This is a genomic window from Janibacter corallicola NBRC 107790, from assembly GCF_001570965.1.
GTDB lineage: Bacteria > Actinomycetota > Actinomycetes > Actinomycetales > Dermatophilaceae > Janibacter > Janibacter corallicola.
The window spans coordinates 1-41,115 of the sequence record NZ_BCSR01000028.1; the positions used below are offsets into that span (position 1 = coordinate 1).

The following is a 41,115-nucleotide window of genomic DNA, read 5'->3' on the forward strand; positions in this document are numbered from 1 at the left end:
GCGGGTGTAGGGATCGACGGTCCCGGCGGCGACCTGCCGCTCCAGCGCCTGGTAGGCGCCGATGAGCAGCTGCTGACCGGTCTGGCCGCGGGCGTAGAAGGTGCGCGAGACCTGGACGCCACCGAAGGAGCGGTTGTCCAGCAGACCGCCGTACTCCCGGGCGAAGGGGACACCCTGGGCCACGCACTGGTCGATGATGTTCGCGCTGACCTCGGCGAGGCGGTAGGTGTTGGTCTCGCGGGAGCGGTAGTCCCCGCCCTTCTCGGTGTCGTAGAAGAGGCGGTAGGTCGAGTCCCCGTCCTCCTTGTAGTTCTTCGCGGCGTTGATACCGCCCTGCGCGGCGATCGAGTGCGCGCGGCGCGGGGAGTCCTGGTAGCAGAAGGACTTCACGTGGTAGCCGGCCTCGCCGAGCGTGGCCGCGGCCGCGCCACCGGCCAGACCGGTGCCGACGACGATGACCGAGAGCTTGCGACGGTTGGTCGGCTGGACCAGACCCGCGCTGAACTGGCGCTTCGTCCACATCTCGGCCACCGGACCCTCGGGTGCCTTGGTGTCCGCGATCGGGTCGCCCTCGGAGTAGTAGTCCCTGAGCGTGTCATTCATGTCGTGGTGCTCCTGGTCAGACGAGGTTGAAGAGGATCGCGAACGGCGGGATGAGGAAGCCCACCACGATGACCACCCCGACGACCGCGCCGAGGGCCCGGGCGCGGCTGCGCGCGACGGCGCTGCTGGTCAGTCCCATGGTCTGGGCGGCGCTGAAGACGCCGTGGTAGAGGTGCATCCCCACCGCGATCATCGCGGCCGCATAGATGAGGACCATCCACCAGAGCTCGAAGCTCGACTGGACCATGACGAAGGGGGACGCCTCGACCTCACCCGAGCTCACCGAGCTGTTGATGGCCGGCTTGACGAAGGTGAAGTGGATGAGGTGCCAGATCACGAACAGGAAGATGGCCACGCCGCCCCAGCGCATCGTGCGCGAGGCCAGCGTGGAGCCGATGTTCTTCTTCACCGAGTAGCGCTGCGGGCGGGCGGCTCCGGCCCGGGCCCACAGGGTGACGGCCGCGTACACGTGCCCGATGATCGAGGCGATCAGCACGATCCGCACGATCCAGAGCATCCCGCCGTAGGGCAGCATCGGCTCACCGATGGTGCGCAGGTGATGGGCGTAGGTGTCGAAGGTCTCCTTGCCGCCGAGGGCCATCAGGTTGCCGTACATGTGCAGCAGCAGATACAGGAGGAAGATGACGCCGGTCACCGCCATCAGGATCTTCAGCCCGATGGAGGTCGACGCCACCCCCTTCTTCTTCGCGGGGAGGGTCGTAGTAGCCACGGGGCAAAACTACCCCCTCGTGAGGAGGCGCGACGGACCGACCCCCGGTCAAGCCCTGTGAGCTGGGCCCGATTACCGTGGCGTAATAGACAACATACACGTAGCAGAATTGGGAAGGAGACCCGGGCGCATGGAGCAGCCACCCACGACTCTCGTGAGCGCCGAGACCCCCCGGGGTGAGGTCGCCCTGCGCGAGCGGACCGACGAGGCCGGCGAGATCGTCCACGAGCTGGTCGTGGCGGGCGTCTTCGCGATGGACTCCGTGGACACCACGACCGAGACGGCCCTGGCCCGGCGGGCGCTGGCCGTCGTGGACTCCCCCGGCTCGGTCCTCGTGGGCGGCCTCGGCCTCGGCTACACCACCCTGGAGGTCCTCAAGGACAAGCGCGTCGGCCACGTCGACGTCGTCGAGCTGGAGGAGGACCTCGTCCAGTGGGCGCGCCTCGCCCTCGCCCCGACGATGGGCCTGGTCGCCCGCCACCCCCGCGCCACCGTGCGGGCCGGCGACGTCGCCGAGCTCCTCGGCCGGGAGGGCGACCGCTCCTGGGACCTGGTCCTGCTCGACGTCGACAACGGCCCCGGCTTCCTCGTCCACGAGGAGAACCGGGCCCTCTACTCCCGCGACTCCCTCGCGGCCGCCCTGGGCCACGTCTCCCCCGGCGGCGCCTTCGCCATCTGGGCCGCCCAGCGCGAACCCGCACTCCTGACCACCCTCACCGACCTGGCCCCGACCGAGGAGATCCCCCTCGAGGTCGAGCGCGACGGGCACCGACTCGAGTACGCGCTCTACGTCGCCCGCCCTCGGTGACGGTCGACGCCGCCCGGGGCGGCTGCTCCGAGCCCCCGTGCCGTCGCCGGACGAGGTGAGCGGCGCCGGCTGACGGGGCGCCCCGGCCTGGGCCGACGTCCCTTCGTCGGTGACGTGCGTCAGGTTGTCGCGTCGGACCTCGGCTTTATTCGGGCCGGGACCACCCCATCAACCGTCACCCCGGGTCGTCAGGCCGCGGCGGCGCGGGCGGCGGCGGGGAGGGCGTCCAGGACGGTGCCGATCGCGTCCTGGTCGAGGGCGTCGGAGACGAACCAGACCTCGAAGGCGCTCGGGGGCAGGTGCACACCCTGCTCGAGCATCGAGTGGAAGAAACGTGCGTGGGCGGCGGTGTCCTGGGTGCCGGCGTCGGCGAAGTCGCGCACCGGCCCCTCGCGGAAGAAGACCGAGAACATCGACCCGGCCCACTGGATCGTGTGGGGGACGCTCGCCTCGGTGAGGGCCGCGGAGGCGGCCTCGGCGATCGTCGTGGCGGCCTGCTCGAGCCGGGGGTAGAGGTCCTCGGTGCAGCCGCGCAGGGTCGCCAGACCCGCGGCGGTGGCGACGGGGTTCCCGGAGAGAGTGCCCGCCTGGTAGACGGGGCCCTCCGGGGCGAGGTGGGCCATGATCTCGGCGCTGCCGCCGAAAGCCGCGGCAGGGAAGCCGCCGCCCATGACCTTGCCGAAGGTGAAGAGGTCCGGCGGGCCGTCGGGGTAGCCGCCGGGGGCGTCCCCCTTCGCGCCGGTCTCCAGGCCGTACCACCCGGAACGGCTGGCGCGGAAGCCGGTCATCACCTCGTCACTGATGAGGAGCGCGCCGTGCTGCCGGGTGATCCGACGCAGGGCGGAGGTGAAGCCGGGCTCCGGCGGGACGACGCCCATGTTGCCGGGAGAGGCCTCGGTGATGACGGCCGCGATCTCCCCGCCCCGCTCCGCGAAGGCGGCCTCGAGGGCAGCGACGTCGTTGTAGGGCAGCACGAGGGTCTCGCCGGCGGCGGAGGCGGGCACGCCGGAGGAGTCGGGCAGGGCGAAGGTCGCGACGCCCGAGCCGGCCTGCGCCAGCAGTGCGTCGACGTGGCCGTGGTAGCAGCCGGCGAACTTCACGACGACCGAGCGGCCGGTCACGCCGCGGGCCAGGCGAAGGGCGGACATCGTCGCCTCGGTGCCGGAGGAGACGAGGCGCACCTGCTCGAGGGGCTCGACGCGGCGGACGATCTCCTCGGCGAGAGCGACCTCGTTCTCGCTGGCGGTGCCGAAGGAGAAGCCCTGCTGCGCGGCACCGGTCACGGCCGCGAGCACGTCGGGGTGGGCGTGCCCGAGGATCATCGGGCCCCAGGAGCTGATCAGGTCGACGTAGCGGTTGCCGTCGACGTCGGTCAGCCAGGCGCCGCTCGCGTGGTCGATGACGCGCGGGGTGCCGCCGACACCGCCGAAGGCGCGCACCGGGGAGTTCACCCCACCGGGGGTCACCGCGAGGGCTCGGTCGAAGAGGGCCTGCGAGCGGGGGGTCGAGAGCGTCATGCTCCCAGTCTGGCTCACGCGTCGTCGGTGGCCCGAATCTCCCTGCCGATCTCGTGGTGGTCGGGGTAGATCCGGTCCCGGAGCACGGCCATGGCCTCCCCCAGCGCGGCGAACTGCTCCGGGGTGAGGGCATCGACGAGGTGGCGACGCACGGAGGCGACGTGGATGCGGGCGAGTCGGTCCAGCTCGTGGCGGCCGGCGTCGGTCAGCGAGATCTCGACCCCGCGGCCGTCGTCGCCGGAGCGGCAGCGCTCGACCCAGCCCCGCTTCTCCAGCCGGGTCGCGGTGTGGGTGACCCGGGAGCGGGACTGGATGATCAGGTCGGCGAGCCGGGACATGCGCATCCGCTGCCCCGGCGCCTCGGAGAGCATGGAGAGCAGCTCGTACTCGGTCAGCTGCACATTGCTCGGGGCGAGGTCCTCGACGAGGGCTCGCTCGAGCAAGCGGGAGCCGCGCAGGTAGGCCCGCCAGTGGTCCTGCTGCTGCTCGTCCAGCCACTCCTCGCCGCTCACAGTCGCTCCGCGGTCTCGAGGGCGAAGTAAGTCAGGACGAACTGGGCGCCGGCTCGCTTGATGTGCAGCAGCGACTCGAGCACGGCGGCGTCCCGGTCGATCCAGCCCCGGTCGGCCGAGGCGACGATCTGGGCGTACTCGCCGGAGATCTGGTAGGCGGCCACGGGGACGGTGGAGGTCTCGGCCACGGTGGCGAGGACGTCCAGGTGCGGCTGGGCCGGCTTGACCATGACGATGTCCGCGCCCTCGGCGAGGTCCAGCTCGAGCTCGCGGAGCGACTCGGTGCCGTTGGCCGGGTCCTGCTGGTAGGTCGCGCGGTCGCCCGTGAGCGAGGACTGCACCGCCTCGCGGAAGGGGCCGTAGAGGGCGGAGGTGTACTTCGCGGTGTAGGCGAGCACGAGGGTGTCGGTGTGGCCTGCGGCGTCGAGGGCGGCGCGCACGTGGGCGACCTGCCCGTCCATCATCCCGGAGAGGCCCAGCACGTGGGAGCCGGCGACGGCCTGGGCCAGGGCCATCGAGGCGTAGCGATCCAGGGTCGCGTCGTTGTCGACGACGGTGCGCCCCTCGGGGTCGGTGCCGAGCACCCCGCAGTGCCCGTGGTCGGTGAATTCGTCCAGGCACAGGTCGGTCATGACGACGAGGTCCTCACCGACGGCGTCGACGACGGCGCGGGTGGCGACGTTGAGGATGCCCTCCGGGTCGTCCGCGCCGGAGCCTCGGGCGTCCTTGGTCAGCGGCACCCCGAAGAGCATGATCCCGCCGATCCCCGCCGCCACGCACTCGCGGGCGGTCGCCACGAGCGAGTCGATGGTGTGCTGGCGCACCCCGGGCAGGCTGGAGATGTCCACCGGCTCGGTGATGCCCTCGCGGACGAAGACCGGCAGCACGAGGTCGGCCGGGTGCAGCCTCGTCTGCGCCACCAGCCGCCGCACCGGCCGGCTGGAGCGCAGCCGCCGCGGGCGCACCACGGGCACCGTCGAAGGGGGCGTGCCCGCCCCTCCCACCGGGCTCACCCCTTCGCCTTGCGACGACGGGTCGCGGTCTTGCCCTTCTTGCGGCGGGCGCTGGGTCGCTGCGGTTGCTCACCGGCTTCCAGTGCCGTGGCCGCGAGCTCGCGGCCGTGGTCGGCGAGGGCCTCGACGAGGCTGGCGCCGGTGGCCTCCGGTGCCATGACGTCGACGTGCAGCCCCGCCTCCTCGGCGGTCTTGACCGTCGCGGGACCGATGCAGGCGATGACCGTCGTCGGGTGCGGCTTGCCGGCGATGCCGACGAGGTTGCGCACCGTCGAGGAGGAGGTGAAGACGACCGCGTCGAAGGCGCCCTGCTTGATCGCGTCGCGCACCGGTGCCGGGGGCGGCGTGGCGCGCACGGTCCGGTACGCCGTGACGTCGTCGACCTGCCAGCCCATCTCCTGCAGGCCGGCCACGAGGGTGTCGGTCGCGATGTCCGCGCGGGGCAGGAAGACCCGGTCGATCGGGTCGAGCACGTCGTCATAGGGCGGCCAGGCCTCGAGCAGTCCGCGGGCGGACATCTCGCCGTCGGGGACGAGGTCGGGCTCGAGGCCCCAGGCGCGCAGCGCATCGGCGGTGACCCCGCCGACGGCCGCGATCTTCAGCCCGGAGAAGGCTCGGGCGTCCAGCCCGAACTCCTCGAACTTCTCCCGGACCGCCTTGACGGCGTTGACGGAGGTGAAGCCGATCCACTGGTAGCGACCGGTGACCAGCCCGCGCACCGCCCGGTCGACCGCCTGCGGCGTGCGCGGCGGCTCGACGCTGATCGTGGGGACGACCTCGCTCGTGGCGCCGTGGCCGAGCAGCGCCTTGGTCATCGGGCCGGCCTGGTCCTTCGTCCGCGGGACGAGCACGTTCCAGCCGTAGAGCGGCTTGGTCTCGAACCAGGACATGCTCGAGCGAAGGGAGACCGTCTTGCCGACGACCACGACGAGCGGGCTCTCGGCGCCCGCGACGTGCTCGGCCGCCTCACCGAGGGTCTTCTCCGCGGTGACCTGCTTGGTCGTCGTGCCCGAGCTGGTGATCGAGACGGCGGTCTCGGGCGAGGCGCCGGCGTCGAGCAGCTCGCCGATGGTCCGGGCGAGGTCCTCGGGCTGGCCGAGCAGGACGAGCGTGGTGTCGGTGGAGGTCGCGGCCGAGACGTCCGGACGCTTCTCGCCCGAGACGTGGACCACGTGCAGCGCGCTGGTGCCCTGCGCGGTGAGCGGCACGCCGGCGTAGCTCGGCACGGCGCTCACGGCGGAGACGCCGGGCACGACGTCGAACTCGATGTTCGCCTTGGTCAGGGCCTTGGCCTCCTCCGCGAGCCCGTTGAAGGTCGCGGGGTCGCCGTCCATGAGACGCACGACGAGGCCGCCCTTGTGGGCCTTCGCGGTCTTGACGACCAGCTTGGCCCTGGAGGCGTGGGTGAGGCGCTGCCCGTGCTCGCCGTGGCCGGCGTCGACGATCTCGGCGCCCTCGCGGGCCGTCGCCGTGACGATGGCCGGGTCGGTGCTCTGGTCGGTGATGACGGCATCGGCCGAGCCGAGGAGCTCGACGGCGGCGACGGTCAGCAGGGCGGCGTCGCCCGGGCCGGCGCCGACGAAGGCGACATGGGCCGGCCGGCGGGCGGCAGCGGACGTGGGTGCGGTCGGGCGCTTGGGGGTCACAGGGCTTGCTCCGAAGCGGTCGTGGGGTGGGCGTTGGGTAGATCGGCGAGCTCGGCTGCACCGTCGTCGAGGAGGAGTCGGGCCAGGCGATGGCCCAGCTCCTCGGCCGCATCGATGGGGCCGGTGACGGAGCGTCGCAGGGCACCGGAGCCGTCCTCGGCGGCGACGACCGCGCGAAGGGAGAGCTGCGGCCCGTCGACGTCCTCGACGACCTCGGCGAGCGCCCCGACTGGGGCGTGGCATCCCGCCTCGAGCTCCGCGAGGACCCCCCGCTCGGCGGTGACGGCCGAGCGGGTGTCCTCGTGGTCCAGGGCGCGAAGGGCGGCGAGCACGCGCTCGTTCCCCTCGCAGCACTCGACGGCCAGCGCTCCCTGCCCGGGGGCGGGGAGCAGCTGGATCGGGTCGAGGTATTCGGTGACCCGCTCCTGCAGGCCGGCCCGGGTGAGTCCGGCGGCGGCCAGGACCACGGCGTCGAGCTGGTCCTCCCCCGGCCCGACCATGTCCAGGCGGGTGCCGAGGTTGCCGCGGATGTCACGGAAGGTCAGGCCGAGCCCGAGCGCGCCGAGCTGGGAGCGGCGTCGCGGGGACCCCGTGCCGACGACGGCGTCGGCACCGAGCTCACCGAGGGTGAGCCCGTCGCGGGCGCACAGCGCATCGCGCGAGTCGGCCCGCTCGGGGATGGCGGCGACGACGAGGCCCGGCGCGGGCGCGGTCGGCAGGTCCTTCAGCGAGTGCACGGCCAGGTCGATCTCGCCGGCGAGGAGGGCATCGCGCAGGGCGGTGGCGAAGACCCCGGTGCCGCCGAGACTGGCGAGCGAGGCGCGGTTGGTGTCGCCCTCGGTGACGATGTCGACCAGCTCGACCTCGTGGCCGGCCGCGCGCAGCGCGTCGGCCACGTGACCGGACTGGGTGCGGGCGAGGACCGAGCGGCGGGTCCCCAGACGAAGGGTGGTCACAGGGCACCTCCTTCGGAGTGCAGGTCGAAGAGCTGGCGCAGGGCGTCCTCGTACTCGCCGAGGCGGCCGTCGACGGCCAGCTCCTTGGCCCGGACGGTGGGCTGGTGGAGCAACTTGTCCACGACCCGGTGAACCGCCCGGTCCACCTCGTGGCGGTGGGCATCGGACATGTCGGGGGTGCGCTGGTGCAGCCGCTCCAGCTCGCTCTCGAGGACCTGCTGGGCTGCTCGGCGCAGGGCGCGCACGGTGGGGGCGGCGCTGCTCGCGGCCCGCTCCCCCAGGTGCTTGGTCACGGCCTCGGCGACGATGCCGCGGGCGGCATCGACCTCGGGCGGCTCGCCGTCGCTGCCGAGCGTCTCGCCCAGGTCGTCCAGCCCGAGACGGGCGACGCCGGTGAGGCCTGCGACCTCGTGGGCGATGTCGTGCGGCAGCGCCAGGTCGAGGTACACCTGTGGGCGGCCGCCCCGGTCCACCTGGGCGTCGGCGGCCTCGGCCAGGCCGACGACCCGCGTCACGGCTCCGGTGCAGGAGATGACGACATCGGCCTCGGCGAGCGCGCTGGCCAGCTCGTCGCGGTGCCGGGCGCTCCCGCCCAGCCGCTCGGCCAGGGCGAGCCCGCGCTCATGGGTGCGGTTGACGACGGTGAGTCGTCCGACGCCGCGGCGCGCCGCGGTGGTGGCCGCGAGCGCGCTCATCGATCCGGCACCGATGACGAGGACGTGCGCGCCGGAGATCCCCTCCAGGTGGGTCTGCGCGGCGTCCAGCCCGGCGCCGACGAGGGAGCGGGAGACCTCGTCGATGGCGGTCTCGCTGTGGACGCGCTTGCCGGTGCGCAGCGCCTGCTGGATCAGCGCGTTGAGATGGGACCCGACGTGGCCGCCCGCCTGGGCGCGGGCGAGGGAGGCGCGCAGCTGACCGAGGATCTGGGACTCCCCCACCGCCATCGAGTCCAGGCCGGCGGCGACGTTGAAGACGTGCGCGACCGCCGCCTCGCCGAAGTTCAGGTCGAGGTGGTTCTTCAGGTCCTCGCGGGTGATGCCCGTCGCGGACGTGAGCGCGTCGGTCAGGTCGGCGACGGCACCGTGGAAGGCGCTGACCTCGGCGTAGATCTCGGTGCGGTTGCACGTCGAGACGACCACGTGCTCGGCGATGTCCGGGCTCGCGTCGGCGGTGCGCTCGAGCTCCTCGAGGCGCTCGTCGTCCAGCGCCGCGCGCTCCAGCACGGACATCGGTGCGCGCCGGTGGTTGATGCCGAAGGACAGGATGCTCATGGTCAGGCCCCCTCGAGGAGCTCGTCGGGAAGCGTGCCCGCACGCTGTTGCTCGTGGAAGGCGAGGATCTGCAGCTCGGTGGACAGGTCCACCTTGCGGGTGAGGACGTGCTCGGGCACCTGCACGTGTGCAGCCGCGAAGTTCAGGATCGAGCTCACTCCCGCATCGACGAGTCGGTCGGCGACCTCCTGGGCGGAGTCCGCCGGGGTGGCGATGACCCCGATGCAGGCCTCGCCGGGGGTGACGAGGGCCTCCAGGGCCGTCATCGGCTGGATGATCAGGTTGTCCGCGCGGCCACCGACCACGCGCGGGTCCCGGTCGAGCAGCGCCACGACCTTGAAGCCCTTCGTGGCGAACCCGCCATAGGAGGCCAACGCGCGTCCCAGGTTGCCCATTCCCACGATGACCACCGGCCAGTCGTGGGTCAGTCCGAGGGCGCGGGAGATCTGGTAGGCGAGGTGGGTGACGTCGTAGCCGACCCCGCGCACACCGTAGGACCCGAGGTGGCTGAGGTCCTTGCGCAGCTTCGCGGAGCTGACACCGGCGGCCGTGGCCAGCTCCTCGGAGCTGACCGAGCGGATGTCCTTGCTGGAGAACTCCCCCAGGGCCCGCAGGTATCCGGGGAGCCGCGCGACCGTCGCATCGGGGATGTCCCGCTTGACGTGCTCCACAGACACGGCTGGCTCCGGCTCCTCTCCCGACCCGGTGCACTTGGCCCGGACCGAACTTCCCCGAGATTACGCGCTCGTGAACAAATGCACAAAGTCGCGCCAGCTCGTGGGACGGCCACTGCCGGGGTCGTCCCCGGTGCCTGCTCAGGCGCGCGGGCGCAGCGCGGCGCGCAAGCGCCCTTCGTCCACCCGCCAGTAGTCGTGCTGCGCGCCGTCGACGAAGGTGACCGGGATCTCCTCGGTGTACCGGGCGTAGGCCGGGTCGTCGGCCAGGTGCACCTCGGCGAAGTCGTCCCCCGTCTCGGCGACGACCGCCCGGATCGTCTCGCGGGCGACGTCACACAGGTGGCAGCCGGGTTTGCCGATCATCACGACCCGGGCGCTGGGGAGCGGGACCTGCACGGCGACCTCCTAGAAGAAGACGGAGCGGCGCGTGACGAGGATCGAGTACAGCGTCTGCTGGATCGTCTCGCGCACCTGGTCGGTGAACTCGAAGAGCAGCATCGGGTCCTCGGCAGCCGCCGGGCCGAGGGAGGCGGTGTCGATCGGCGGGCCGAACTCGATGATCCACTTGCTCGGCAGCGGGACCAGCCCGAGCGGGCCGAGGAGCGGGAAGAAGGGGGTGATCGGCGCGTAGGGCGCCCCGACGAGCCGCGCGAGGGTCTTCATGTTGCCGATCATCGGGTAGACCTCCTCGGCGCCGACGACCGAGCACGGGATGATCGGCACCTCGGCGCGGATCGCGGTCGAGACGAAGCCGCCGCGCCCGAAGCGCTGCAGCTTGTACCGCTCCCGGAAGGGCTTGCCGACGCCCTTGAAGCCCTCGGGCCAGACCCCGACGAGCTCGCCCTCGCGCAACAGCCGGTTGGCGTCCGCGTTGGCCGCGAGGGTGCTGCCGGTCTTGCGGGCGATGTCGCCGACGACCGGGAGCTGGAAGACCAGGTCGGCGCCCAGCATCCGCAGGAAGCGCCCCTTCGGGTGCGCGTCGTGCAGTGCCAGCTGGGTCATCACGGAGTCGATGGCGACCGTGCCCGAGTGGTTGGAGACGACGAGCGCGCCGCCCTCGTCGGGGATGTTCTCGATCCCCCGGACCTCGATCCGGAACCACTTCTCCTTGAGCAGCCGCAGCACCGGGAAGACGGTGTGGGTGGTGAAGTCCTTGTCGAAGCCGAAGTTGTCGACGACGTACTCACCGGTGACCCGGCGCTGGAGGAACTGCAACGCCTCGGCGAAACGCTCCTCCCACTCGTCGCCCGCGGCCGCGCCGGCGGCCTGACCGAGGGTCCGGGAGGCCAGCTGCCCCGCGGAGAGCAGCACCGAGAGCATCTCGGCGAGCCCGGGGACGATCGCCTGGCCGGCGGTCGGCGTCGCGGCCTTCGTCGACGCCTCGCTCGCCGCGGCCGGCTGCGTCGGCGGCTGCTTCGACGTGGACTTCCTGGGGGGCGGCTTCCTGGTGGACTTCTTCGCCGGTGCGGCCTTCGTGGGGGGCGCGCCGTCGACGTCGGGCACGACCCGCAGGGCCGGGCCGCGGCCCCCCTTCGAGCGGGCGGTCCGGGTGCCGGCAGCGGCCCCGGCGGAGGCGTCGGTCAGCAGCGGGGTGCTGCGGCGGCGGGCACGCTCGCCACCGGCACGCTCGGCCGCGGCCGCCACCGAGCTGCCGGACGCCCGGCGGGAGCGCGACGCGGCGCCGCCGGCACTCGTGGCCTTCTTCGCCGCGGTGGCCTTCTTCGGGGTGGTGGTCTTCTTCGAGGTGGCCCCGCTGCCGGCCTTCGTCGCGGCGCTCTTCGTGGGCGTGGTCCTCTTCGCCGTGGTCTTGCTCGTGGCGCCCTTCGCGGGAGCGCGGGACCCGGACCGGCTGCTGCTCTCGGCCATCACTTCTCGCTCTCGGGGTTGGGTACGACCGCACGCATGGCCGCCTCGGCCGCCTGCACCGCCGACCACCCGGGACGCGCGAAGGGCAGGCGGTCCATGATCCGGTGCCGGCTGGATCGGGCGAAGTCCTCGTAGGCCGCGCGGGTGGAGTACGTCGGCTCGAAGCCCAGGTCCTCACGCATCCGGGTGGTGTCCAGACCGCGGCCGAAGGTCAGCATGCCCAGCTGGTCGGAACCGATGTCGATGAGGCCGAAGCGCTTGGCGAGGTTCGCCAGCGGCTCGGTGGTCATGCGGGGCACGAGGACGTAGGGCCGGCCGGCGAGGTTGGCCGCCTGGCTGACGGTGATGATCCCGTCGCCGGCGACGTTGACCGGGCCGAGGCCGGGCCCGTGGACGGCCCTGACCATGGCGGCGGCGAAGTCCTCCTCGTGCACGAACTGCAGCCGGGCGTCGTAGCCCAGCGGGATGGGGATCACCGGGAGGCTGAAGTGGTCGGTGAGCGCCGTGCGGACCCGCGGGCCGATGACGTTGGCGAAGCGCAGCGTCGTGATCGCCATGTCGGGGCGGCGGCGCGAGAGGCCCCGGACGTAGCCCTCGACCTCGACGCTGTCCCGGGCCCACCCGGACGCCGGCATCTTCTTCGCCGACATGTCCTCGGTGAACATCGCCGGGTCGCGCGGGCTCGAGCCGTAGACCCCGGAGGTGGACTTCACGACGAGCTTGCGCACCGACTCGGCCCGCTGGCAGGCGGCGAGCAGCTGCATCGTTCCGATGACGTTGACGTCCTTCTGCGCAGTTCGGCCCCCTCCGGCGCGCGGGGTGGCGATGACCCCCGCGTGCACGACGGTGTCGACCTGCTGTCCGGTGAGGATCCGCGCGATGAGCGGGCTGCGGATGTCGGCGCGCATGAACTCCGCGCGACCGATCCCGTGCCGCGGCGGCACGACGTCGACACCGATGATGCGCCCGACCGACTCATCGCGGCTCAGGCGTCGCGCGAATGCCCCGCCCAGGTGACGGGACACGCCCACGACGAGCACGGTCTCGGGCACCGCGGACACCTCCTGGGTTCTGGTCGTGGCTCCGGGCCGAAGCCTACCGACCGCAGTCCACCACGAACGGGCGCTTCAGGTGCGGTTGCGACCACGAGACGGTCATCACGCGCGCCCCCGGGTCCCTGAGGTGACCAGACCCGCCAGGGCGGAGCCTCGACGGGAGCCGACGACGAAGGGGGACACGACCGGGCCGGTCGTGTCCCCCTTCGCGAGGTCACTTCTTGTTGCGACGCTGGTGGCGCGTCTTGCGCAGCAGCTTGCGGTGCTTCTTCTTGGCCATCCGCTTGCGGCGCTTCTTGATGACAGAACCCATGCATCTTCCTTCGCTCGAGTGTGGATCGCGGTGGTTGCCGCGGCGCCGGCCCTCAGGGGCGCCGACCCACCGGATGCGCAACCGGCGTCAGAGTCTAACGGGTCCGTCGGGGAGCCCGACTCAGGCGGTGTCCACGTAGGAGCTGTCGAGGTACTTGTGCACCGCCTCCTCGGAGACCCGGAAACTGCGCCCGACCCGGACGGCCGGCAGGTCGCCGTTGTGCACCATCCGGTACACCGTCATCTTCGAGACACGCATGATCGACGCGACCTCCGCCACGGTGAGGAACCGCACCTCACCCAGTCGATCGTTCGACATGTTCACCTCGATCCCTGCAGAGACGCACCACCGACCCCGTGCCGGCAGACCTGAACGTGCCCTGCTCAGGCAACCATAGGTGCACATGTGACGAGTGGGAAGTCTGGGAGAAGAAATCGATACCTCCCGTCCACCCGACACGCCGACAGATCCCCGACAATCTCGGGAAGGGTCGAAAAAATCAGTCGAACCACACATCGAGACCGTGGAACGGGAAGACGGCCTCGCGCGCGGCCATGATCGCCCGGTCGACGCTGCTGTGCGGGTTGTACCCCATCGCCCACGGCTGCACCCAGATCGGCAGGTCCTCCTCGGGCAGGTCCCCCATCCGCTCCGGTGGCTCCTGGCCGGAGAGCCGGCGGACACGCTCGCGCCAGTCCGGCGGCGTCTCGGTCAGCGCCGGCACCGGGTGGTGGGCGGCGATCGCGGTCAGGTGGGTCCACGTGCGCGGGACGACCGAGGCGACCGCGTAGCCACCGCCACCGAGGGCGAGCCACCGCCCGTCCGTGGTCTCGTGGGCGAGCCGGTGCAGGTTGACCGCGGCCTGGCGCTGCGCGTCCACCGAGAGCGCCATGTGCGCCAGCGGGTCGTCGCGGTGGGTGTCGCAGCCGTGCTGGGTCACGAGCACCTCCGGCTCGAAGGCCCGCACGAGGGGCACCGCGACCGAGGTGATCGCCCGCAGCCACGGCCCGTCGGTCACGCCCGGCGGGAGCGCGACGTTGACCGCGCTGCCCTGCGCGCCGGTCCCGCCGTGGTCACCGGGCCAGCCGGTGCCGGGGAAGAGCGTGCGACCGCTCTCGTGCACGGAGACCGTCAGCACCCGGGGGTCGTCGTAGAAGGCGGCCTCGACGCCGTCGCCGTGGTGGACGTCGACGTCGACGTAGGCGACGCGCTTCGCCCCGTTGTCCAGCAGCCACCGGATCGCGGCGGCCGCGTCGTTGTAGACGCAGAAGCCCGCGGCCCGGTCGCGCATCGCGTGGTGCAGACCGCCGGTGAAGTTCACCGCGTGCTCCTTGGCCCCGGTCCACACCCGGCGGGCGCACTCCACGCTGCCCGCGACGACCCGGGCGCTGGAGTCGTGCATGTCGGCGAAGGCGGGCACGTCCTCGGTCCCGATCCCCCACCGGCCGTCGGCCGCCGCGGGGTCCGCGGAGGCAGCCCGCACCGCCTCGATGTAGTCACGGTCGTGGACGGTCGCCAACTGGTCGTCGTCGGCCACGTCCACGTCGACCAGCTCCACCTCGTCGAAGACCCCCAGCTCCCGGCAGAGACGGGCAGTCAGGTCGAGTCGTACGGGTGACATCGGATGTCCCACGCCGAAGTCGTAGCGGGTGAAGTCCTCGCCCCACACGGCGCACGCCTGCGTGCTCATGCGGAGCACCGTACCCCGGCTAGTGTCGTGCCCGGAGCACGCAACCAACAGGAGGACGCCCGTGCCGCGCATGCGCCTGCACAACGAAGATGTCCTGGTCGTCGGCCTCGGCCGTTTCGGGGGGGCGGTGGCCACCGAGCTGCACCGGCTCGGCAACCGGGTCACGGCCCTGGAGCTCGATCCGCACCTGGCCGAGGGCTACCTGGGTCGCGTCGGTCGGATCGTCCAGGGCGACGCCACGCTCGTGACGACGATCGAGGAGCTGAAGCCCCACACCTTCTCCGCCTGCGTGCTCTGCGTCGGGTCCTCGATCGAGGCCTCCGTGCTCGCGGCGGTCAACCTCATCGACGGCGAGGCGGACAAGGTCTGGGCGAAGGCGGTCAGCCCCGAGCACGCGCGCATCCTCAACCGGATCGGCGTGCACCACGTCCTCTCCCCCGAGATCGAGTCCGGCAAGCGGCTGGCCCACCTCATCGGCAGCCGACTGATGGACTACATCGAGTTCGACGACGGCTTCGCCATCGTCAAGATGACCCCGCCGCAGGAGGCGGTCGGCTTCACCCTCGAGCAGTCCGAGCTGCGCGCCAAGTACGGCGTGACCGTCGTCGGCGTGAAGTCACCCGGGCAGGACTTCACCTACGCCAAGCCGGACACGAAGGTCCGCAGCGGCGACCTCATCATCGTCTCCGGGCCGACGACCCTCATCGAGCGGATGGCCGCCCGACCCTGACACTCCCGGGACCGAAGGGGGCGGGCCCGACCGCGGTGGGCCGGGCAGGGGCTCAGGCGCGGTCCTCGCCGAGGGCGAGGACGAGGGCGATCTCCTGCTCGTCACCACCGGTGCGCATCGCACGCCGGTCATCGGTGGGGCGGAAGCCGAAGCTGGAGGCGAAGGCGACCGCGCGCCCGTTGTCCGAACCCACCCAGTAGTAGAGCTGGGTGCGCCCGTGACCGGCGGCGATCCGGGCCCCCTCGCGCACGAGGGCCGCAGCGGCGCCGTGGCCGCGCCACTCGGGGCGGACCCACAGGCCGAAGAGCTGGCCGCCGGTGGCCTCCTCCTGCTCGTTGGCATCACCGATGCTCACGACGCCGACCTGCTGGTCGTCGACCTCGGCCACGAGCCGAGCGGAGCGGCGCATCCGGGCCCGCCAGAAGTCCTCGGGCTTCTCGGACTCGTCCGAGTGGTCGGCCACGAAGGCGTCCGGGGCCTCCTTGAGCGCCTCCAGGCGCAGGGACCTGAAGGTCGCCCAGTCGTCCTCGCCCAGCTCGCGCACGGTGATCTCACTCATGGCATCACTCTCTCATCCTCGAGGCCCCCACACCTGTCGGGGTCACCGAATCGTCACCTGACGGCCATTACCGTCGATCGTCCTGCTCATCCGCTCACACCGCTCAACATTGCCGCAGCTGCCGTCGAATCGAAAGCCCTTTCGCCGGTAGAAGGCCGCCGCGCGAGGGTTGTCGGCCATGACGTGGAGGCGGACCTCGACGTGGCCCCGGTCGGCCGCGTGACGCACCGCCTCCTCGAGCAGCGCATCAGCCACACCCGCGCCCCGGGCGTGGCCGGCGACCCACATCGCCACGACCTCCGGCGCCTCGGGGTCGGCCCCGGGCTCGGGGTCGGGCTCGAGCAGCGTCGCGGCCCCGAGGGGCAGCCCGTCCTCCCGCTCCGCGAGCAGCACCGTCTGCCCGAGCCGCTCGCGCCAGGTCTCCTCGGTGAAGTCCACCTCGCGGGCGAAGGAGCTGCCGTAGGCGGACGGGGCATCGAGCAGCATGGCCAGCCGGACGGCCCGGTAGCACGCCCAGTCCGCCCGGGTGAGCCGCCGCACCGACCAGCGCACGGTCACCGCCCGGCCGACCGGTCCGCGCAGGTCGTGATCGCATCCGCCACGGCATGACGCAGGCCGTGGGCCTCGAGCCGGGCCAGGGCGGCGGCGGTCGAGCCCCCGGGAGAGGTCACCTGGGCCCGGAGCACGGCGGCCTCCTCACCGGTCTCCCGGAGCATGGTGCCGGCGCCGAGCGCCGCCTGGGTGGCCAGCTCGCGGGCGTCGGCGCGGGTCAGCCCGCGTGCGACGCCGGCGTCGACCATCGCCTCGACGAAGAGGTAGAAGTACGCCGGCGCGGACCCGGACAGCGCGGCGGCGGCGTCCTGCTGGGACTCCGGCAGCACGAGGGTGCGCCCGGTCGCGGCGAGCGCGGCCCGCACGAGGCCGAGCTGCTCGTCGGTGACGGTCTCGCCGGGGCTGAGCACGACCATGCCCTGCCCGACGCGCGCAGGGGTGTTCGGCATGGCCCGCACGACCGCGGTCCCCTCGGGCAGGTGCGCCGCGAGGTCGGCATTGGTCACGCCCAGCGCGAGCGAGACGACCACGGCGCCCGGTCGGAGCGAGGGCGCGATCGCCTCGAGCACGTCCGCGACGGAGTAGGGCTTGACGGCGACGAGGTGCAGGTCCGCGGCAGCGGCGGCCTCCTCGGTGGTGGCGACCGAGGCCCGGGTGCCCTGCAGCCGGTCCCGCAGCTGCTCGGCCTGCTCGGCCCGGCGGACCACCGCGAGGACCTCACCGCCACCGGCCGCGCCCGCGGCCTCGGCGACCAGTGCGTCGAGGATCGCGCCGCCCATCGATCCGATCCCGTGGATGGCCGTCGTGCTCACGCCTACCTCCTGCGCGTCTGTGGAGTCGCCAGCGTATCGGGGGCCGACTCAGGCTCCGCGCAGCGCGTCCAGCACGATCCGGGTGCCGGTGGCCCGGTGGGCCAGGTCGCGCAGGTAGGGGAACCACTCCGGGCCGTAGGGCACGAGGATGCGCACCCGGTGGCCGGCGTCGGCGGTGCGCATCTGCAGCTCCGACTGGATCCCGTGGAAGAACTGGTACTCCAGCCCCTGGGGTCCGCGCCCGGTCTGGTCGGCGAGCCCGTCGGCCAGGTCCAGCAGCAGCGGGTCGTGCGTCGCGACGACCGTCGGCAGGTCCGCCGCGTAGAGGATCGCCAGGCAGCGCGCGAAGGCCAGGTCCACCTCGTGCGGGTCCTGCCACGCGACCGAGCGCGGGTCGCCCGCGCCTCCCCTGACCAGCCGCACCCGGACGCCGTCGCCGACGAGGCGGGCCGCGTCCCCTTCGCTGCGGTGGCGCCGGGCGACGAGCGAGGCGGTCAGCCGGGGGTGGTCGTGGTGGACGGCGGAGGCGAGGTCGAGCACCCGGTCGGCGAGTTCGGCCGGCCCCGACCGCAGCGTGATGTCGACGGAGTGCTCGTCGCCGACCTCGCACACCCGCTCGAGGGCGGCACGCGCGCCCTGCTGGTCGAAGCCGATCCCGAGCTGTTCGGGACCGAGGTAGATCTCGGCGTGGATGTCGCCGCCGGCGGTGTGCGGGGCGAGGGTCGTCACCGCGTCGATCGCCTCCGCGACAGTGTGCTCCACGTCCTCGGGCCCGGTGGCGTCCGGCAGGAGCGGGTGCAGCGCGGCCAGCCGGTGGGTGCGCCGCAGCCGCACCGCCTCCGCGACCGCGTCGTCGAGCTCCTCCCCCGCCACGAGCCCCTCCCGCGCGGCCCGGACGAAGGGGGTGCCCGCCACCAGGTCGCGGCGGCGGGGATCCAGGACCGCGTCGACGAGGCGGTCGCGCAGGGCGTCGGTGAGGCGGCTCATGTCGTCTCCTTCCGCGAGTGCAGCCGGTAGGCATCGGGCACGACCCGCCAGGTGCGCTCCCGGGCCGGATCGAGCGCCTCCCCGTCGGAGTTCGCGGCGAAGTCGTGGTTCATGCCCGTGACGGTGACGGTACGCACCCTCCGGGTGAGGACGTCGTCCAGCTCGGTGTGGCGGCGCGAGGCGACGCCGACGGCGTAGCGCAGCCGCTGGGTCATCGGGACCGCCCAGGAGAGCACGAGGTCGGCCCTGCCGTCCCCCGCCTCCGCGTCGGGGGCGATCTCGGCGCCCCCGCCGACGCTGGTGCCGATGGTGACGGCCACCTGCAGGAGGCGGCGGCTCCCTTCGCTCACCGTCTCGCCGTCGGCGACGACCCGCAGGTGGCGTCCCTGCTTGCCGAGGCCGGCCGCGAGGCCTCCGATGAGGTACCCGAGGCTGCCCAGGCCGATGCGGCCGAGCCGCTCCTTCCACGGGACGGCGAGCCGGCCCGCCTCCTCGCCGACCCCGATGTGCACGGCATTGGCGACGAGGTTGGCGGAGTCGTCGAGGAGCACGTCGACCGGTCGCGCGGGAGCGTCGAGGACGACCCGGGCTGCCTCCCGGGGGTCGGCGGGCAGGCCCACGCCGCGGGCGAAGTCGTTGCCCGTCCCGAGCGGTACCAGGCCGACGACCGGGCGGTCGCTGCCCAGGCCGCCGGTGCGGCAGAGCGCGGTCGTGAAGGCGTTGAGCGAGCCGTCGCCACCGGCGATGACGAGCTCGCGCCCGTCGCGGCCGGAGATGGCCGCGGCGAGGTCGTCGATGTCCGCCGTCTCGCGGACCTCGACGTCGGCGCCCGAGCGCAGTGTGGCCACCGCGGTCTCGAGGGTGGTGCGGTCGGCGCTGCCGGCCGAGGCGTTGACGAGGACGAGGAGTCGCTGCACGCGGTCACTGTAGCCGCGGCCGGGGCATCCTCACGGGGTGCGACGGCGCAGGGTGATGCTGCCCAGGCCGAGCGAGACCACGAGCCACAGCAGGATCGCGAGCGCGGGCGTGCCGAGGTCGCCGGCGGGGTCCTGCGCCGTGGCGACCGACTGGGCCGCGTCGACGAGGTAGGACAGCGGCAGCACGTCGGAGACCCACTCCAGCACCTGCGGCAGCGAGTCCCTGGGGACGAGCAGCCCGCAGAGGAGGAACTGCGGCAGGACGGTGGCCGGCATCATCTGCACCGCCTGGAACTCCGTCGTGGCGAAGGCCGAGGCGAGCAGCCCCAGCGCGGTCCCCATCAGGCCGCTCGCGACGACGACCGCGATGAGCCAGGTCAGCGGGCCGGCCACGTCCAGGCCGAAGAGGGTCACCGAGAAGCCGACGACGACGAGCCCCTGGATGACCGCGAGCAGACCGAAGGCGAGGGCGTACCCGAGGACGATGTCGCCCTTGCCGACCGGGGTGGTCAGCAGCCGCTCCAGGGTGCCGCTCGTGCGCTCGCGCAGCGTCCCGACACTGGTGGCGAGGAACATCACGACGAAGGGGAAGATCGCCACGAGGGTCGGCCCCACCCGGTCGAAGAGCGGGTTGTCGTCGTAGACCCACGCGAGCAGCCCCATGAGGACCACGGGCACGACGAGCATCATCGCCAGCGTGCGCCGGTCGCGGCGGATCTGGCGCAGCACCCGACCGGCGGTGACGAGGGTGAGGCGGGGGTTCACGCCGCCTCCTCCGCGCCGTCGACGAGGGAGAGGAAGGCACCCTCGGCGTCCGTCGCCCCGGTCGTGGCGAGCAGCCCCTCGAGGGTGTCGTCGGCGAGCACCCGGCCCTCGCGCAGCAGCAGGAGCCGGTCGCACCGGCTGGCCTCGTCCATGACGTGGCTGGAGACGAGGAGGGTGGCGCCGCCGGAGGCCAGGCTGCGGAAGAGCTCCCAGAGGTCGCGCCGCAGCACCGGGTCGAGGCCGACGGTGGGCTCGTCGAGCACGAGCAGCTCCGGGTCACCGACGAGGGCGCCGGCGAGCGAGGCCCGGCCCCGCTGGCCGCCGGAGAGGGCGTCGGCGCGGGCCTCGGCGTGGCTGGCGAGGTCGACGCGCTCGATGGCCGCGGCGGCCGCGCCCTTCGGGTCGGGCAGCCCGAGGAGGGCGGCGAGGTGGGTGACGTTCTCCGTCACCGTCAGGTCGCCGTAGATGCTCGGGGACTGCGTGACGTAGGCGACGCGGCGGCGCAGCTGCGGGGTGCCGGCGGGCCGGCCGAGCACCGTGACCTCCCCGGCCTCGACCTGCTGCACGCCGACCACGGAGCGCATGACGGTCGACTTGCCACCGCCGCTGGGGCCGAGCAGCCCGACGATCTGCCCGGTGGGGACCCGCAGGTCCAGGTCCGGGATGACCAGCCGGCCACCCCGGGTGACCCGCAGTCCGGTGATCTCCACCGCGCAATTCATCATGTGATGAATGCTACACCGCTCCCCCGGTCGGCGTCTCCCCTTCCCGGCCGGTCAGCCCACGAGGAGGCGCTGCACGGTCGGGGCCACGGTCGCGACCACCTCGGCCGGGTCCGCCTGCGCCATCGCCGGCAGCTCGATGACGTAGCGCAGCATCGCCAGACCCACGAGCTGGGCACCGGCGGCGGCGATCGCCAGGTCCGAAGGGGGCCGGCCCCCTTCGTCCTCCTCCGCCAGGGCGGCGGCGATGCGGGCCAGGACGGTGCGGGAGACGAAGTCCCGCAGCAAGTGGGCCGCGTCGGCGTGGGTGGTGGCCGAGCGCACGAGCGCCTGGAAGCGCTCCCGCCCCTGCGGGGAGTCCCACACCGAGAGGAAGGTCGCCACGATCCGCTCGCCCGCCTGCTCGCGCGGACCGCTCACCGCGGTCGTGATGAGCTCGTCGATCCCGTGCGGCACGCCGACGACCTCCTCGAAGAGGGCCTCCTTGCCGTCGAAGTAGTGGTGCACGAGCGCCGGGTCGACCCCGGCACCGCGGGCGATGCCGCGCAGCGACGTGCGGTCGAAACCCTTGGCCGCGAAGGCCGCCCGGGCCGCCTCGAGGATCTCCTCACGGGTGCTCGCGCCACCGGGGCGGCGCCCTCGCGGGCTCACGACGCCGCGTGGTCCGCGGCCGCGTCCGCCGGGACCTGCCCCAGGTGCCGGCGGGCGAAGTCGAGCGATTCGCGCAGGTCGTGCCGGCGACGACGCGGATGCCGGCGCGTGCCCACCTCGAGCACGACCGACCCGGCGAAACCGCTGCCGGCCACGTGCTCCAGCACCTGGGCGCACGGCTGGCTACCGCGGCCGGGCACGAGGTGGTCGTCCTTGAGCGTCGTGGGGTACCCGTCGGCGAGGTGGATGTGCGCCAGCCGCGGGCCCAGGTCGGTGACCATCTGCATCGCATCGCTGCGGGCGGTCGCGGTGTGCGAGAGGTCGATCGTCACGTGCTCGTAGGACTGCGGCACCGGGTCCCAGTGCGGCAGATAGGCCTGCATCGACCGGCCGCGCACGGCCCAGGGGAACATGTTCTCGACCGCGAGCACGATCTCGCCGTCGGCGCGCTCCCGCTCCGCGACCCCCGCGACGAACTCGTCGGCGTACCCGCGCTGCCACCGGAAGGGCGGGTGCAGCACGACCGTCGGGGCACCCACCGCGTGGGCCAGCTCGATGGAGCCCTCGATCTTGCCCCACGGGTCCTGGCTCATCACCCGCTGGGTGAGCAGCAGCGTCGGGGCGTGGACGGACAGGATCGGGATGCCGTGGTGCTCCGAGAGGGCGCGAAGGGCGCGTGCGTTCTGCGAGACGGGGTCGGCCCAGACCATGACCTCGACGCCGTCGTAGCCCAGCTCCGCGGCGATGTCGAAGGCCGCCGCGGCGCCCTCGGGATAGACCGAGGCCGTGGAGAGGCCGACGGGCACGCGGGCGGGAGGAGCAGCCATGCCTCGAGCCTAGACCCGTGGCTCCTCAGGCCAGCTGCTCCAGGTACCGCAGCAGGACGCCCTCGCGCATCGCCCAGGGGCAGATCTCCAGCTCGGGCACGCCCAGCAGGTCCATGGCGGCCTCGGCGACGATCGCTCCGGCGAGCAGCTGGTGGGCACGGTGGGCCGAGACGCCCGGCAGCGACGTGCGCTCCTTCGCGCTCATCGGGCTGACGCGGGCGATGATCCCGGTGACGTCGGCGAGGCGCAGCACGCGGGTGACGTAGGGGCCCTGCCCGCTCGGGGCGGCGCCGGCGATGCGGGCCAGCGAGCGCATCGTCTTGCTCGTGCCGAGGACGGTGTCCGGGTCCTTCATCCGGGCGAAGGGTCGGATGTCGCGGGCGAGCACCGCGCGCACCCGCTTGCGGGCCGTGCGGATCTCCTCGGCGGTGGGCGGGTCCCCGGGCAGCAGCTCGCGGGTCACCCGGCCGGCGCCGAGCAGCAGCGAGCGGGCCACGTCCGGCTCCTCGTCGTCGCCGAGGGTGATCTCCAGGGAGCCGCCGCCGATGTCGAGGACGAGCAGCCGCCCGGCGGACCAGCCCTCCCACCGCCTGGCGGCGAGGAAGGTCAGCCGCGCCTCGTCCTCGCCGCCGAGCACCTGCAGGTCCACGCCCGACTCGTCGCGCACCCGGTCCAGCACCTCGTCGCCGTTGGCCGCCTCGCGGATCGCGCTCGTCGCGAAGGCGAGGATCTCCTCCGCCCCCTGTTCCTCGGCCACCTCGAGGCACTCCCGCACGAAGGCCGTGAGGCTCGCCGTCCCGGACTCGCAGACGCGCCCTTCGTGGTCCACGTGCTCGGCGAGCCGCATGGGTCGCTTGTGCGACGTCGCAGGGATCGGGGCGGCTCCGTGGTGGGCGTCGACGATCAGCAGGTGGATCGTGTTGGATCCGATGTCGATGACTCCCAGACGCACCCGGCAACCGTAGCCCGCCGGGGCCCGTGCGTCGCGGGCCACCGGGTCGTAGGGTGACGCCGTGGTGGATCAGACCGCTGGCACGAGCCTCGAGACCGACCTGGCGACGGCGCGCACGTGGGTCGAGTTCGACGACCCCGCCGAGGAGGGGCAGCGCTTCCGCTGCGACCTGACCTGGCTGACCTCCTCGTGGACGTGCATCTTCGGGCAGGGCTGCCACGGGATCGATGCCGAGCACCCTGACTTCGGCTGCTGCGTGCTCGGCGCGCACTTCACCGACGAGGACGACATCCGGCGGGTGCAGCGCGTCGCCGAGGAGCTCGGCGAGGACGAGTGGCAGCTGCACCCGGGCAGCACCCGGCGCTCGGCCTGGACGGAGAAGGAGGACGGGGAGCTGAAGACGAAGGTCGTCGACGGCGCCTGCATCTTCTTCAACCGGCCGGGCTTCCCCGCCGGCGCCGGCTGCGCGCTGCACCAGCACGCGCTGCTCGAGGAGGTCGAGCCGCACACCCTCAAGCCGGACGTGTGCTGGCAGCTGCCGATCCGCCGCACCTACCGCGACGTCGAGCTGCCCGACGGCACCGAGTACCTCGAGGTGAGCATCGGCGAGTACGACCGGCGCGGGTGGGGCCCCGGCGGCCACGACCTCGACTGGTACTGCTCCGGCAGCCCGGACGCGCACGTGGGTGCCGAGCCGGTCTACCTGAGCGAGCGCGCCGGGCTCATCGAGCTCATGGGCGAGGCGGGCTACGCCGAGCTGGCCCGTCGCTGCGAGGCGCACCTGGAGCTCGTGGCGGCCGCCACGTCGAGCACGCGGGGCGGGCGCCCTTCGCCGGAGGGGCGGAGCCTGCTGCCGCTGCTCGTCCACCCGGCGACCCTGGAGGCACGGGGGTGAACCTGCCGGACCTGGTGCGGGCGGAGCTGGCACCCGAGCTCGGCCACGGGGTGCTGAGCACCGACCCGGACGTCGTCGGCGCCCACTCCACGGACCAGGCGCTCTTCTGCCCCTCCGACGGCGCCGTCGGGCTCGTGCGGGCCCGCAGCGTCGAGGACGTGCAGGCGACGATGCGCTTCGCCACCCGCCACCGGGTGCCCGTCGTCCCCCAGGGCGCACGGACCGGCCTCTCCGGCGGCGCGAACGCCGTGCCCGGGTGCCTGCTGCTCTCGGTGGAACGGATGGACCGGGTGCTCACCATCGACCCGGCCGAGCGCACCGTCACCGTCGAGCCGGGCATCATCAACGCCGACCTGAAGAGCGCGGTCGCCGAGCACGGCCTGTCCTACCCGCCGGACCCGGGGTCGGTCGCGATCTCCTCGATCGGCGGCAACGTCGCCACCAACGCCGGCGGCCTGTGCTGCGTGCGCTACGGCGTCACCCGCGACTACGTGCGCCGGCTGCGCGTCGTGCTCGCCGACGGCACCCTCACCACCCTCGGGACCACGACGGCGAAGGGAGTCGCCGGCCTCGACCTGTGCGGCCTCCTCGTCGGCTCGGAGGGCACCCTCGGCGTCGTCGTCGAGGTCACGCTGCGCCTCGTGCCGGCGCTGCCGGAGGCGGTGACCGCGGTGGCGACGTTCCCCGACATCCGGGCCGCCGCCTCGACCGTCGCCGACCTCATGGCCTCGGGGGCCCAGCCCTCGCTCGTGGAGTCGATGGACCGCGCGACGCTGCAGATCCTCGCCGAGGTCGGCTACGGCGACGTCGGGGCGGACGCCGGGGCGATGCTGCTCGTGCAGTCCGACGGTGGCGGCAGCCTCGCGGCCGCGCAGGCGGAGGTCGAGGCGCTCGGCGAGTTCGCGCGGGCCCACGGGGCGCTCGACGTCGCGGTCTCGGACGACCCCGCGGACAGTGCCGACCTCGTGCAGATGCGGCGGATGGCCCAGCCCTCCTTCGAGACGTGGGCCCAGAGCCACGGCGGTGGGCAGCTGCTCGACGACGTGTGCCTGCCACGCACCCGGCTGCCGGAGTTCTACGACCGGCTCGAGGACGTGCGCGAGGAGTCCGGCCTGACGATCGCGGTCGCGGCGCACGCGGGGGACGGCAACACCCACCCGTCGGTCTTCTTCGACTCCTCCGACCCGGGGAGCGTCGCGCGGGCCGAGCTGGCCTTCGACCGGATCATGGAGATCGGCCTGGAGCTCGGCGGGACGATCACCGGTGAGCACGGGGTGGGGCACCTGAAGCGGCGCTGGCTCGCCCGGGAGCTCGACGAGGGCAACCGGCAGGTGCACCGGGCGGTCAAGGCGGCGCTGGACCCGCTGGGGATCCTCAACCCGGGGAAGATGCTCCAGGACCTGTGAGCGCTGGCTGTCGTGGCCGGCACGTAGGTTGCTGCCATGGCGACGAAGAAGGGCGGCGCGAGCTTCCGCTGCAGCGAGTGCGGCTGGAGCACGGTCAAGTGGGTCGGTCGGTGCGGTGAGTGCCAGGCCTGGGGCACGGTCGAGGAGACCGGCGTCGAGGCGGCGCGCCCGCTGGCGGCGGCGCGGGTGGAGCGGCCCGCGGTCCCGATCCGCGAGGTCGACGTCGAGGAGGCGAGCGCGCGCAGCACGCAGGTGCCGGAGTTCGACCGGGTGCTGGGCGGCGGGCTCGTGCCCGGGTCGGTGGTGCTCGTCGCGGGCGAGCCCGGGATCGGCAAGTCCACCCTGCTGCTGGACGTCGCCGCCCGGGTCGGTGAGCAGCGACGGGTGCTCTACATCAGCGGCGAGGAGTCCGCGGCGCAGGTGCGCGGACGGGCCGAGCGCATCGACGCCGTCGCCGAGGACCTCTACCTGGCCTCGGAGACCGACCTGGCCACGGTGCTCGGGCAAATCGACCAGGTACGCCCCGACCTCGTCATCGTCGACTCGGTGCAGACCGTCGCCTCCGCGGAGATCGACGGTGCGGCGGGCAATGCCGCGCAGGTGCGCGAGGTGGCCCGGGCGCTGATCCAGCGGGCGAAGGCGGGCGGCTTCGCGATGCTGCTCGTCGGGCACGTCACCAAGGAGGGCTCGATCGCCGGGCCCCGCGTGCTGGAGCACCTCGTCGACGTCGTCGTGCAGTTCGACGGCGACCGGCACTCGCGGCTGCGGCTGGTCCGCGCGGTGAAGAACCGCTACGGCCCCACCGACGAGGTGGGCTGCTTCGACCTCTCCGAGCGCGGGATCGTCGGGTTGAGCGACCCGAGCGGGCTCTTCCTCTCCAGTCGGCACGTCACCGTCCCCGGCACCTGCGCCACCGTCACGCTCGAAGGGCGACGTCCGCTCGTGGTCGAGGTGCAGTCCCTGGTCACTCCCTCGGCCATCCCCACCCCGCGGCGGGCCAACGTCGGTCTGGACTCCGGCCGGGTCTCGATGATCATCGCGGTGCTGGACAAGCGAGCCGGCGCGCCGATCGGCACCTCGGACGCCTACGTCTCGACCGTGGGCGGGGTGCGGATCACCGAGCCCGCGAGCGACCTGGCCATCGCGATCGCGATCGCGAGCGCGATCATGGACAAGCCGGTCCCCCACGACCTGCTCGCCCTCGGCGAGGTGGGTCTCAGCGGTGAGGTCCGACCCGCGGTCGGTGTCTCCCGCCGACTGTCGGAGGCGGCGCGACTGGGCTTCCGGACCGCCCTGGTGCCCCGCGGCGCCCTGGCCGACGTCGCCCCGCCGGAGGGCATGGAGGTCATCGAGGTGGTCGACGTCCAGGGGGCCATCCACCACGTGAACCAGACTCCCGCAGAACGGTTCCGGCTCCACCCCGTGGGGCCGTAGCCCCCTTCGCCGCCCGGCTGCACCCCCCTGCACCAAGGCTTAGACTCAGGCCGTGCCCGAACCCTTCACGTCCGAGCTGTTCCGGTCGACCCTCGCCGCGGTCGCGCCGGGGAGCGAGCTGCGCGACGGGCTCGAGCGGATCCTGCGCGGCAACACCGGCGCCCTGATCGTCCTCGGCTACGACCGGCTCGTCGCCTCGCTGTGCACGGGGGGTTTCGACCTGGACGTCGGCTTCTCGGCGACCCGGCTGCGCGAGCTGGCCAAGATGGACGGCGCGGTCGTCGTCGACTCCTCGGTGGGCCGGATCCGCAAGGCGGCCGTCCAGCTCGTGCCGGACCCGTCGATCGAGACCGTGGAGTCGGGCACGCGGCACCGCACCGCGGAGCGGGTCGCCCGGCAGACGGGCCACCCGGTGGTCTCGGTGAGCCAGTCGATGCACATCATCGCCCTCTACGTCGACGGGAACCGGCACGTGCTGCGCACGACGACCGAGCTCGTCTCGCAGGCCAACCAGGCGATGCAGACCCTCGAGCGCTACAAGTCCCGGCTCGACGAGGTCACCGGCACCCTCTCCGCGCTCGAGGTCGAGGACCTGGTCACCGTCCGCGACGTCGCGATCGTCCTGCAGCGCCTGGAGATGGTCAGCCGGATCCGCACCGAGATCGCCGGCTACATCCTCGAGCTCGGTGTCGACGGCCGGCTGCTCACCCTCCAGCTGGAGGAGCTGACCGTCGGTCTGGACGAGGACATGCACGCGCTGATCCTGGACTACCTGCACGCCGAGGGTGCCGTGTGCACCGCCGAGGACGTCCTGGCCAACCTCGGCGCGCTGGACGCCACCGAGCTGCTCGACCTGGGGCAGGTCGCCAAGACGATGGGCTTCGGCATCGTCGGTGAGTCCCTCGACGGCAGTGTGCACCCGCGCGGACTGCGGTTGCTCTCGAAGATCCCGCGACTGCCCGGCGCGATCGTCGAACGGCTGGCGGACCGCTTCGGGTCGCTGCAGCCGCTGCTGGCCGCGGGGATCGACGAGCTGATGAGCGTCGACGGCGTCGGGGAGCTGCGCGCCCGCACGGTGCGCGAGGGACTCTCCCGGCTCGCCGAGTCCTCGATCCTGGAGCGCTACGTCTGAGATGGCGCGGGCGCTGCATCGGGCGGTGCTCGACTGGTACCAGCGTGCCGGTCGGGACCTGCCGTGGCGCCACCCCGGGTGCTCGGCATGGGGGATCTACCTCTCCGAGGTGATGTCCCAGCAGACCCCGGTGGCCCGGGTGCAGCCGGTCTGGGAGCGGTGGCTGGAGCGGTGGCCGACGCCCGCTGACCTGGCGGCGGACTCCCCCGGTGAGGCGGTGCGCATGTGGGACCGGCTCGGGTACCCGCGGCGGGCACTGCGGCTCTGGGAGTCGGCGGGCGTGATGGTCGAGCGCCACGGAGGTGACGTGCCGCGCGACCACGAGGACCTGCTGGCGCTGCCCGGTGTCGGGGCATACACCGCGGCGGCAGTCGCCTCCTTCGCCTTCGGCGAGCCGCTGCCGGTCGTCGACACCAACGTGCGGCGGGTGCTGGCGCGGGCGGTCAGCGGTGAGCAGCACGCGGCGCCGGCGCTGACGGTGGCGGAGTCGCGGCTCGCGGCGGAGTGGATGCCCGAGGACCGGGACGAGGCGAACGCGTGGAATGCCGCGGTCATGGAGCTCGGTGCCCTGGTGTGCACCGCGCGATCCCCCCGGTGCGGCGAGTGCCCGGTGGCGTCGCTGTGCGCGTGGCAGCTGGCGGGCCGGCCGGAGCAGGAGGGGCCGCCGCGGCGTGGGCAGGCCTGGCACGGCACGGACCGGCAGGTCCGCGGGCGGATCGTCCAGCTGCTGCGGGAGAGCCCGGACCCGGTGCCGAGGACCGCGGTGGAGCTGGTGTGGCCGGATGACGAGGCGAAGGTCGAGCGTTGCCTGGCGGGCCTGCTCGAGGACGGGCTGATCGAGCCGGTCGAGGGCGGTTACGCGCTGCCCGCCTGACGGTCCGGAGGCCGGCGGTCGGCACTGCTGGTCGGGCGGTCAGAGCAGGCGGTCGGGGTCGATGTGCAGCAGCATCCGGGTGTTGCCCAGGGTGTTGGGCTTGACCCGCTCCAGGTCGAGGAACTCCGCGACACCCTCGTCGTAGGAGCGCAGCAGCTCCATGTAGACCTCGGGGTCGACGGCCTGCCCCTCGATCTCGACGAAGCCGTGCCGGGTGAAGAAGTCGGTCTCGAAGGTCAGGCAGAACAGGCGGCTCACCCCGAGGTCGACGGCGTCGTCGACGAGTGACTCGAGCAGCGCGCCACCGACGCCCTTGCCGAGGTGCGCGTCGGCGACCGCGAGGGTGCGGATCTCGGCGAGGTCGTCCCACATGACGTGCAGGGCGCCGCACCCGATGACCTGCCCGTCCTCCTCGGCGACCCGGAACTCCTGCAGCCCCTCGAAGTAGGCGACGATGTCCTTGCTGACGAGGACCCGTCGCTCGGCCAGCGGCGCGACGAGATCCCGTACGGCCCGTACGTCCGAGGTCCGGGCCCGACGAATGGTGACGCTCACCCCGCCAAACCTACGCTCCGCCCCGGAGACGAAGGGGCTCAGCCCGCCTTCGTCAGGTGGTCCAGGACCTTCGGCAGGTCCTGCGGGAAGGCCGTCTTCACCGCGTGGATGTGGTCACCCTCGACCTGGTACTGGGTGACGTCCTCGACCCCGCGCCCGCGCAGCAGCTTGGCGAACTGCGGCTGGTCGATGATCACCGGGCCCTCGTTGGCGTCCTCGGTGTCGTCGCCGGCGATGAGCGAGATCCGCTTGCCCAGGTAGGAGTCGAGGTGGGCGCGGGGGTTCTCGGTGTCCCACACCGCCGGGTCGCCTCCCTCGATGATCGGCGGCACCTTGTGGATCCGCTCGTCCGGCACCATGCTCGCGTCCCACTTCACCGGTGGGCCGAGGAGGGCGCCGGGGTTGAGCCCGTCGACGACGACACTGCAGTACATGTACGTCTGCAGCGAGTGGTGCCCGACGTCGCTCGGTGCGGAGTAGGAGGAGACGGCCGCGAAGAGCTCGGGCCGCTTGGCCACGTGGTGCACCGCCGCGAAGCCGCCCATCGAGTAGCCGAGGACGGCACGCCCCTCCGGGGTGCCGAGAGTGCGGAAGTTGGCGTCCACCCACGGCACGAGCTGGTCGAGGTGGAAGGTCTGCCAGTTGCGACGCAGCCAGATGAACTCGTGGCGGGCGTCCAGACCCCAGCAGCCCTTGCTGATGTCCGGCATGACGTAGATCGCCTCCGTCTCGGCGGTCTCGTCCAGGAGCATCGAGCGGTCGCTGCCCTTGGCGGTCATGGTGTGCCACATCCGGAAGTCCGCCTCGTCACCACCGCCGTGGAAGAGGTAGACGACCGGATAACGCTTGTCGGCGTCCGTGTCGTAGTTCCTCGGCAGCAGCACGTTGACCCCCGGCCCGCCGCCTCCCCAGCCGGTGACCTCCCGGGTACCGAGGCGGAGGTAGACGAGGCGGTGCTCCCAGTCCCAGCGTTGCGCCGCACGAACGGTCAGGCCGTACCCGTCGTCGAAGGTCAGTCCGCCGGTCCGCGTCGCGGCCCGGGCGGGCGCCCCCGTCGCGATCCCGAGGCCGGTCGCCGCGGCCCCGGTCAGCGTGGCGCCGAGGAGCCGGCGCCGGCTCGGGTGGGGGCCCTGCCCGTGTGAGGTGTCCATCCCCCCACCGTGGCCGATGTCGCCCCTTGACGCGAGGCGAGAAGCAGTCCACGATCGTATTAAACCTTTTGGTTGATGAAGGAGATGCCGTGGATGACGACTCCGTGGACCGCCTGTCCCGGTCCTTCGCCGCGCTCTCCGACCCCGTCCGCCGCGACATCGTCGCGCGCCTCACGGTCGGTGACGCCACCGTCAACGACCTCGCAGCCCCCTACGACATCAGCCTCCAGGCCGTGAGCAAGCACCTCAAGGTCCTGGAGGGTGCCGGGCTCGTGACCCGGCGCAGGGAGGCCCAACGCCGTCCGGTCCACCTCGAGAGCGAGGCGCTGGCAGCCATGACCGGCTGGATCGAGCGGCACCAGCAGCGGGCCGAGGCACGCATGGCCCGACTCGAAGGGGTCCTGACGGATCTCCCTTCGCCTCACACCACGTCTGGAGCAGACCGATGACCGAGCACCTCACGACCGCGACCATCGAGGCGGACCCGCAGGTCCCCGCCATCCGCATCACCCGCGACTTCCGAGCGGACCCGGAGCAGGTCTTCCGGGCGCACACCGATCCCGACCTCTACGCCCGATGGGTCGGCCCCCACGAGCTGTCCACCCGCATCGACCACTGGGACGCCCGGACCGGCGGCAGCTACCGCTTCACCAACCTCGTGCGCGAAGGGAGCGAGCGCCGCCTCGACGGTGGCGAGGAGGAGTTCCACTTCTTCGGCAGCTTCCACGAGGTCCGGCCCGACCGGGTCGTGCAGACCTTCACGTACGAGGGTTTCCCGGACGGGGTCTCCCTCGAGACGATGACCTTCGAGGATCTCGGCGGCGGGTGGACGCGGCTGCACAGCCACTCGCTCATGGACTCCTTCGAGGCCCGCGAGATGATGCTCTCCTCCGGGATGGACATCGGTGTCCACGAGGGGTACGAGACGCTGGACTCGATGCTCGCCGAAGGGGTGGTCGCATGACCTCGCTGGGCGAGCTGCCGATCACCGAGCGCTACATCCGGGCGGCGGCCACGTTCACCGACCGGGTCCGCGGCACGAGTGACTGGGACGCGCCCACGCCCGTCCCGGAATGGCGTGCGCGCGACGTCGTCGGGCACCTCACCACGTGGCTCCCCGACCTCCTGGCTGCTGGCTCCCCCGTCGAGCTCGACCCGGTGCCCTCCGCCGACGAGGATCCCGTCGCCGCGTGGACCGCGACGGATGCCCAGGTCCGAGCGCTGCTGGAGGACCCCGCGAGCGAGCAGGTGGTCTTCTCCCACCAGTACATCGGACAGCTGCCGCTGCCGGCGATGCTCGACCAGTACTTCACGTCCGACGTCGTCTTCCACACCTGGGACCTCGCCCGCGCCACCGGCCAGGACGACGGCCTCGACGAGGACTACATCGCGGGAGCGTTGGAGGGTATGGCCGCCCAGGAGGAGCTGATCCGCTCCTCCGGGCAGTTCGGCGAGCAGCAGCCGGTCCCGCAGGACGCGAGCGTCCAGGAGCGGTTCCTCTCCTTCATCGGGCGGAACCCACGCTGGGCTCCCCCGGCCTGACCACGAGTCCCCGGCCATGACGAAGGGGGCCGACCACTCGCTGGTGGTCGGCCCCCTTCCCTTCGAGGCTCGTCGCAGAACTCCTCGCCCCTCAGGGAGCGGAGGTGCCGGACTACTCGCCCGAGGTCTCGATGAGCGGGACGTTGATGTCCTCGCCCTTGTGGGCGCCGGCGAAGGTGAACTTCGCGTTCCGGCCCTCGCCCTCGACGTCGACCGCGACGATCTGGCCGGAGACGAGCTCACCGAAGAGGATCTTCTCGGAGAGCACGTCCTCGATCTCGCGCTGGATCGTCCGCTTCAGCGGGCGGGCACCGAGGACCGGGTCGTAGCCGCGCTTGGCGAGCAGCTCCTTGGCCGCGGACGTGAGCTCCATGCCCATGTCCTTGTCCTTCAGCCGCGCGTCGAGCTTGGCGACCTCGAGATCGACGATCTGGACCAGCTCCTCGTGGCTCAGCTGCGGGAAGACGATCGTGTCGTCCACGCGGTTGAGGAACTCCGGACGGAAGTGGTTCTTCAGCTCGTCGATGACCTTGGCCTTCATCCGGTCGTAGTCCGTGCGGTCGTCGTTGCCGGGCGCGAAGCCCATCGTCCCCTTGGAGATGTCCCGGGTGCCGAGGTTGGTCGTCATGATGATGATCGTGTTCTTGAAGTCGACCATCCGACCCTGGGAGTCGGTCAGGCGACCGTCCTCGAGCACCTGCAGCAGGGAGTTGAAGATCTCCGGGTGGGCCTTCTCGACCTCGTCGAAGAGCACGACCGAGAAGGGCTTGCGGCGCACCTTCTCCGTCAGCTGGCCGCCCTCGTCGTAGCCGACGTATCCGGGCGGGCTGCCGAAGAGGCGGCTGACCGTGTGCTTCTCGGAGTACTCGGACATGTCGAGGGTGATCAGGCTGTCCTCGTCGCCGAAGAGGAACTCCGAGAGCGCCTTGGCCAGCTCGGTCTTCCCGACACCGGTCGGGCCGGCGAAGATGAACGAGCCGCCGGGGCGGTGCGGGTCCTTCAGTCCGGCACGGGTGCGACGGATCGCGGCGGAGAGTGCACCGATCGCGTCGTCGTTGCCGACCACGCGCTTGTGCAGCTCGTTCTCCATGTTGAGCAGCCGCGAGGACTCCTCCTCGGAGAGCTTGAAGACGGGGATGCCGGTCGAGGCGGCGAGCACCTCGGCGATCAGCTCCTCGTCGACCTCCGCGACGACGTCCATGTCACCGGACTTCCACTCCTCCTCGCGCTTGGCCTTCTCCGCGAGCAGGTTCTTCTCGTCGTCGCGCAAACCGGCGGCCTTCTCGAAGTCCTGGCCGTCGATGGCCGACTCCTTCTCGAGGCGGACCTGGGCGATCTTGTCGTCGAACTCCTTCAGCTCCGGCGGAGCCGTCATCCGGCGGATGCGCAGCCGGGCGCCCGCCTCGTCGATGAGGTCGATCGCCTTGTCTGGCAGGAAGCGGTCGTTGACGTACCGGTCGGCCATCGTCACCGCGGCGACGATCGCCGGGTCGGTGATCGTCACCTTGTGGTGGGCCTCGTAGCGGTCACGCAGCCCCTTGAGCATCTCGATGGCGTGGGCCAGCGAGGGCTCGTCGACCTGGATCGGCTGGAAGCGACGCTCCAGTGCCGAGTCCTTCTCGATGTGCTTGCGGTACTCCTCGAGCGTGGTCGCGCCGATGGTCTGCAGCTCACCGCGGGCGAGCATCGGCTTCAGGATGCTGGCGGCGTCTATGGCACCCTCGGCCGCTCCCGCACCGACGAGGGTGTGGATCTCGTCGATGAAGAGGATGATGTCGCCGCGGGTCTTGATCTCCTTGAGCACCTTCTTCAGGCGCTCCTCGAAGTCACCGCGGTAGCGGCTGCCGGCGACGAGCGAGCCGAGGTCGAGGGTGTAGAGCTGCTTGTCCTTCAGCGGCTCCGGCACGTTCTCGTCGACGATGTCCTGGGCGAGGCCCTCGACGACGGCGGACTTGCCCACGCCGGGCTCACCGATGAGGACGGGGTTGTTCTTGGTGCGCCGGGAGAGGACCTGCATGACCCGCTCGATCTCCTGGCTGCGCCCGATGACCGGGTCCACGTCGCCGTCGCGGGCGGCCTGGGTCAGGTTCCGGCCGAACTGGTCGAGCACGAGCGAGCCGGACGGCTGCCCCTCGGCGGGGCCGGAGGCGGCACCGACGCCGGCACCCTGCCCCTCCTTGCCACCCTGGTAGCCGGAGATGAGCTGGATGACGGTCTGGCGGACCCGGCCCAGGTCGGCGCCGAGCTTGACGAGGACCTGGGCGGCCACACCCTCGCCCTCACGGATGAGGCCGAGCAGGATGTGCTCGGTCCCGATGTAGTTGTGACCCAGCTGCAGCGCCTCACGAAGGGAGAGCTCCAGCACCTTCTTCGCGCGCGGCGTGAACGGGATGTGGCCCGACGGCGCCTGCTGGCCGGGGCCGATGATGTCCTGGACCTGCTCCCGGACGGCATCGAGGGACACACCGAGGGACTCCAGCGCCTTGCTCGCGACGCCTTCACCCTCATGGATGAGGCCGAGCAGGATGTGCTCGGTCCCGATGTAGTTGTGGTTGAGGAGGCGCGCCTCCTCCTGGGCGAGGACCACGACCCGGCGGGCCCGGTCGGTGAACCGTTCGAACATGGGATCTGTCCCTTCGTGTTGCTAGAACCACGACTCTAACCGCCCCGCGCCCTGATGCCGCAGGATCGGTGATTCGGGTGAGACAACGCCCCTTCCCCTCGGCCTGTTCCCCCACCGCGCCCGCCTCTTCCGTGTTCGCTCAGAGCACAACCGGCGGGCGGCCCTCAGGAGGCAGGGACGTCGAGCACCACGTCGAAGCCGAGCAGCTCGGTGCCCGTCGAGACCGGCGTGCGAGGGTTGGCCGCCTTGTGCGCCCGCCGCCCCTCGCCGTCGCGCCAGGCCTCGAAGGAGGCCTCGTCGGCCCACCGCGTGACCACGAAGTAGCTCCCGCCCCCGTCGGTGGGGCGCAGCAGCTGGAAGCCCTCGAAGCCGGGGGCCTCCTCCACCGCCCCCTGACGCTCTGCGAAGCGCCGCTCGAGCTCCTCGCCGGCCCCGTCGGGCACGGTGATGACGTTGATCCGCACGATGCTCATGCTTCGACGATATCCCCGGCCACCGACCGCCGGGCCCCGGTGGTCGCCGAGCGGACCACCCGCCACCACAGCGCCCAGGCGACCACCGCCACGACCGCGACCACCTGCTGCACCCGGATCCAGGCCATCAGGTCCGAGGCCGTGAGCAGCTCCCCTCCCGTGGGGTCCAAGGCGGTGATGGTGGAGAGCACCAGCCAGGCGATCCACCACGGCAGCGGATTCGGTCGGCGCGCACCCACCCCGCGGGCGGCGTCGGCCACCACCTGGAAGGGGAACCACAGGTTGACCACCGGCACGATCCACCCGAGGACCGCCCAGTGGGCCGCGCGGCGCTGGTGGGTGCCCGGGGAGGCCCACTCGGCGACCTGACGCAGGCCGAGCAACCACACCGAGGTCGCGACGAACGCGGCGAGGACCCCGAGGAGCGCGACGATGCCGAGCACACCGACGAGCAGCAGCGTGGTCTCGCCCGAGCGCCCGCCACGTTCCCACCAGACCACCAGGTCCTCGGTCCGCAGCGTCAGCACGAGAGCGCTGGCCACCAGCGCAGCCGTGGTCAGCGCGGAGGCGCCGATGACGGCGTGGTGGGAGAGCACCGGCGCCCGGGGTGGCCTCGTCCCCACCGACGGGGACGAAGAGGTGGCGTCGCGAGTGGCGTCGTCCTGACTCATGCGGGGAACCTACGGACCCGCGGTCACCCCCGCTCGTCGATGACCGCGACCCTGTGGACAACCGGCGAAGGGGGTCGGCCCGGGGCCGACCCCCTTCGTCAGGACATCTCTCGGATCACACCCGCTCGTGGACCGTCGGGTCGCTCGCCTGCGTGATGCTCTGCCCCTTCCGGGTGACGATGAGGTAGGTGCCGCGCACGAGGAGCGGAACGGCGAAGACGGCGATCATCGCGTACCCCATCGCGGTGTAGCCCTTGGACACGAGGTCGATGATCCCGACCTGCGCGAGGATCAGCGCCAGCAGGAGGGTGACGACCGCGACGGCGCCGCTGGCCCGGCGGCTCAGCGGCCGACGGTCGAGGTCCAGCAGGTTCTGGTCCACGCGGGCGACGAGGGCGTAGATCATCCCCGTGGCCGTCTCGATGAGGGTCCACCCGACGACGATGCCGAAGACGACCATGACCCAGGCCGCCTCGGGACCGAGCATCTCCAGCCATGGGACCGAGGCGTCGAAGATGCCCTTCTGCGGGTAGAGACCCATGAGCGCGAAGTACGTGAGGAACCACGGGATCGTCATGAAGAGGCCCGCGACCAGTCCGGCGACCGCCGTGTGCTGCAGCCGGGTCTGCCGCTGGACGGTGAAGAGCGCCGCCGGGTACACCGCGAGGTTGTACCCCACGTAGAGCAGGCCCGACCAGATGACGGCCCACATCGAGACGTCGGGGTGCAGCGAGTGGTCGCCGGAGGAGAGGGTGTGCACCATCGCGTCCCAGTTCTTGGAGATCACGAGCGTGGCGAAGAGGATGTAGCCGAGGTAGAGGGCGACGGTCCCGATGCTCTTGAAGCGCTCGATGAGTCCCTCGCCGTAGTAGTTGAGCAGGCCGACGAGCACCACCATCAGCGCCACCCCGACCCAGTAGTTCAGGCCGAGGGTCTCGCTGAGGATCTCCCCCGTCGCGGCGGCCATGATGGCGATGATGAGGATCGCCAGCAGGATGTAGACGATGTCGAAGAGCCAGTACAGCGGCCCGATGAGCACCTGCAGCAGGCTGCGGTAGTCGAAGGCCTGGAAACGGCGCGCGATCTCGAACATCAGGAAGGCCATCAGCCCGAACCCGACGAAGGTGGCCAGCCCCGAGATCCAGCCGAGCGAGCCGTACTTCGCGCCGAACTGGACGATCTCCCGGCCGGTGGCGTAGCCACCGCCGATGAGCACCGACTGGAGGATCACCCCCGGGAGCACGATCCGGCCGTAGGGCCCGTTGAAGAATCCCTCACGCGGGGCCTGCTCCCGCTGCTCCTGAACCGTCATGACGCTCCCTTCCCGCGGCGAGCACCGCCGACGTGGCAGGGAGCCTAGAGCAAACTGGGAACTTCCTGTGGGATGCGCGCAGTCGCCATAGGCTGTCCTCCATGCGCACGGTCTTCGACCCCACGGACCCCGGCACGAACGCCTACGACCTGCTGACGAGCATCGTCGTACCACGACCCATCGCGTGGATCACGAGCACGGGCGCGGATGGCGTCGGCAACCTCGCTCCCCACTCCTTCTTCAACGTCGTCTGCCAGAAGCCCGCGATGATCAGCTTCACCTCCGTCGGACGCAAGGACACCCTGCGCAACGTCCTCGCGACCGAGTACTTCGTCGTGAACCTCGTGCCCGAGGAGCTGGCGGAGAGCGCCAACGCGAGCAGCGCCCCCTTCGAGCCGGGGGTGGACGAGGCCGCGCACGTCGGCATGCGGCTCGAGCCGAGCGAGGTGGTTCCGGTCCCCCGGGTCGCCGACTCCCCCACGTCGATCGAGTGCCGGCTGCACTCGAGCCTCAAGCTCGGCAACAGCCACCTCGTCATCGGGGAGGTGAAGGCGATCACCGTTCGCAGCGACGCCCTCGAGGACGGGCGCCCGACCATGGACGCGCTGCGACCCGCCTCGCGCCTGGGGCGGGACGAGTGGGGGCGCGCGCCTGAGGTCTTCCGGATGGAGCGCCCGCGCCGGGCCTGAGTCAACTGCGTCGCTGGCAGTTCCCGCACCAGTAGAGCGTGCGGCCGGCCACGTCCTTGGCCCTCACCCGGGAGCCACAGACCCGGCACTCCTGACCGTTGCGCTTGTAGACGTAGGAGGTCCGCTCCGCGAGGTGGACGTCCTCCCCCTTCGCCAGGGCGGACTCGACCTGCTCGACCTCATCCGCGACGGTGACGATCCGACTCGTCGCGACCCCGAGCGGCAGCAGCCGGCGCAGGTCGGCCCAGACGAGCTCCCACGAGGCCCGCCCCAGCCGACGACCCGGGGTCATCGGGTTGATCCGGTGGCGGAAGAGCACCTCGCAGCGGTACACGTTGCCGACCCCGGCGAGCACGTGCTGCTCCATGAGCAGCGCGGCGATCGACTTGCCGGAGCGGTGGATTCGCTCCCACGCGGCCTCGGCGTCGGTGTCCCGCAACGGGTCCGGGCCGAGCTTGGCGTGCACCGCCTTCTCCTCGTCGGGAGTGATCACGGCGCAGGTCATCGGGCCGCGCAGGTCCGCGACGTGCTCCTCGGTGGCGATCCGGCAGCGCACCTGACCGGTCACCGGGCGCTCCCCCACGTACGCGACCGCGTCGATGGTGAAGGTCCCGATCAGTCCGAGGTGGACGTGCAGGATCCGCTCACCGGAGAACTCGACGAAGAGGTGCTTGCCGTGTGCGCGCGCCTCCACCACCTCGAGGCCGTCGAGCAGCCCGGCGCCGGAGGCGAAGCGGCCCTGCGGGGAGGAGACGGCCACGGCCCGGCCGGCGAAGGCGGCGTGCAGACCGGCCGCGATGCGGTGCAGCGTGTGTCCCTCGGGCATGGCGAAGGGGGACTCAGCTCGCCTTCTTCTTCGTGGTCGACTTCTTGGCGTCCGACTTCTTGGCCGTCGACTTCTTGGTGCCCGACGTCCCCCCGGACGACTTCTTCGACCCGCCCTTGGACGAGGACTGCTTCGACGAGGTCGACTTCTTCGCGGCAGCCTTCTTCCCGCCCTTGGCGGCCCCCGAGTCCTTGGCCGGGGCCTCGCCACGGGCCGCCTTGGCCTTGTCCACCGAGCGGGACAGGGCCGCCAGCAGGTCGACGACCTCGCCGGAGTCCTCCTCGGTCTCGGCCGGGGCGGTCACCTCGCCCCCTTCGACCTTGGCGCGCACGACCTCCTCGACGGCGATCGCGTAGTCGTCCTCGAACTCCTCCGGCTCCCAGTCCCCGGCCAGCTCGTCGATGAGCATCCGGGCCATCGACATCTCCTTCTCGGTGGCCTCACCGACGTCGTCGAGGCGGGCGAAGTCGGTGGCACGGATCTCGTCGGGCCAGAGCATCGTCTGCATGACGATGACGCCCTCGCGCACCCGCAGCACGGCCAGCGTCATCCGGGTGCGGATGGAGACGGTGACCACCGCCATCCGCCCCTCGGCCTCGAGCGCCTCGCGCAGCAGGACGTAGGGCTTCTGCGCGGACGTGTCCGGCTCGAGGTAGTAGCTCTTGTCCAGGAGCATCGGGTCGATCTGCTCCTGGGGGACGAACTTCTCGACGCTGATCTCCTTGCTGGAGCGCACCGGCAGACCCGCCATGTCCTCGTCGGTGAGGACGACCATCTCGCCGTCCTCGGTCTCGTAGCCCTTGGCGATGTCGTCGTAGGAGACCTCGTCGCCGTCGATACTGCAGAAGCGCTTGTAGCGGATCCGGCCCCCGTCGCTGGCGTGCACCTGGCGGAAGCGGATGTCGTGGTTCTCGGTCGCCGAGTACAGGCGCACGGGGACGTTGACGAGGCCGAAGGAGACGGCCCCCTTCCAGATCGCGCGCATGTGGTCCTCCCGCGGGTGTGCGTGTACGCCAGCCTACGCGGATCTCAGCTGCCGCTCCCTGAGGCGAGAGTCCGCGCAGCGGGCGAACCTCGAAGGGCGGCAGGATGGACCCATGCGCCCGATGCTCGCCACCCTCACCGAGACCGTGCCCACGGGCGACGAGTGGGTTCACGAGGTCAAGTGGGACGGGATGCGCCTGCTCGCCGACGCGAAGGGCGGCGGCCTCACCCTGACGAGCCGGTCCGGTCGGGACGTCACCGCGACCTTCCCCGAGCTGGTGCCCCTCGCCGACCTCTACGACGACATGCTCCTCGACGGCGAGGTCGTGGCACTCGAGGGCGGACGCCCGAGCTTCGGCGCCCTCGCCGAGCGGATGCACCTGGGCGAGAGGCGAGCCGCGGCCCGGGCGGCGGTGGCGCGACCGGTGACCTTCATGGTCTTCGACCTCGTGCGGCTGCTCGGGCAGGACCTCACCGGCCAGCCGTGGCACGTGCGCCGGGAGCTGCTCGAGCGCCTCGAGCTCGACGGCCCGCGCTGGCAGGTCCCCGCGACCCACGACGACGGCGAAGGACTCCTCGCCGCGACCGTCGAGCAGGGCCTCGAGGGCGTCGTCTCCAAACGCCGCACCTCCCCCTACGCACCGGGCCGCCGCTCCCCCGACTGGCTCAAGCTGCCCCACCGCGACACCACCTCCGTCGTCGTCTGCGGCTGGCGCCCCGAAGTCGACGGTGACCGGCTCGGCGCCGTCCTCGTCGGCCGGCCGGGCGAGAAGGACTGGCAGTTCGTCGGCCGGGTCGGCTCGGGCCTCGCCGGACGTGCGGGCGCGCACCTGCTGACCAGGCTGCGTCCGCTGGAGGTGGGGGGCTCCCCCTTCACCACGGAGGTGCCGCGCGAGGATGCGGTGGGCACGACGTGGGTGGAGCCGGAGGTCGTCATCGACGTCGCGAGCCTCGGCCGCAGCAGCGGTGGCCGGCTGCGCCAACCCTCCTTCCAACGGTTGCGCACCGACCTGACCGCCGCCGACCTGTGGGAGACCGGCGATGGCTGAGCCGGACGTCACGCACGTGGAGGTCGCCGGCCGTCGACTGCGGCTGACCTCGCTGGAGAAGGTCATGTACCCCGCCACCGAGACGACGAAGGGGGAGGTCCTCTCCTACTACGCCCGAGCCGGGGAGACGGTGCTCGCCCACCTCGCGCAGCGACCGGTCACCCGGGTGCGGTGGCCGCACGGGACGGGCGAAGGGAGCTTCTTCGAGAAGAACCTGCCCTCCGGCGCACCCAGCTGGCTGCCGCGGGTGCAGGTCGAGGACGTGACCTATCCGCTCGTCGAGGACCTGGCCCAGCTGACCTACCTGGTCAACCTCAACTCCGTCGAGCTGCACGTGCCGCAGTGGCGCGTCGAGGCCGACGGCGAGC

The 41,115-nt window shown here is 72.1% G+C and carries 46 protein-coding genes; 13 read left to right on the plus strand and 33 right to left on the minus strand.

Annotation, left to right across the window (positions count from 1 at the left end):
• Both JCO01S_RS10535 and JCO01S_RS10540 read right to left on the minus strand, forming a co-directional pair.
• On the minus strand, positions 1-603 hold a 603-nt coding region (locus tag JCO01S_RS10535; RefSeq protein WP_157074572.1), incomplete at its 3' end, for an FAD-binding protein.
• A gap of 16 nt (positions 604-619) precedes the next feature.
• Positions 620-1,333: a succinate dehydrogenase cytochrome b subunit gene (locus JCO01S_RS10540; RefSeq protein ID WP_068255037.1), complete on the minus strand. Its 714-nt coding sequence runs from the start codon at positions 1,331-1,333 to the stop codon at positions 620-622.
• Between the two features lie 130 nt (positions 1,334-1,463).
• Between JCO01S_RS10540 and JCO01S_RS10545 the strand changes: the two genes are divergently transcribed.
• Positions 1,464-2,141, plus strand: coding sequence for a spermine/spermidine synthase domain-containing protein (locus JCO01S_RS10545; protein WP_068255040.1), 678 nt, complete (start codon positions 1,464-1,466; stop codon positions 2,139-2,141).
• A gap of 188 nt (positions 2,142-2,329) precedes the next feature.
• Here JCO01S_RS10545 and hemL read toward each other — a convergent pair whose 3' ends face one another.
• The 13 genes from hemL to JCO01S_RS10605 all read right to left on the minus strand — a co-directional run bounded on the left by hemL (position 2,330) and on the right by JCO01S_RS10605 (position 14,657).
• The gene (gene hemL, locus JCO01S_RS10550) at positions 2,330-3,658 is read right to left on the minus strand and encodes a glutamate-1-semialdehyde 2,1-aminomutase (protein ID WP_068255043.1); all 1,329 of its coding nucleotides are present in this window, start codon (positions 3,656-3,658) and stop codon (positions 2,330-2,332) included.
• A gap of 14 nt (positions 3,659-3,672) precedes the next feature.
• Positions 3,673-4,170 carry a MarR family winged helix-turn-helix transcriptional regulator gene (locus tag JCO01S_RS10555; RefSeq protein WP_068255046.1) on the minus strand — a complete coding sequence of 166 codons (498 nt, stop codon included), beginning with the start codon at positions 4,168-4,170 and terminating at the stop codon, positions 3,673-3,675.
• On the minus strand, positions 4,167-5,183 hold the full coding sequence (gene hemB / locus JCO01S_RS10560) for a porphobilinogen synthase (protein WP_084342830.1): 1,017 nt from the start codon (positions 5,181-5,183) through the stop codon (positions 4,167-4,169). The genes JCO01S_RS10555 and hemB overlap by 4 nt, the downstream gene beginning before the upstream one ends.
• A complete protein-coding gene (locus tag JCO01S_RS10565) occupies positions 5,180-6,829 on the minus strand; it encodes a bifunctional uroporphyrinogen-III C-methyltransferase/uroporphyrinogen-III synthase (protein ID WP_068255055.1) in 1,650 nt (549 codons plus the stop codon). Before JCO01S_RS10565 ends, hemB begins: the two co-directional genes overlap by 4 nt.
• The gene (hemC, locus tag JCO01S_RS10570; protein ID WP_068255058.1) at positions 6,826-7,785 is read right to left on the minus strand and encodes a hydroxymethylbilane synthase; all 960 of its coding nucleotides are present in this window, start codon (positions 7,783-7,785) and stop codon (positions 6,826-6,828) included. Before hemC ends, JCO01S_RS10565 begins: the two co-directional genes overlap by 4 nt.
• Positions 7,782-9,056: a glutamyl-tRNA reductase gene (locus tag JCO01S_RS10575; protein ID WP_068255064.1), complete on the minus strand. Its 1,275-nt coding sequence runs from the start codon at positions 9,054-9,056 to the stop codon at positions 7,782-7,784. Before JCO01S_RS10575 ends, hemC begins: the two co-directional genes overlap by 4 nt.
• A 2-nt stretch (positions 9,057-9,058) precedes the next feature.
• Positions 9,059-9,733, minus strand: a complete 675-nt coding sequence (locus tag JCO01S_RS10580; protein ID WP_068255067.1) for a redox-sensing transcriptional repressor Rex — start codon at positions 9,731-9,733, stop codon at positions 9,059-9,061.
• Positions 9,734-9,871: 138 nt separating this feature from the next.
• Positions 9,872-10,129 (minus strand): glutaredoxin family protein, encoded by a 258-nt coding sequence (locus JCO01S_RS10585; protein WP_245634406.1) that lies wholly within the window; start codon positions 10,127-10,129, stop codon positions 9,872-9,874.
• 9 nt (positions 10,130-10,138) lie between these two features.
• Complete coding sequence (locus tag JCO01S_RS10590; protein WP_068255070.1) at positions 10,139-11,599, minus strand: lysophospholipid acyltransferase family protein; 1,461 nt, start codon at positions 11,597-11,599, stop codon at positions 10,139-10,141.
• Positions 11,599-12,651: an NAD-dependent epimerase/dehydratase family protein gene (locus JCO01S_RS10595; protein WP_084342833.1), complete on the minus strand. Its 1,053-nt coding sequence runs from the start codon at positions 12,649-12,651 to the stop codon at positions 11,599-11,601. Before JCO01S_RS10595 ends, JCO01S_RS10590 begins: the two co-directional genes overlap by 1 nt.
• Before the next feature lie 217 nt (positions 12,652-12,868).
• Positions 12,869-12,967 carry a 30S ribosomal protein bS22 gene (locus tag JCO01S_RS15435; RefSeq protein ID WP_003792170.1) on the minus strand — a complete coding sequence of 33 codons (99 nt, stop codon included), beginning with the start codon at positions 12,965-12,967 and terminating at the stop codon, positions 12,869-12,871.
• Between the two features lie 120 nt (positions 12,968-13,087).
• Entirely contained in the window at positions 13,088-13,285 is a 198-nt protein-coding gene (locus JCO01S_RS10600; RefSeq protein WP_068255073.1) for a helix-turn-helix domain-containing protein, read from the minus strand.
• A 181-nt stretch (positions 13,286-13,466) separates the two neighbouring features.
• Positions 13,467-14,657 carry an acetoin utilization protein AcuC gene (locus tag JCO01S_RS10605; protein ID WP_068255077.1) on the minus strand — a complete coding sequence of 397 codons (1,191 nt, stop codon included), beginning with the start codon at positions 14,655-14,657 and terminating at the stop codon, positions 13,467-13,469.
• Positions 14,658-14,727: 70 nt separating this feature from the next.
• Here JCO01S_RS10605 and JCO01S_RS10610 point away from each other — a divergent pair, with 70 nt between their 5' ends.
• A complete protein-coding gene (locus JCO01S_RS10610; RefSeq protein ID WP_068255173.1) occupies positions 14,728-15,387 on the plus strand; it encodes a potassium channel family protein in 660 nt (219 codons plus the stop codon).
• 52 nt (positions 15,388-15,439) lie between these two features.
• Here the strand turns inward: JCO01S_RS10610 and JCO01S_RS10615 are convergent, their stop codons facing one another.
• From JCO01S_RS10615 to JCO01S_RS10660, 10 genes are read right to left on the minus strand one after another with little or no spacing between them, the layout of a single operon-like run.
• Positions 15,440-15,946 carry a GNAT family N-acetyltransferase gene (locus JCO01S_RS10615; RefSeq protein WP_068255079.1) on the minus strand — a complete coding sequence of 169 codons (507 nt, stop codon included), beginning with the start codon at positions 15,944-15,946 and terminating at the stop codon, positions 15,440-15,442.
• Between the two features lie 42 nt (positions 15,947-15,988).
• The gene (locus tag JCO01S_RS10620) at positions 15,989-16,504 is read right to left on the minus strand and encodes a GNAT family N-acetyltransferase (RefSeq protein WP_068255082.1); all 516 of its coding nucleotides are present in this window, start codon (positions 16,502-16,504) and stop codon (positions 15,989-15,991) included.
• The gene (proC, locus tag JCO01S_RS10625; RefSeq protein WP_245634407.1) at positions 16,501-17,310 is read right to left on the minus strand and encodes a pyrroline-5-carboxylate reductase; all 810 of its coding nucleotides are present in this window, start codon (positions 17,308-17,310) and stop codon (positions 16,501-16,503) included. Before proC ends, JCO01S_RS10620 begins: the two co-directional genes overlap by 4 nt.
• Positions 17,311-17,358: 48 nt before the next feature.
• Entirely contained in the window at positions 17,359-18,297 is a 939-nt protein-coding gene (locus JCO01S_RS10630; RefSeq protein WP_068255084.1) for a proline dehydrogenase family protein, read from the minus strand.
• Positions 18,294-19,214 (minus strand): diacylglycerol/lipid kinase family protein, encoded by a 921-nt coding sequence (locus tag JCO01S_RS10635; RefSeq protein WP_068255087.1) that lies wholly within the window; start codon positions 19,212-19,214, stop codon positions 18,294-18,296. The genes JCO01S_RS10630 and JCO01S_RS10635 overlap by 4 nt, the downstream gene beginning before the upstream one ends.
• A gap of 30 nt (positions 19,215-19,244) precedes the next feature.
• Positions 19,245-19,979, minus strand: coding sequence for an ABC transporter permease (locus tag JCO01S_RS10640; RefSeq protein ID WP_068255090.1), 735 nt, complete (start codon positions 19,977-19,979; stop codon positions 19,245-19,247).
• Positions 19,976-20,704: an ABC transporter ATP-binding protein gene (locus JCO01S_RS10645; RefSeq protein WP_068255091.1), complete on the minus strand. Its 729-nt coding sequence runs from the start codon at positions 20,702-20,704 to the stop codon at positions 19,976-19,978. Before JCO01S_RS10645 ends, JCO01S_RS10640 begins: the two co-directional genes overlap by 4 nt.
• 51 nt (positions 20,705-20,755) lie before the next feature.
• Positions 20,756-21,352 (minus strand): TetR/AcrR family transcriptional regulator, encoded by a 597-nt coding sequence (locus JCO01S_RS10650; RefSeq protein ID WP_068255093.1) that lies wholly within the window; start codon positions 21,350-21,352, stop codon positions 20,756-20,758.
• Positions 21,349-22,179: a sugar phosphate isomerase/epimerase family protein gene (locus JCO01S_RS10655; protein WP_068255096.1), complete on the minus strand. Its 831-nt coding sequence runs from the start codon at positions 22,177-22,179 to the stop codon at positions 21,349-21,351. The genes JCO01S_RS10650 and JCO01S_RS10655 overlap by 4 nt, the downstream gene beginning before the upstream one ends.
• A gap of 25 nt (positions 22,180-22,204) precedes the next feature.
• The gene (locus JCO01S_RS10660; protein WP_068255097.1) at positions 22,205-23,131 is read right to left on the minus strand and encodes a Ppx/GppA family phosphatase; all 927 of its coding nucleotides are present in this window, start codon (positions 23,129-23,131) and stop codon (positions 22,205-22,207) included.
• Positions 23,132-23,195: 64 nt separating this feature from the next.
• Here JCO01S_RS10660 and JCO01S_RS10665 point away from each other — a divergent pair, with 64 nt between their 5' ends.
• Genes JCO01S_RS10665 through JCO01S_RS10685 form a run of 5 tightly spaced genes read left to right on the plus strand, consistent with a single transcriptional unit; the run spans position 23,196 to position 28,872 of the window.
• Entirely contained in the window at positions 23,196-24,026 is an 831-nt protein-coding gene (locus tag JCO01S_RS10665; protein WP_157074573.1) for a DUF3109 family protein, read from the plus strand.
• Positions 24,023-25,432, plus strand: a complete 1,410-nt coding sequence (locus tag JCO01S_RS10670) for an FAD-binding oxidoreductase (RefSeq protein ID WP_068255101.1) — start codon at positions 24,023-24,025, stop codon at positions 25,430-25,432. The genes JCO01S_RS10665 and JCO01S_RS10670 overlap by 4 nt, the downstream gene beginning before the upstream one ends.
• A 36-nt stretch (positions 25,433-25,468) precedes the next feature.
• Positions 25,469-26,866, plus strand: coding sequence for a DNA repair protein RadA (gene radA / locus JCO01S_RS10675; RefSeq protein ID WP_068255104.1), 1,398 nt, complete (start codon positions 25,469-25,471; stop codon positions 26,864-26,866).
• 52 nt (positions 26,867-26,918) lie between these two features.
• Positions 26,919-27,998, plus strand: coding sequence for a DNA integrity scanning diadenylate cyclase DisA (gene disA, locus JCO01S_RS10680; RefSeq protein WP_068255110.1), 1,080 nt, complete (start codon positions 26,919-26,921; stop codon positions 27,996-27,998).
• 1 nt (position 27,999) lies between these two features.
• Positions 28,000-28,872 carry an iron-sulfur binding domain-containing protein gene (locus JCO01S_RS10685; protein WP_068255113.1) on the plus strand — a complete coding sequence of 291 codons (873 nt, stop codon included), beginning with the start codon at positions 28,000-28,002 and terminating at the stop codon, positions 28,870-28,872.
• Positions 28,873-28,911: 39 nt separating this feature from the next.
• Here JCO01S_RS10685 and JCO01S_RS10690 read toward each other — a convergent pair whose 3' ends face one another.
• Together JCO01S_RS10690 and JCO01S_RS10695 are read right to left on the minus strand one after the other, a co-directional pair.
• Positions 28,912-29,427, minus strand: a complete 516-nt coding sequence (locus JCO01S_RS10690; protein ID WP_068255116.1) for an amino-acid N-acetyltransferase — start codon at positions 29,425-29,427, stop codon at positions 28,912-28,914.
• A gap of 38 nt (positions 29,428-29,465) precedes the next feature.
• Positions 29,466-30,578, minus strand: a complete 1,113-nt coding sequence (locus JCO01S_RS10695; protein WP_068255119.1) for an alpha/beta hydrolase — start codon at positions 30,576-30,578, stop codon at positions 29,466-29,468.
• 89 nt (positions 30,579-30,667) lie between these two features.
• Here JCO01S_RS10695 and JCO01S_RS10700 point away from each other — a divergent pair, with 89 nt between their 5' ends.
• Genes JCO01S_RS10700 through JCO01S_RS10710 form a run of 3 tightly spaced genes read left to right on the plus strand, consistent with a single transcriptional unit; the run spans position 30,668 to position 32,120 of the window.
• Positions 30,668-31,027: an ArsR/SmtB family transcription factor gene (locus JCO01S_RS10700; protein WP_068255122.1), complete on the plus strand. Its 360-nt coding sequence runs from the start codon at positions 30,668-30,670 to the stop codon at positions 31,025-31,027.
• Positions 31,024-31,542: an SRPBCC family protein gene (locus JCO01S_RS10705; RefSeq protein WP_068255125.1), complete on the plus strand. Its 519-nt coding sequence runs from the start codon at positions 31,024-31,026 to the stop codon at positions 31,540-31,542. The genes JCO01S_RS10700 and JCO01S_RS10705 overlap by 4 nt, the downstream gene beginning before the upstream one ends.
• The gene (locus JCO01S_RS10710; RefSeq protein ID WP_068255128.1) at positions 31,539-32,120 is read left to right on the plus strand and encodes a TIGR03086 family metal-binding protein; all 582 of its coding nucleotides are present in this window, start codon (positions 31,539-31,541) and stop codon (positions 32,118-32,120) included. Before JCO01S_RS10705 ends, JCO01S_RS10710 begins: the two co-directional genes overlap by 4 nt.
• Before the next feature lie 112 nt (positions 32,121-32,232).
• Here the strand turns inward: JCO01S_RS10710 and JCO01S_RS10715 are convergent, their stop codons facing one another.
• The 4 genes from JCO01S_RS10715 to JCO01S_RS10730 all read right to left on the minus strand — a co-directional run bounded on the left by JCO01S_RS10715 (position 32,233) and on the right by JCO01S_RS10730 (position 37,199).
• Positions 32,233-34,743 (minus strand): ATP-dependent Clp protease ATP-binding subunit, encoded by a 2,511-nt coding sequence (locus tag JCO01S_RS10715; RefSeq protein WP_068255142.1) that lies wholly within the window; start codon positions 34,741-34,743, stop codon positions 32,233-32,235.
• A gap of 164 nt (positions 34,744-34,907) precedes the next feature.
• The gene (locus JCO01S_RS10720; protein WP_068255145.1) at positions 34,908-35,216 is read right to left on the minus strand and encodes an antibiotic biosynthesis monooxygenase family protein; all 309 of its coding nucleotides are present in this window, start codon (positions 35,214-35,216) and stop codon (positions 34,908-34,910) included.
• A complete protein-coding gene (locus JCO01S_RS10725) occupies positions 35,213-35,887 on the minus strand; it encodes a DUF4328 domain-containing protein (protein ID WP_084342832.1) in 675 nt (224 codons plus the stop codon). The genes JCO01S_RS10720 and JCO01S_RS10725 overlap by 4 nt, the downstream gene beginning before the upstream one ends.
• Positions 35,888-36,002: 115 nt before the next feature.
• The gene (locus JCO01S_RS10730) at positions 36,003-37,199 is read right to left on the minus strand and encodes a YkvI family membrane protein (protein ID WP_068255151.1); all 1,197 of its coding nucleotides are present in this window, start codon (positions 37,197-37,199) and stop codon (positions 36,003-36,005) included.
• Between the two features lie 101 nt (positions 37,200-37,300).
• On the opposite strand from JCO01S_RS10730, the gene JCO01S_RS10735 reads away from it, so the two are divergent.
• Positions 37,301-37,888, plus strand: coding sequence for a flavin reductase family protein (locus tag JCO01S_RS10735; protein WP_068255154.1), 588 nt, complete (start codon positions 37,301-37,303; stop codon positions 37,886-37,888).
• Position 37,889: 1 nt separating this feature from the next.
• Here JCO01S_RS10735 and JCO01S_RS10740 read toward each other — a convergent pair whose 3' ends face one another.
• Positions 37,890-38,714: an Fpg/Nei family DNA glycosylase gene (locus tag JCO01S_RS10740; protein WP_068255157.1), complete on the minus strand. Its 825-nt coding sequence runs from the start codon at positions 38,712-38,714 to the stop codon at positions 37,890-37,892.
• Positions 38,715-38,727: 13 nt separating this feature from the next.
• Positions 38,728-39,699: a non-homologous end joining protein Ku gene (gene ku / locus JCO01S_RS10745; RefSeq protein WP_068255160.1), complete on the minus strand. Its 972-nt coding sequence runs from the start codon at positions 39,697-39,699 to the stop codon at positions 38,728-38,730.
• Between the two features lie 112 nt (positions 39,700-39,811).
• Here ku and ligD (JCO01S_RS10750) point away from each other — a divergent pair, with 112 nt between their 5' ends.
• Together ligD (JCO01S_RS10750) and ligD (JCO01S_RS10755) are read left to right on the plus strand one after the other, a co-directional pair.
• Entirely contained in the window at positions 39,812-40,747 is a 936-nt protein-coding gene (gene ligD, locus JCO01S_RS10750; protein ID WP_068255163.1) for a non-homologous end-joining DNA ligase, read from the plus strand.
• Positions 40,740-41,115 (plus strand): non-homologous end-joining DNA ligase LigD (gene ligD / locus JCO01S_RS10755; RefSeq protein WP_500778492.1); only part of this gene is annotated, 376 nt, incomplete at its 3' end. The genes ligD (JCO01S_RS10750) and ligD (JCO01S_RS10755), both read left to right, overlap by 8 nt.

What these genes read in the sequence shown, in the direction of transcription:
- JCO01S_RS10715 (WP_068255142.1), bottom strand. Translation starts at nt 34,743, where the DNA reads ATGTTCGAACGGTTCACCGACCGGGCCCGCCGGGTCGTGGTCCTCGCC.
- JCO01S_RS10710 (WP_068255128.1), top strand. Translation starts at nt 31,539, where the DNA reads ATGACCTCGCTGGGCGAGCTGCCGATCACCGAGCGCTACATCCGGGCG.
- JCO01S_RS15435 (WP_003792170.1), bottom strand. Translation starts at nt 12,967, where the DNA reads ATGGGTTCTGTCATCAAGAAGCGCCGCAAGCGGATGGCCAAGAAGAAG.
- JCO01S_RS10695 (WP_068255119.1), bottom strand. Translation starts at nt 30,578, where the DNA reads ATGGACACCTCACACGGGCAGGGCCCCCACCCGAGCCGGCGCCGGCTC.
- JCO01S_RS10705 (WP_068255125.1), top strand. Translation starts at nt 31,024, where the DNA reads ATGACCGAGCACCTCACGACCGCGACCATCGAGGCGGACCCGCAGGTC.
- JCO01S_RS10725 (WP_084342832.1), bottom strand. Translation starts at nt 35,887, where the DNA reads ATGAGTCAGGACGACGCCACTCGCGACGCCACCTCTTCGTCCCCGTCG.
- JCO01S_RS10630 (WP_068255084.1), bottom strand. Translation starts at nt 18,297, where the DNA reads ATGAGCCGCCTCACCGACGCCCTGCGCGACCGCCTCGTCGACGCGGTC.
- JCO01S_RS10730 (WP_068255151.1), bottom strand. Translation starts at nt 37,199, where the DNA reads ATGACGGTTCAGGAGCAGCGGGAGCAGGCCCCGCGTGAGGGATTCTTC.
- JCO01S_RS10685 (WP_068255113.1), top strand. Translation starts at nt 28,000, where the DNA reads ATGGCGCGGGCGCTGCATCGGGCGGTGCTCGACTGGTACCAGCGTGCC.
- JCO01S_RS10575 (WP_068255064.1), bottom strand. Translation starts at nt 9,056, where the DNA reads ATGAGCATCCTGTCCTTCGGCATCAACCACCGGCGCGCACCGATGTCC.
- JCO01S_RS10645 (WP_068255091.1), bottom strand. Translation starts at nt 20,704, where the DNA reads ATGATGAATTGCGCGGTGGAGATCACCGGACTGCGGGTCACCCGGGGT.
- JCO01S_RS10600 (WP_068255073.1), bottom strand. Translation starts at nt 13,285, where the DNA reads ATGTCGAACGATCGACTGGGTGAGGTGCGGTTCCTCACCGTGGCGGAG.
- JCO01S_RS10615 (WP_068255079.1), bottom strand. Translation starts at nt 15,946, where the DNA reads ATGAGTGAGATCACCGTGCGCGAGCTGGGCGAGGACGACTGGGCGACC.
- ku (WP_068255160.1), bottom strand. Translation starts at nt 39,699, where the DNA reads ATGCGCGCGATCTGGAAGGGGGCCGTCTCCTTCGGCCTCGTCAACGTC.
- ligD (WP_068255163.1), top strand. Translation starts at nt 39,812, where the DNA reads ATGCGCCCGATGCTCGCCACCCTCACCGAGACCGTGCCCACGGGCGAC.
- JCO01S_RS10655 (WP_068255096.1), bottom strand. Translation starts at nt 22,179, where the DNA reads ATGGCTGCTCCTCCCGCCCGCGTGCCCGTCGGCCTCTCCACGGCCTCG.
- JCO01S_RS10545 (WP_068255040.1), top strand. Translation starts at nt 1,464, where the DNA reads ATGGAGCAGCCACCCACGACTCTCGTGAGCGCCGAGACCCCCCGGGGT.
- radA (WP_068255104.1), top strand. Translation starts at nt 25,469, where the DNA reads ATGGCGACGAAGAAGGGCGGCGCGAGCTTCCGCTGCAGCGAGTGCGGC.
- JCO01S_RS10605 (WP_068255077.1), bottom strand. Translation starts at nt 14,657, where the DNA reads ATGAGCACGCAGGCGTGCGCCGTGTGGGGCGAGGACTTCACCCGCTAC.
- JCO01S_RS10740 (WP_068255157.1), bottom strand. Translation starts at nt 38,714, where the DNA reads ATGCCCGAGGGACACACGCTGCACCGCATCGCGGCCGGTCTGCACGCC.
- JCO01S_RS10610 (WP_068255173.1), top strand. Translation starts at nt 14,728, where the DNA reads ATGCGCCTGCACAACGAAGATGTCCTGGTCGTCGGCCTCGGCCGTTTC.
- JCO01S_RS10720 (WP_068255145.1), bottom strand. Translation starts at nt 35,216, where the DNA reads ATGAGCATCGTGCGGATCAACGTCATCACCGTGCCCGACGGGGCCGGC.
- hemL (WP_068255043.1), bottom strand. Translation starts at nt 3,658, where the DNA reads ATGACGCTCTCGACCCCCCGCTCGCAGGCCCTCTTCGACCGAGCCCTC.
- JCO01S_RS10735 (WP_068255154.1), top strand. Translation starts at nt 37,301, where the DNA reads ATGCGCACGGTCTTCGACCCCACGGACCCCGGCACGAACGCCTACGAC.
- JCO01S_RS10590 (WP_068255070.1), bottom strand. Translation starts at nt 11,599, where the DNA reads ATGGCCGAGAGCAGCAGCCGGTCCGGGTCCCGCGCTCCCGCGAAGGGC.